Origin of the sequence: Clostridium saccharoperbutylacetonicum N1-4(HMT) (assembly GCF_000340885.1) — a bacterium.
GTDB lineage: Bacteria > Bacillota > Clostridia > Clostridiales > Clostridiaceae > Clostridium > Clostridium saccharoperbutylacetonicum.
Window position 1 is genome coordinate 5,767,501 of sequence record NC_020291.1, and the last position, 57,671, is coordinate 5,825,171.

The 57,671-nt window shown below is 29.9% G+C and carries 45 protein-coding genes, 3 rRNA genes and 1 riboswitch (2 of these 49 only partly in view); of the genes, 5 read left to right on the plus strand and 43 right to left on the minus strand.

What is annotated here, in order from left to right; all coding sequences use genetic code 11:
* The 9 genes from CSPA_RS25325 to CSPA_RS25365 all read right to left on the minus strand — a co-directional run.
* Nucleotides 1-38 carry the 5' portion of an NAD(P)/FAD-dependent oxidoreductase gene (locus tag CSPA_RS25325; protein WP_015395266.1) on the minus strand. The gene continues 829 nt to the left of window position 1, outside the view, so the window shows 38 of its 867 coding nt (coding positions 1-38); its start codon is at nucleotides 36-38; the stop codon falls past the left edge of the window.
* A gap of 163 nt (nucleotides 39-201) precedes the next feature.
* The gene (gene trxA / locus CSPA_RS25330; protein ID WP_015395267.1) at nucleotides 202-510 is read right to left on the minus strand and encodes a thioredoxin; all 309 of its coding nucleotides are present in this window, start codon (nucleotides 508-510) and stop codon (nucleotides 202-204) included.
* 269 nt (nucleotides 511-779) lie between these two features.
* On the minus strand, nucleotides 780-1,511 hold the full coding sequence (locus tag CSPA_RS25335) for a hypothetical protein (protein WP_015395268.1): 732 nt from the start codon (nucleotides 1,509-1,511) through the stop codon (nucleotides 780-782).
* Nucleotides 1,512-1,653: 142 nt separating this feature from the next.
* On the minus strand, nucleotides 1,654-2,811 hold the full coding sequence (locus CSPA_RS25340) for an MFS transporter (protein ID WP_015395269.1): 1,158 nt from the start codon (nucleotides 2,809-2,811) through the stop codon (nucleotides 1,654-1,656).
* Nucleotides 2,812-2,994: 183 nt separating this feature from the next.
* On the minus strand, nucleotides 2,995-4,776 hold the full coding sequence (locus CSPA_RS25345; protein ID WP_015395270.1) for a M3 family oligoendopeptidase: 1,782 nt from the start codon (nucleotides 4,774-4,776) through the stop codon (nucleotides 2,995-2,997).
* A gap of 523 nt (nucleotides 4,777-5,299) precedes the next feature.
* Nucleotides 5,300-7,651 (minus strand): alpha-xylosidase, encoded by a 2,352-nt coding sequence (gene yicI, locus CSPA_RS25350; protein ID WP_015395271.1) that lies wholly within the window; start codon nucleotides 7,649-7,651, stop codon nucleotides 5,300-5,302.
* Nucleotides 7,652-7,719: 68 nt separating this feature from the next.
* On the minus strand, nucleotides 7,720-8,547 hold the full coding sequence (locus CSPA_RS25355; protein WP_015395272.1) for a carbohydrate ABC transporter permease: 828 nt from the start codon (nucleotides 8,545-8,547) through the stop codon (nucleotides 7,720-7,722).
* Nucleotides 8,547-9,425 (minus strand): carbohydrate ABC transporter permease, encoded by an 879-nt coding sequence (locus CSPA_RS25360; protein WP_015395273.1) that lies wholly within the window; start codon nucleotides 9,423-9,425, stop codon nucleotides 8,547-8,549. Before CSPA_RS25360 ends, CSPA_RS25355 begins: the two co-directional genes overlap by 1 nt.
* A 572-nt stretch (nucleotides 9,426-9,997) precedes the next feature.
* Entirely contained in the window at nucleotides 9,998-11,332 is a 1,335-nt protein-coding gene (locus tag CSPA_RS25365; protein ID WP_015395274.1) for an ABC transporter substrate-binding protein, read from the minus strand.
* Nucleotides 11,333-11,498: 166 nt separating this feature from the next.
* Between CSPA_RS25365 and CSPA_RS25370 the strand changes: the two genes are divergently transcribed.
* Both CSPA_RS25370 and CSPA_RS25375 read left to right on the plus strand, forming a co-directional pair.
* Nucleotides 11,499-13,382, plus strand: coding sequence for a sensor histidine kinase (locus tag CSPA_RS25370; RefSeq protein ID WP_015395275.1), 1,884 nt, complete (start codon nucleotides 11,499-11,501; stop codon nucleotides 13,380-13,382).
* Nucleotides 13,360-14,127, plus strand: coding sequence for a response regulator transcription factor (locus CSPA_RS25375; protein WP_015395276.1), 768 nt, complete (start codon nucleotides 13,360-13,362; stop codon nucleotides 14,125-14,127). The genes CSPA_RS25370 and CSPA_RS25375 overlap by 23 nt, the downstream gene beginning before the upstream one ends.
* Nucleotides 14,128-14,203: 76 nt before the next feature.
* Here the strand turns inward: CSPA_RS25375 and CSPA_RS25380 are convergent, their stop codons facing one another.
* From CSPA_RS25380 to CSPA_RS25490, 23 genes are all read right to left on the minus strand, one after another.
* Nucleotides 14,204-15,493, minus strand: coding sequence for an O-acetylhomoserine aminocarboxypropyltransferase/cysteine synthase family protein (locus CSPA_RS25380; RefSeq protein ID WP_026106311.1), 1,290 nt, complete (start codon nucleotides 15,491-15,493; stop codon nucleotides 14,204-14,206).
* A 149-nt stretch (nucleotides 15,494-15,642) separates the two neighbouring features.
* Nucleotides 15,643-15,753, minus strand: a riboswitch (SAM riboswitch).
* Between the two features lie 197 nt (nucleotides 15,754-15,950).
* Nucleotides 15,951-17,702 (minus strand): amidohydrolase, encoded by a 1,752-nt coding sequence (locus tag CSPA_RS25385; protein WP_015395278.1) that lies wholly within the window; start codon nucleotides 17,700-17,702, stop codon nucleotides 15,951-15,953.
* A gap of 187 nt (nucleotides 17,703-17,889) precedes the next feature.
* A 5S ribosomal RNA gene (gene rrf / locus CSPA_RS25390) occupies nucleotides 17,890-18,006 on the minus strand.
* Nucleotides 18,007-18,121: 115 nt separating this feature from the next.
* A 23S ribosomal RNA gene (locus CSPA_RS25395) occupies nucleotides 18,122-21,031 on the minus strand.
* Between the two features lie 373 nt (nucleotides 21,032-21,404).
* A 16S ribosomal RNA gene (locus CSPA_RS25400) occupies nucleotides 21,405-22,917 on the minus strand.
* The 16S, 23S and 5S rRNA genes sit together here, the layout of an rRNA operon.
* A gap of 514 nt (nucleotides 22,918-23,431) precedes the next feature.
* A complete protein-coding gene (locus CSPA_RS25405; protein WP_015395279.1) occupies nucleotides 23,432-25,513 on the minus strand; it encodes a YcdB/YcdC domain-containing protein in 2,082 nt (693 codons plus the stop codon).
* A gap of 245 nt (nucleotides 25,514-25,758) precedes the next feature.
* A complete protein-coding gene (locus CSPA_RS25410; protein WP_015395280.1) occupies nucleotides 25,759-26,364 on the minus strand; it encodes a zinc dependent phospholipase C family protein in 606 nt (201 codons plus the stop codon).
* Between the two features lie 76 nt (nucleotides 26,365-26,440).
* Entirely contained in the window at nucleotides 26,441-27,301 is an 861-nt protein-coding gene (locus tag CSPA_RS25415; RefSeq protein ID WP_015395281.1) for a site-2 protease family protein, read from the minus strand.
* A 111-nt stretch (nucleotides 27,302-27,412) separates the two neighbouring features.
* Nucleotides 27,413-27,859 carry a hypothetical protein gene (locus CSPA_RS25420; protein ID WP_015395282.1) on the minus strand — a complete coding sequence of 149 codons (447 nt, stop codon included), beginning with the start codon at nucleotides 27,857-27,859 and terminating at the stop codon, nucleotides 27,413-27,415.
* Between the two features lie 185 nt (nucleotides 27,860-28,044).
* Entirely contained in the window at nucleotides 28,045-29,175 is a 1,131-nt protein-coding gene (gene rodA, locus CSPA_RS25425; protein ID WP_015395283.1) for a rod shape-determining protein RodA, read from the minus strand.
* A 276-nt stretch (nucleotides 29,176-29,451) separates the two neighbouring features.
* Complete coding sequence (gene minE, locus CSPA_RS25430) at nucleotides 29,452-29,721, minus strand: cell division topological specificity factor MinE (RefSeq protein ID WP_015395284.1); 270 nt, start codon at nucleotides 29,719-29,721, stop codon at nucleotides 29,452-29,454.
* 14 nt (nucleotides 29,722-29,735) lie between these two features.
* Nucleotides 29,736-30,536: a septum site-determining protein MinD gene (minD, locus tag CSPA_RS25435; protein WP_015395285.1), complete on the minus strand. Its 801-nt coding sequence runs from the start codon at nucleotides 30,534-30,536 to the stop codon at nucleotides 29,736-29,738.
* A gap of 22 nt (nucleotides 30,537-30,558) precedes the next feature.
* A complete protein-coding gene (gene minC / locus CSPA_RS25440) occupies nucleotides 30,559-31,221 on the minus strand; it encodes a septum site-determining protein MinC (RefSeq protein ID WP_015395286.1) in 663 nt (220 codons plus the stop codon).
* A gap of 194 nt (nucleotides 31,222-31,415) precedes the next feature.
* Nucleotides 31,416-32,096, minus strand: coding sequence for a DNA/RNA nuclease SfsA (gene sfsA, locus CSPA_RS25445; protein ID WP_015395287.1), 681 nt, complete (start codon nucleotides 32,094-32,096; stop codon nucleotides 31,416-31,418).
* Nucleotides 32,097-32,205: 109 nt separating this feature from the next.
* The gene (locus tag CSPA_RS25450; protein WP_015395288.1) at nucleotides 32,206-35,166 is read right to left on the minus strand and encodes a penicillin-binding transpeptidase domain-containing protein; all 2,961 of its coding nucleotides are present in this window, start codon (nucleotides 35,164-35,166) and stop codon (nucleotides 32,206-32,208) included.
* The gene (gene mreD / locus CSPA_RS25455) at nucleotides 35,163-35,654 is read right to left on the minus strand and encodes a rod shape-determining protein MreD (RefSeq protein ID WP_015395289.1); all 492 of its coding nucleotides are present in this window, start codon (nucleotides 35,652-35,654) and stop codon (nucleotides 35,163-35,165) included. Before mreD ends, CSPA_RS25450 begins: the two co-directional genes overlap by 4 nt.
* Nucleotides 35,655-35,664: 10 nt before the next feature.
* A complete protein-coding gene (mreC, locus tag CSPA_RS25460; protein ID WP_015395290.1) occupies nucleotides 35,665-36,513 on the minus strand; it encodes a rod shape-determining protein MreC in 849 nt (282 codons plus the stop codon).
* Nucleotides 36,514-36,516: 3 nt separating this feature from the next.
* Nucleotides 36,517-37,533: a rod shape-determining protein gene (locus CSPA_RS25465; RefSeq protein ID WP_015395291.1), complete on the minus strand. Its 1,017-nt coding sequence runs from the start codon at nucleotides 37,531-37,533 to the stop codon at nucleotides 36,517-36,519.
* A 19-nt stretch (nucleotides 37,534-37,552) separates the two neighbouring features.
* The gene (radC, locus tag CSPA_RS25470) at nucleotides 37,553-38,242 is read right to left on the minus strand and encodes a RadC family protein (protein WP_015395292.1); all 690 of its coding nucleotides are present in this window, start codon (nucleotides 38,240-38,242) and stop codon (nucleotides 37,553-37,555) included.
* A 46-nt stretch (nucleotides 38,243-38,288) separates the two neighbouring features.
* Nucleotides 38,289-38,855 (minus strand): Maf-like protein, encoded by a 567-nt coding sequence (locus CSPA_RS25475; RefSeq protein WP_015395293.1) that lies wholly within the window; start codon nucleotides 38,853-38,855, stop codon nucleotides 38,289-38,291.
* Nucleotides 38,856-39,181: 326 nt separating this feature from the next.
* Nucleotides 39,182-39,856 (minus strand): SPOR domain-containing protein, encoded by a 675-nt coding sequence (locus tag CSPA_RS25480; protein WP_015395294.1) that lies wholly within the window; start codon nucleotides 39,854-39,856, stop codon nucleotides 39,182-39,184.
* 615 nt (nucleotides 39,857-40,471) lie between these two features.
* Nucleotides 40,472-41,065, minus strand: coding sequence for a C40 family peptidase (locus CSPA_RS25485; protein ID WP_015395295.1), 594 nt, complete (start codon nucleotides 41,063-41,065; stop codon nucleotides 40,472-40,474).
* 290 nt (nucleotides 41,066-41,355) lie between these two features.
* A complete protein-coding gene (locus CSPA_RS25490) occupies nucleotides 41,356-42,810 on the minus strand; it encodes an aminoacyl-histidine dipeptidase (protein WP_015395296.1) in 1,455 nt (484 codons plus the stop codon).
* A 324-nt stretch (nucleotides 42,811-43,134) separates the two neighbouring features.
* Here CSPA_RS25490 and pyk point away from each other — a divergent pair, with 324 nt between their 5' ends.
* Nucleotides 43,135-44,553, plus strand: coding sequence for a pyruvate kinase (pyk, locus tag CSPA_RS25495; protein WP_015395297.1), 1,419 nt, complete (start codon nucleotides 43,135-43,137; stop codon nucleotides 44,551-44,553).
* A 61-nt stretch (nucleotides 44,554-44,614) separates the two neighbouring features.
* Here the strand turns inward: pyk and rpsA are convergent, their stop codons facing one another.
* The 3 genes from rpsA to CSPA_RS29875 form a co-directional block, all read right to left on the minus strand.
* A complete protein-coding gene (gene rpsA, locus CSPA_RS25500) occupies nucleotides 44,615-45,772 on the minus strand; it encodes a 30S ribosomal protein S1 (RefSeq protein WP_015395298.1) in 1,158 nt (385 codons plus the stop codon).
* Nucleotides 45,773-46,162: 390 nt separating this feature from the next.
* Nucleotides 46,163-46,357 (minus strand): hypothetical protein, encoded by a 195-nt coding sequence (locus CSPA_RS29870; RefSeq protein ID WP_157228389.1) that lies wholly within the window; start codon nucleotides 46,355-46,357, stop codon nucleotides 46,163-46,165.
* A gap of 36 nt (nucleotides 46,358-46,393) precedes the next feature.
* The gene (locus CSPA_RS29875) at nucleotides 46,394-46,579 is read right to left on the minus strand and encodes a hypothetical protein (protein WP_157228388.1); all 186 of its coding nucleotides are present in this window, start codon (nucleotides 46,577-46,579) and stop codon (nucleotides 46,394-46,396) included.
* Between the two features lie 211 nt (nucleotides 46,580-46,790).
* Between CSPA_RS29875 and CSPA_RS25510 the strand changes: the two genes are divergently transcribed.
* On the plus strand, nucleotides 46,791-47,444 hold the full coding sequence (locus tag CSPA_RS25510) for a PspA/IM30 family protein (protein ID WP_015395299.1): 654 nt from the start codon (nucleotides 46,791-46,793) through the stop codon (nucleotides 47,442-47,444).
* Nucleotides 47,445-47,455: 11 nt separating this feature from the next.
* On the plus strand, nucleotides 47,456-48,109 hold the full coding sequence (locus CSPA_RS25515) for a hypothetical protein (protein WP_015395300.1): 654 nt from the start codon (nucleotides 47,456-47,458) through the stop codon (nucleotides 48,107-48,109).
* A gap of 126 nt (nucleotides 48,110-48,235) precedes the next feature.
* On the opposite strand, the gene CSPA_RS25520 is transcribed toward CSPA_RS25515, so the two are convergent.
* From CSPA_RS25520 to CSPA_RS25555, 8 genes are all read right to left on the minus strand, one after another.
* Complete coding sequence (locus CSPA_RS25520; RefSeq protein WP_015395301.1) at nucleotides 48,236-48,685, minus strand: CBS domain-containing protein; 450 nt, start codon at nucleotides 48,683-48,685, stop codon at nucleotides 48,236-48,238.
* Nucleotides 48,686-48,809: 124 nt separating this feature from the next.
* Nucleotides 48,810-49,715 (minus strand): 3'-5' exonuclease, encoded by a 906-nt coding sequence (locus tag CSPA_RS25525; RefSeq protein ID WP_015395302.1) that lies wholly within the window; start codon nucleotides 49,713-49,715, stop codon nucleotides 48,810-48,812.
* 25 nt (nucleotides 49,716-49,740) lie between these two features.
* Nucleotides 49,741-51,543, minus strand: coding sequence for a MutS-related protein (locus tag CSPA_RS25530; RefSeq protein WP_015395303.1), 1,803 nt, complete (start codon nucleotides 51,541-51,543; stop codon nucleotides 49,741-49,743).
* A 54-nt stretch (nucleotides 51,544-51,597) separates the two neighbouring features.
* On the minus strand, nucleotides 51,598-52,065 hold the full coding sequence (locus CSPA_RS25535; RefSeq protein WP_015395304.1) for a GNAT family N-acetyltransferase: 468 nt from the start codon (nucleotides 52,063-52,065) through the stop codon (nucleotides 51,598-51,600).
* A 585-nt stretch (nucleotides 52,066-52,650) separates the two neighbouring features.
* Nucleotides 52,651-53,547, minus strand: a complete 897-nt coding sequence (locus CSPA_RS25540; RefSeq protein ID WP_015395305.1) for a metal ABC transporter solute-binding protein, Zn/Mn family — start codon at nucleotides 53,545-53,547, stop codon at nucleotides 52,651-52,653.
* Between the two features lie 77 nt (nucleotides 53,548-53,624).
* Nucleotides 53,625-56,357, minus strand: a complete 2,733-nt coding sequence (locus tag CSPA_RS25545) for an AAA family ATPase (RefSeq protein WP_015395306.1) — start codon at nucleotides 56,355-56,357, stop codon at nucleotides 53,625-53,627.
* Complete coding sequence (locus tag CSPA_RS25550; RefSeq protein ID WP_015395307.1) at nucleotides 56,347-57,480, minus strand: metallophosphoesterase family protein; 1,134 nt, start codon at nucleotides 57,478-57,480, stop codon at nucleotides 56,347-56,349. Before CSPA_RS25550 ends, CSPA_RS25545 begins: the two co-directional genes overlap by 11 nt.
* A gap of 186 nt (nucleotides 57,481-57,666) precedes the next feature.
* Nucleotides 57,667-57,671 carry the 3' end of an alpha/beta-type small acid-soluble spore protein gene (locus CSPA_RS25555; protein ID WP_015395308.1) on the minus strand. It continues 184 nt past the right edge of the window, so only the last 5 of its 189 coding nucleotides appear in the window; its start codon lies off the right edge, out of view; the stop codon is at nucleotides 57,667-57,669.

The following is a 57,671-nucleotide window of genomic DNA, read 5'->3' on the forward strand; positions in this document are numbered from 1 at the left end:
CCACTTCCTACGATTGCAAGATCAAATCTTTCACTCATAATTATCTCCTCCATAATTCTATTTAATATTAAATAAAATTTTATATTAGGCTTTATTAATATTTATTATTATATTATACCGCTTTCAAGCAATTATATATTTAATTATAAAAAAACATAGTACTTTTTATTTTAGTACTATGTCTTATTCCTTTATAACTAATTATAAATTATTAGTTATTACTTCTTGAATTTTTTCTTTTGGTAAGAATCCTACAAGTTGATCAATTTTTTCACCGTTTTTAAAAATCATCATTGTTGGTACACTTAAAATTTTAAATTCATTTGCTAAATCTGAACTTTGATCTATGTCTACTTTTATAAATTTAGCTTTTCCTTCCATTTCAGTTGCTAATTGTTCAAGAACTGGTGCTAGCATTTTACAAGGTCCACACCAAGTAGCAAAGAAATCCACAACTGTAACTCCACTTTCTATTTCTTTTTTAAATTCATTACTCTCTACTATTTTCATATCTATCACCCTCCAAGTTACTTTATTTAATTAATATTATTTTAAGCTTTTAAAAAAAAGCTATACATAAATTAAAAATTAAGTTTAGCATTATGTAGATTACATTTTATCACTGTTTTTAAATATATACTACTTTGCTTAAAGCCTGCTGTCAATATATATTATTTTCATGAATATATAATAATTTCACTAATCAATAAATTAAATCATAAAAAATCAGCTAAAATACACTCAAAAGGTATATTTTAGCTGGTTAACAATTTTTATAATTAAATTATTACTTTAAATTCATCAAGATTTATTTTATATTCTGTAAGCATTTCAATTACTGTATCTCTAAAGGAATTTTGATTAGATTTTTTTTGAACTGGCTTAATTTCCTTAACTGCATTAGTGCTATATTTATTGTTTTTATATTGTTTAATTAAAATTTCTGCAGTTTTCACAATTAGATCATCCCAATTTTCAACTACAATAATATTATCATCTAGTTTAATTCCTTTTGGCTCTTTTAAAGAAAAATCTTGATATATTTCTATTTCTTCGCCTTTTAATACTACATTTTCAAGTTTTTCATTTCCATTTTTTATTTTCTCTGAACAAGAAGCTTTTATTGTCTCATTTTTTTCATATTCTCTTTGCATCCATTTTAAGTATTCATCTATATTATGGACCATCTCATATATTGAAATAGATGTATCCCTATAAGCTTTACTAAGTTTAAAATCTCTATTTTTTTTAATAATTTCACTTGATTTATCCTCAATATAATCTATTGTATTTTCCAGTATAGCTGTAATGCTACTCAGTCCATCTTGAATCTCAATAGACATTTCTGGAAAATTATCAATTACATATCCTATTGTACTTGTTTCAAATATAGATAGATTTTTTTTATTAAGTTCTTTCTTTTCTATTCCCTTAAGATTAATTTCTTGTGCATTAATTTTACCTTCATTTGCCTCTCTTTGTTGAATTTCATCTTTTTTGAAAAAAACCATTTTCTAACACCTCATTTCAAATTATTTACATTTATTATTTTACCATATTTTTACGCAAGTTGTTAATATATGTAAATAGAAAAATAAAAAAAATAAATAAGTAATCTAAAATAATTTTAAATTAACTTATTTATTCTTAATATTATTTCATTCTATGTAAGACTAATGACAACAAAAATCCACATCCAGCAATGATTGCCACAATAAAAATTGTAACATTAACGCTGAAGTAATTAGTAATTGTTCCTCCAATAGAAGGCATTAACAGTGCTGATAAACCTGAATAAATGCTTAGTGCCAATAATAATCCTGTTGACTTTAACTTTTCACTTGATAAGTTAAAAAGTAACATTCTGCTAGCAAGCATCATCATAGGTCCTGTTATTATTTGAAAACCTGCAAGTATAATCAATATCCATACACTATTACTTATTCCATATAAAATAAATTGCAACATAGTTGCAAAAGCAGCCATGCATAGTAATTTATATGCTCCAAACCTTTTCAGAAAGAAATTTCCATATAAATAAACCGGAATTTCTATTAATCCTTGTATCGTCCACTTATATCCTATTTCTTTATTAGTTGCTCCAAGGGCCAACATTTTATCAACAATTGTTGTAGTGTTGCTATTACCAGCGCAGTAGATCAAAAACAATATAATTATTACAAGAATATATTTTTTATTGCTTAACAACTCTTTTATATCATCAAAAGTAATTTTTTCACTTTTCTTTGCTTTTGTTTTTGCCCCCTCTGCAACTATATACATTATTCCTAACAATACAATTGTTAATAAAATAATAATCAATCCTAAACCCTTATATGTAAATCTATCAACTAAGGCTGCAATAAAAATACTGGTTACTCCCCAACCAATAGAACCAAATGCCCTTATAAAACTAAATTTATTTCTTGCTTCTTCACCAAAGGTAAATAACCAATTATCAAAATATCCAAAATTCAAATTTGCTATTCCAGCACTCATAGCAATTAAAATCATATGTAGAATAAATATTTTTGTATGTAAATTAAAAAATAAATATGTAAATATAGCAAAACCAACTACTGCAATAACACATAATTTTTTTACCGTCTTATACTTATCAGATAAAATTCCAAATACCACTTGAAATATAATAGTAGTAATAGCGTAGGATGAAATCAATATTCCTCTCTCCATAGGATTATATCCTAGACTGGATAAGTACGGGATATACTGAGTATATCCCATTGCACTTATTCCATATATAAAAAAGTAAATAATACAGAATTTTAACATTAATCCCCTATTTTCCATATGTACCCCCATAAAGTCATCATTTGATAAATTCTAATTCCTTTGAAATATTATAAATTTACAATATCATAATTATTAAAACTTTAAATGAGTTTAATATAATTAGTTACATATGAAGTAATTTAGGAATATGTTTTTTATTAAAACAAGTTGTTTTTTGTATTATGCTAATTCATATCAAAATTATTTTCTTTTGTCAGCAAGTTTTGTGAATTCATTTATATCTACTTCCACAGTCTTTAATGAATTTATCCAAAATTCCTTATTGTTTATATCTATTCCCATAACTTTTGCTACATCTTCTAATTTATTTTTACCTGTAATCGAAAGTAACTTTTCATAATCCTTAGCAAATTCTTGGCCTTTCTTTAGATATTCAGCATACAATCCTTTTGCAAATAATAATCCAAAAGCATATGGAAAATTATAATAATTATATTCTGCATCATAATAATGTGGTTTCCATGCCCACATATATGGATGAAGGAAATTAGGATCTAATCCATCCCCATATGCTTCTTTTTGTGCATTTAACATAAGTTCTTTTATTTGTTCAACGGTTAATGCACTTTCTTTTCTTCCTTCAAATAAAGACTTTTCAAATAAGAATCTTGAATATATATCTACTATTACTTGAGTACAATCACTTATTTCAGTTTCAAGAATAGCTAATGCTTCATCTTCGGTAGCTTCTTTTATTGCAGCTTTTTTAATTATTGTTTCACAAAAAGTTGAAGCTGTTTCTGCTATTGGCATTGGATAATCCGAATTCAAAGTAGTTTCATTATTTAAGCATTCTCCATGGAAACCATGTCCTAGCTCATGAGCAAGAGTAACAACATCTCCGAAGCTATCTCCATAATTTAATAAGATTCTACTTTCACCAAGAAAATGTATATTTTCACAGAAAGCTCCTCCTACTTTACCTTCTCTTGGTTTAACATCTATCCAATTATTATCTATTGCTTTTTTTGCAAAATCTCCAAGATGCTTGCTAAAGGTTTTAAAGTTCTTCTCTACAAACTTAGTTCCTTCCTCATAAGAAAATTTCATATTGGCTTTGCAGACTGGTGCATATAATTCATAGAATGGTAATCCATTGTTATATCCAAGCATTTCTGCTTTCTTTCTTAAATACTTTCTAAAAATAGGAAGATACTCCTTCATAGCTGAAAGCATAGCCTCCAATGTTTTTTCATCCATTCTAGAATTCTTTATAGTCTTATCTAAAGGAGATTCATATCCTCTCAAATCACATACAGTTAATACTTCCCCCTTTATAGAATTTAAAGCTGCTGCTACTCCATCCTCTACTTTTTTATAGGCTTTGATTTCAGCTTCATAAGCTTTTTTTCTAATAGCTGCATCATCATTATATGCCATGTTTAAAACTACTGTTAATGGTAATTGTTTTATCTCACCATCCTCTTCTATATCAACTTTTAAGGTTGAAATTAAATTATCTTTAAGTTTTCCCCATGCATTAGAACCAGTGTTTTTCATATTAGCTATAATGTTTTCTTCTTTTTCACTTAATAAATATTTACTTTGCTCACATATATCTTTTAATACAAATTCATGTTCCTTTAATAATTCAGATTGATTAATAATAAAATCTATATCTTCTATATTGCTGATATATCTTTCAAGCTTAACAGAACTTTCAACTATGTTAGTTAATTTTTTTTCTAAAATATCTGAATACTTTAGTGCACTTTCATCTTTAGTATTAACGCTTAAGCTAAGATTAATGTACATACCTAGCTTACTAGCTAATTCTTTTAAATGCGTAAATTTATTAATATATTGTTCTAGCTTTTCCACTAAATTTTCCTTATCTTTTACTACATCTTTTGTCCATAAATTAATATCCTCTATAAGTCTTTCAAGATTGTTTGAATCATTCTTAAAATCTTCACTTTCAAAAGATGTATATAATTCTTTTAAACTCCAATTCAATTCCATTTCTAAATCACTCCAAATCTAATCATAAATATTATTCTAATTTTTTATTATTATATACCTATATAATATCAATTATAATTTATAATAAAAATTATAACAAAATAAAAGCTAAAAGATAAACTTTTAATTTTATCTTTTAGCTTTTTTATTTATAGACATAAGATTTAAGAATCAAACTTATAAATGGAATATAGATTCATCATTGAGAAATTATAGTCATAACACTACACTAGAAATCAGATACATTTTTCTGGAAGCAGGCATGTGAAATTGAACTGATGATGGTTCTTAATGGGGGCTTGTTTTATTTACAGTTTGTCCAAAAGTGAATGTCCAAATTTTATATTTGGAAACATGAACTTTCTCCTTGGGGATTTTACATCTGGAACACACTTAAATGACGACAAGCTGCCATTTAGAACCTTCCAGTGAAAATTTCACTAGTCCTGTGGAAGATAAATGTATCTGATTTAGGTAATTGTTGCATATAAGTCTAATTCTCACTTTGGATATCTATATCATTCTAATTCTTTAAATTACATACACATTTGCAATCTGCATCTTCAAATCTAATTTGTGTATCTCCATTATTTATATCAAATGATTTCTCTCCAGCATCAACTATATTAGAAAGATTTTTTAAAACTAGAGACCAGCCTCCCTTATTTCCTCTTGATTGAATAAATATTTTATTATCTTTTTTTAGCACTTCTACTTCTAGCACACTTTTGCCATTTGTATCTAAAACTGTTGTTTTAGTTGCATCATTTTCTTTTAGTTCAAAGGCCATAATTGTTATATTCTCACCATAGTCGTAATCTGGTTTAGAATTTTCATTTCCTACAGCAATTAAACTATTTTCTCTTATCATCATTGGAACGCTTAAATAATCATGTTTTTCCTTAATCCACCTATTTCCTTCATACCTTTTTCCAGTTATGAAATTTGTCCAAATTCCTTCTGGTAAATAATAATTTGCTTCTCCTACTTGATTAAAAATTGGTGCTACTAAAATTGAATCCCCTAACATATATTGTTTATCTAAATAGTTACAGGTATTATCGTCTTGAAATTCTAATATCATTGATCTCATTACTGGGATTCCCTTTACAGATGCATCTTTAGCTATCTTGTATAAGTATGGCATTATACTACACTTCAATTTAGTAAAGAATCTTACAACATCACACGCTTCCTCATCATAAAGCCATGGCACTCTATAAGAATTACTTCCATGCAACCTACTATGAGATGATAATAATCCAAAAGCCACCCATCTTTTGTAAACATCAGCAGTTGACGTACTTTCAAATCCACCTATGTCATGACTCCAAAATCCAAAACCTGACATGCACAATGATAATCCGCCTCTTAAACTTTCTGCCATAGATTCATAATTTGCTTCGCAGTCTCCACCCCAGTGTACAGGAAATTGCTGACCTCCAGCAGTAGCTGATCTTGCAAATAGCACCGCTTCTTCTTCTCCAACATTTTCTTTAATTGTATCAAATACAACCTTATTGTACATTTGAGTATAATAGTTATGCATTTTAAGTGGATCTGATCCATCAAAATACGATACTTTTGTTGGTATACGTTCACCAAAATCTGTCTTAAAGCAATCTACACCCATATTTATTAGTTCTTTAAGTTTGCTTGAATACCATTCACATGCAGCTGGATTAGTAAAATCTACAATTCCCATTGCAGGCTGCCACAAATCCCATTGCCAAACATCACCATTAGGTTTCTTTAATAAGTAACCATATTTCATGCCTTCCTCAAATAATTTTGACTCTTGTGCAATATAAGGATTAATCCAAACGCATATTTTTAAACCTTTTTCTTTTAGTCTCTTTATCATTCCTTTAGGATCTGGAAAAACATCCTTATCCCATTCAAAGTTACACCAATTAAAATCCTTCATCCAAAAACAGTCAAAGTGAAAAACTCTAAGTGGAATATCTCTTTCTGCCATTCCATCTACAAAACTTGTTACAGTTTTTTCATCATAATTTGTTGTAAAGGAGGTTGTAAGCCATAATCCAAAAGACCAAGCTGGAGGTAGCGCAGGCTTTCCAGTAAGCTTTGTATAATTCTCTATTACTTCCTTCATAGAGTCTCCATTAATTATAAAATAATCTAAATATTCACCTGCAACGCTAAATTGAACTTTTGTTACCTTCTCAGAACCAACTTCAAATGATACTTTTTCTGGATGATTTACAAATACACCATAACCTTTATTAGTAAGATAAAATGGTATATTTTTATAGGATTGTTCTGTACTCGTTCCACCATCTTCATTCCATATATCAATTGCTTGTCCATTTTTTACCAATGGGGTAAATCTTTCACCTAACCCATAAACTAATTCTCCTACAGATAACTGCAATTCCTCTTTCATAAAAACTCCATCTTCCAAAACTTCCATAAAAGTTCTTTCTTCTGAAGCTTTTACATATGCTAATCCCTTGTATTTACTAGATGTTAATATTTTATCTTCATTTAAAAAGGTCATCTCCCAAGCTTCTTTATTAATTGACATCTTAAGCTTTCCTGATTTTAAAAATACTTCGCTTTCATTTTCTTCAATTAAAACCTTAGTATTATTATCTTCATAAGTCTCAAAAACAGGTGATTTTTTTTGTTGTCCCATATAATGATAAGCTCTAACTCTAATTATATTTTCCATTGGAGATGAAATTTTATAAGTTATAACTGGTCCCCCTAGGGTGTCACCTCTATGATTTATTTTTACACAAGGTGCATGAACAGTTAAACTGTTTTCTTCAATTTTAGTACTATATACCTCCTGTGGATTATATATGTGATAACCTGGTTTATTTAGCCAACATCCATTACTAAATTTCATAATAACACTCCTTATATCAGTTTGCAGTTTACAATTTACAGGTTGGTTGCAGTTCACAGTTTGTGGTTTTAGCCTTTAACAGAACCTGCTGCAACTCCTCCGACAATATACTTTTGGCCTAGTATAAATACTATAAGTACTGGAAGTAATGTTAATACAATATCTGCACTAACTAAGTTCCATGAATTTTCAAATGCACCAAAGAAATTATATACAGCTAAAGTCATAGGCCATTTTCCAGAATTATTTAAATAATATAATGGCATTGTAAAGTCATTCCATACAGCCATAAAATTTAATACAAATAGAGTTGATATAATAGGTTTTAATAGTGGCAAGATTATTTTTATAAACAATTTTACTGGCCCACATCCATCTATTATTGCTGCTTCATCTATTTCCCTTGGAATTGTTGATATAAATCCGTAGGATAAAAATAAACTAAGAGGGATATTTATTGCAGCATAAACTAAAATTATACCAATTCTAGTATTTACTAAACCTAAAGCTTGCATCACCTTCATCAACGCAACATTATTAATTGGTATTGCTATACCAGATATAATGAAATAATAAATAAAATTATTGATTCCCTTTCGATTTCTTGCTATCACAAAAGCTGCTGCAGCTACCACAAAAACAATAATTATCACACTACCTGTAGCATATAAAAGACTATTTAAAAATGATGATATTAATTTACCTTGTTCAATTACTGTCTTAAAATTTTGAAATACCCATTCCTTTGGTAAAGACAAAGACATTTTATTAGATTCACTTTGATTTTTAAAGGAATTTAGTACCAAAACTACCATTGGTATTAGAACTATCAAACTTGTGAATATTGTTATTATATTTATTACCAAGCCTCCAATAGACTTTTTTAGAGCATTCATTACATATCAACCTCCTTATTTTCCATAGATTTTATAATGAAATAAAGTAAAAACAATAACACAAAAAATAAAATACTAGATAAGGTTGTACCCATTGCATAGTTACCCTTAGAAAATTCTTTATATACAGCAGTGTTAATTACTCCTGTCGCATTTCCTGGGCCACCATTTGTTAGTGAATAAATCATATCGAATACTCTAAATCCATATGTAACGTTCAAAACAGTTACGTTTATTATTATTGGCTTTAATAGAGGTAATGTAATTAACTTAAACTTTTTCCAAAAATTTGCTCCATCTATGCTGGCTGCTTCATAATAATCTGGTGAAATTGACAATAATCCTGCTATAATAACCACCATTATGTATCCCATACCTTTCCAGGTATCTACCGACATAACAGTTGGAAATACCCAACTCAAATCAGTCAACCAATTTTTAGCTAAAAAACCTAATCCAATAGAATTTAAAAAGTTATTTAGAAAACCAGTTTGAGGATGCAACATGCTTTTAAATACAAGTCCAACAACCAAATAAGACATTACTTGAGGAGAGAAAATAACCATCCTATGAAAATTCTTAAATTTAATCATCTTTTGTGTTAGTAATAATGCTAGCATAAGCCCAACTATCGTTTTCATGATAGTTGTTATTGTTGTGAATACAACAGTATTCCATATATATAACCTATATTCTGGCTTCCCTTTAAATACTTCCATATAATTTTGCAGACCTATAAAATTAATTTTATCAGTAAAGTTATTCCAATCTGTAAATGAATAAAATATTCCAATAATTCCTGGTAAAAAGCAAAGCAGAAAAAATATAAGTAAAGCACCAGTAGTAAAATACCACGGATATATTTTATTTCTGTCCATTATAATCCCTCCATTTTATTGAGCTTCTACATTAAATAAAGATATCCAAAGCGAGAATTAGACATATGCGGAACTTACCGAAATTAAACACATATTTATTACAGCGGACTTATGAAATTTTCACTGGATGGGTTCTAAGTGGAAGGTTGCACCCATTTCTGCATGTTCCTAAAGTAAATTTATGACAAGCAGAAAGTGGAACAACCTTCCACTAATAACCATCACAGCTTAATTTCATATGCCACTTGCACAAATATGTATCTAATTTCTAGTGTAGTGTAGTGTTACGATTATAATTTCTCGATTATGCATACATATTCCATTTATAAGTTTAAGTATTAATTGCAACTGATAATTAACCAGCTAAATAATTTTCCTTAAATTATTTAATGGATAATAGTTTAAGATAAAAAACCTAAAGGTTTTCTTTAAATATAACTTATAGAAATTCTCTTTAGGGTTTTCATCTTTTAATTAATTTTCTCTAACTATTTTATATTTGTTACCCTTAACCAATTTCATCTAATGTAGTACGATAATTTATCATCATATTCCTTGTAATATAAAAACTATTATTTATTCCAATCTGGATCTTTTTGCAATTTAGCTTGTTCAGTTCTTCTATTCATTATAGTTTCCAATACTTGCTTTGGAGTTAATGAACCAGTATACATACCTTCTAAATCTTTTCCTACATCCATCCATTGACTATCAATATACTTAACCCCTGCTTGCACAACCATTCCCTTCTTTAAGGAATCAATATATTTTTTATCTTCATCAGAATATTTTGATTTAATTTCTGGCCAGCAAAGTTCTGATAATCCTGGTTGTCCATCTAAACGTTTTTGTAAATTTTCAGGTTTTGCTAAAAATTCGAAGAATTTTAAAGCTTCCTTTACATGCTTTCCATTTTTATTAACAAAATATGCATTGCTAGCAGGATTAACACCAATTGTTTGATTATCTGCCCATGGCATTGCAAATATTCCAAGCTTATTAACATCAAAATTTGGGAAATCTGCTTTTACTTCATTTCTCCATGCAGATTCAGCAATAAACATTGCTGACTTTCCATTTGCCATTGACTCTTTTGCATTTTCAACTGAGTTACTTAAATAGTCTTTTCCATAAAAGCCTAAATCAGCAAATTCTTTAAGTTGAGAAATTACAGTTAATAATTCAGGCACAGAATCTAAATCAACTTCATTCTTGTTCAATTTATTATATAGATCTGGATGTTTTTCTTGATACATAGCTCCTGTTTCAAATAAAGGCAGTACTTGATGCCATCCATTTTGTGTACCTTCATAAATTGGAGTAACCCCTGAATCTTTTATCTTTTGACATACATTTTTAAATTCTTCATAATTTGTTGGTACCTTTAACCCTAACTTTTGGAATATTTCCTTATTATAAACATAGAAGTACATTTTCTTTCCTGGGAAAGTAATTCCATAAACTTTATCCTTGTATGATATTGAAGGAAGTACATTTGGATCCATACGCTTTACCCATTCCTGATCTGTTACATCTTGAACGTATTTTTCTGGATTTACTCTTGTAACTAAATTCAAAGGATCTGCATCAGCGCAGAAAATATCTGGAGCTTCCCCTGAGTCTAATTTTACTTTTAATAAATCACGCCATTGAGCATCTGGTGAAATTTGAAAGTCTATCTTTATTCCAGTTTCCTTTTCAAAATCCTTTGCTAAAGTCTGCACCACCCCAGATGTTGGTAATCCTGATTGATGAGAGCCAAAAGTTAATGTTACTGTATTTCCATTACTTGAGGTATCTTTGCTTGCATCTCCACTATTATTACTGCTTCCACACCCTACAAATGTGCCTCCAATTAGTACAGTCATACATACTGTGCTAATTAACTTCATTAAACGTTTATTCATAAGTTATCCCTCCACAAATTATATTATCATTTCCCTTTGATAAGCTTTACATTAGCTATATTCTTATATTATCATTAAGCCTATAAATTAAACATAGATAAAAAAGAACTCCCTTTTGCACTTTTTTGAACATTATTATATAATACTTTTGAAAAGGGGGTTTGAGATGAAATATAAATTTTATTTTTCTCAAAAGATATATTTGTTTTTTGTTTATGGTCTTTTAGTAATAACAATGCTCTTTCTATTTTTTATTTGTTTATACTCTTTTTATAGTGATAATATTTATAAAAGTGCTAAGATAAAATCTGAAACTATCTGTGCATCTATTCACAAGTCAATATCAATAGAATTAAATAATATGTCAACGGTTTCTATGAATATAGTTTATTCTAATGCTATAAAAAAGAATTTTACTAGCTTTGCAAATACAAATAACTATCACAAAATAGACCTTGAAAACTTTTCAAAATCAAGAGAAAACGTTTTAGCTATTTATGATATTATTACTGCAATAATAGGTCCATTTCAATCTGCAACTCAAGTTAATCTCTATACACAAAATGGTACCTGTATTGGTTCTGGCTATTTTCAAGGAGTAGTTAATGTTGATTTTAAAAGTATTCCCTGGTATGAAGAAACTATAAATAAAAATGGCGAAAAAAATATAGTTATCACAGATAAGCTATTAAATTCTAATACAAAACTAGACAATAAAAATCTTCATAATTATCTCTCTCTGACTCGTGTATTTTTTAATAGCACAAATGAACCTGAAGGTATCGTTGAAGTTATACAAGATTGTAATACTGTGTTTTCTTTAATTCCAGAATTGAAAGAAAAAAATCCTTCAACCACCTTTTATGTATATAATGAAAAAGGTCAGTTAGTATATCCTTATTCAAGTACTCTAAATCCAGAAGACACTATAAACTATGTAAATACTATAGAAAAAAATAATTTAGCCCAATCTACTGGATACTTTGTAAATGTTGATACTAACAAGGATGTATTATTATCTTATGAGAAAATAAATTCTTATAATTGGACAGTAGTTACTGTTGAATCTAAAGATATTGTATTTAAATCACTACAGTCCTTTAAGGAGACTTTCATTGTTATAATAATTACCTCTATTATATTTACATTATTTTTATGTTTTTTAATTTCAAGTCGATTAACTTATCCACTAAGTACATTGACAAAATCCACAAAAAAAGTAACTATAAACAGTGTACTGAATGAAAACGAAACCATTCTACCTCCAATAAACAGCAATATACTTGAAATTTCAGAATTATATCAATCTTTTTTAGACATGTATGATAAATTGAGAGATTCGTCCCATGAAATATTGTTGCTTAAATCAGAAGAAACGCGTGCTAACCTTCGAGCAACACAATCATTAGTTAATCCTCATTTTTTATACAACAGTTTAACTACTATAAGCATTATGGCAGAGGAAAAAATGAATGATGAAATTATTAATATCTGTTATGCGCTTTGCGATTATTTTAGATATATAACAACATACGATGAAACAGCAGTTCCTCTTAATTTAGAAATATCATTTACTGAAAAATATATTGAATGTATGAAAATGAGATATGGCAATGATTTTATTTATGATTCGCAAATCAGTGAAGAAACAAAAGAAATTTTAATTCCTAAATTAATTGTTCAGCCAATTGTGGAAAATGTATTTAAACATGGTTTCACCTCATCACCTCCATGGCATTTAAAAATCACTACTACAACCAGTGATGATAAATGGCTTATATACATTGAAGATAATGGAGGTCGCTTAACTGATGAAGAGAAGGAAACACTCTTATCTACTTTTGATAATTTAGATAAAAATATAGAAATGAAATCATTAAAGATTGGTGGAATGGGACTTAAAAATGTTTATCTACGATTGCAGCTTTTATATAGCGACCAAGCTGTATTTTCAATTGATACTTCAAAAGAACATAAAACAATTTTTATAATTGGTGGTCCTATTCATTTAAATAAGGAGGATTTTTATGAACAATACACACACTTATAAAATTATCGTAGTCGAAGATGAGCCTCTTATAAGACAAAATATAATAAAAAAAATAAATTCTTTATCCATACCTTTTGAATTGGTTGGTGAAGCTGGTAATGGAGAAAGTGCTATTTCTCTTGTTGAACAATTATATCCGTCCTTAGTTATCACTGATATAAAAATGCCACAATGTGATGGCCTTGAATTAATTAAATATCTACATAAAAATCATCCACATATTAAATCTATAATATTAAGTGGATATAATGATTTTAAATATGCCCAAACTGCACTAAAATATGGTGTTAAAGATTTTTTATTAAAACCCATTAAACTTGATGAACTAAGCACAGCACTTCAAAATATCCTTGTTATGCTTGACTCAGAAAATAAAGAATTATCTTCATTTTCCATTGATCCAAATAACTTGAAACCTGAAAACTTAAGTCAACTTTTAGAAAATTATTTGCTAAAAAATTATGCTTCAATAATTTCTATTCATGATATTGCTGAAAAATTTGGATTTACAAATGAGTATTTGAGCAAGATATTTAAAAAATACACTGGTGTAACACCTATAAAATATATCACTAAAATTCGAATTAATGAGGCTAAACAACTTTTAATTAATCAACCTGAACTAGAAATAAAGAAGGTAGGAGAATTGATTGGATATAAAGACGCTTTTTATTTTAGTCGTGTATTTAAATCAAATGTAGGTGTATATCCTACCGATTACAGAATGCAATACAAAGATCACTAAAATGAGATAATATTTTTATAGGAGATTATCATGCTATTCATGATAATCTCCTAATCTTTTATTATTAATTATACATTTATTCTCCAAAAGCTTGTGATAAATCATAGATTATATCATCAATATGTTCTGTTCCTATTGAAAGACGAATTGTATTTGGTTTTATTCCTGATTCTTTTAACTCAGTTTCATTCATTTGCGAATGAGTAGTGCTAGCTGGATGGATTACTAACGATTTAACATCAGCTACATTTGCAAGTAAAGAGAATATTTCTAACTTATCAATAAAGTCTTGTGCTTCCTTTGCACCACCTTTAATTTCAAATGTAAATATAGACCCTGCTCCATTTGGAAAGTATTTATTGTATAGCGCATTATCTGGACTTTCAGGTAATGATGGATGATTAACACTTTCAACCTTTGGATGATTTTTTAAGAAATCTACCACTTTTAAAGCATTTTCAACATGACGTTCAACTCTAAGTGAAAGAGTTTCTAGTCCTTGTAATAATAAGAATGAATTAAATGGACTTATGCATGCTCCTGTATCTCTTAATATAACCGCACGAATCCTAGTTACATATGCAGCTGGTCCAACAGCTTCGGCAAATTTAATTCCATGATAGCTTGGATCAGCTTCACTTAGTTGTGGGAATTTCCCTGATCCTATCCAATCGAATTTTCCTGAATCTACAATTATTCCTCCAAGAGAGGTTCCATGTCCACCTATGAATTTTGTAGCTGAATGAACAACAATATCAGCTCCATGTTCAATTGGTCTAAATAAATATGGTGTTCCAAAGGTGTTATCTACTATTAGTGGAATTTTATGCTTATGTGCAATTTCTGCAAGAGCATCTACATCTATAATATTAGAATTTGGATTTCCAAGTGATTCTATAAAAATGGCCTTTGTATTTTCTTGAATTGCATTTTCAAAATTTGACAAGTCTGATGGGTCTACAAAAGTTGTTGTCACCCCATTGTTTGGGAATGTATGTGCTAGCAAATTATATGATCCGCCATATATAGTGTTTTCAGAAACTATATGATCCCCTGCTTTAGTTATATTTTGAAAAGCATATGTTATTGCTGCTGCCCCTGATGCTACTGCAAGTCCTGCTACTCCACCTTCTAAAGCTGCAACACGTTTTTCAAAAACATCTTGTGTAGAATTTGTTAAACGTCCATATATGTTACCTGCATCTGCTAATCCAAATCTTGCAGCTGCATGTGCTGAATTCTTAAATACATATGACGTTGTTTGATAAATTGGTACTGCTCTTGCATCTGTTGCTGGATCTGGTTGTTCTTGTCCAACATGAAGTTGTAATGTTTCAAATTTTAATTTTCTTTCTTGATTACTCATAGTTTTTGCCCCCATTTTATATAAATTTAATAATCCTGAATAATAAAATTTTTCCATCAAAGTTTCCAAGTTTAATTAAAATAATTATGTATTTATATACCAAAAAAGCTACTTTCCGAATAAGAAGGTAGCAGAAAAATTCATATACATTCTTATCTTTCAGATTTAACATCTGCAGGAATTAGCACCTTAAATTTAAAGTATAAAATTCAGGTTGCTAGACATCACAGGGCCAGTCCCTCCGTCTTTCTTGATAAAAAATTTTTAATTTTATTATTCTTAGTTGTTTACTATGATATAAAGTATATCTTCTTTATATCTTCATGTCAATACCATTTTCTAATTATTTTTTACTTTTTATTAATATTTCTTTAATATATACCTGTTATAAATTTTAAAATAGCAATAAATCTCCTTTTATATTATTACTTACCTAATTATAATAACTATAAATAGTTTATTCATTTAAATATACTAGCTCTCCATTAAAATAAGTTCTATTTATATTAATATTCCCTATATCTAAAGGATTGGTCCAAACTATATCCTTATCCAATACTATAAAATCTGCTTTTTTTCCAATTTCCAAACTTCCGATTTCCTTCTCCTTACCTAAAACATAAGCAGCATTTATAGTGAACATTTTTATAGCTTCAACAATTGATATTCTCTCCCTTGGATTTAATCTATACTTCACATCATTCATATTTATAATTTCTGGATATCCAGATGGCAAGAAATCATATAAATTTCTAACTGTTGCACACTCTATAGCCTCCAATGGATTTATCTTTACTGAAGTATTGTCATCAGAAGTTGCTGCTGTGATTACTCCTAAATCAACTAATGATTTAACAGGATATTGCCTATAGGCTCTTTCTTTTCCTATAGCTAATACTTCATTTTTGCTCAAACTCATAGATTTATAAAACCAACATGGCTCTATTATTGTATTAATTTTTAAAGCCTTCATTTTTCTTATATAATACTGTGTTATTAAATCTACATGGATTAATGAATTTCTGAATGTCTTGTTTTGATTATTTATTATTGAATATTCTATTCCATCTATTGCAAACTTACAAGCTAAATCTCCTTTGGCATGAATACAAACATTAAACTCTAATCTATTTGCCATCTTTATTCCTTCTTTAAGCTCATTAATATTCCACAAGAATAAGCCTTGCTTCTCATTACATTTGTCATCAATTAATGTATAAGGTTTAAACAAAAATGCCGTCATATTTTCTATAATTCCATCTGAAAAAAACTTTGCTACTGAAACTAAAAATAATTCTGTACTATATATTATCCTATTTCTTTTAAGTTCATGTAATTGCTCATTTACACTTCTTTTACATAATTCTTTAGGTAAAATTGTCACCCCATATACTATTCTCAATTTAAGTTCTTTCATGTTCTCCAATTTTCCATAAAGCTCTAGAGGCATCTTCACTTCTTTAGTATCAATTAATCCTATAGTTGTTACCCCATGAGAATGTTGCAATTTTTGATACTTTATAAAATTATCTATATAATCTTTATCTTCATATTTACCTATCCAATCAATATTAACTAAGTAAACAGCATTCTCTTTTAATATACCCCACAGTTGATTTTGCTCATCTAATTCTATTCTTCCACCATTTGGAACGTTCGTATTTGGAGTTATTTTAAAATATTCAAACGCCTTACTATTTAGCCATAAAGAATGGCCATCAAATGATCTTAATACTATTGGTTTATCCGTTTCTATTTTATCAAGCCATTTCTTATTAGGTCCTTTAAATACCTCGCTGTAATAATTTAGTTCTTCCCCACTTTTTTCAAAAATTGAATTTCTCCAACCTATCCCATAAATAATTTTCTCGTCTGGATGTGTGTCAATGTAATTTTGAATATATATTAAATACTCTGTAACATTATTACATTGGAATAGAGATAAATCTCCTTTTGTCATTATACCTCTGTCTGACATATTGCAGTGAGCATCAATAAAACCAGGTAATACTGTTCTAGATTTTAAATCTATTATTTCTTTTTTATCAATAAAGTAATTACTTATTTCATCATTAGTTCCTAAGGCTACTATTTTTCCATCTTTAATTGCCATAGCTTCATATATACTACTTTTCTCATCAATACTGTATATAACTCCATTAATAAAAACCTTTACTATATCACTAGCAGATTTTTCATTTAATTTCATTATTCAGCTAACACCCCTCTTAATTAACTCTTTATTTAAAAATACAGTTTATTATATTCATAAAACCTAAAATAATTAAAATTTTTTATATTTTTTTATTATTAATGTATTAATAGTAATATTATGATAAATACTTATATTTAATCATAATAAAAAACGATAGCTATAATAACTATCGTTTTATCTTACCTCGCAACGTCCTACTCTGCCACACAGTCTCCCATGCAGTACCATCGGCGCTATAGACCTTAACTTTCCTGTTCGGAATGGGAAGGAGTGTTACCTCTATGCCATCATCACGAGATCTTTATTCAGTTTACAGTTGCTAGATGATATTCCTTCGGAATATCTTTTGAAAGAAGTTGTTCTTTCAAAATTGCACATAGTTTTTTAATGTATTTTTTCTACAACTTAACTTATTGGTCAAGCCCTCGACCTATTAGTATCAGTCAGCTAAATATGTTACCATACTTACACCTCTGACCTATCAACCTTGTAGTCTTCAAGGGGTCTTACTAGCTTATGCTATGGGAAATCTCATCTTGAGGTGGGCTTCACACTTAGATGCTTTCAGCGTTTATCCCTTCCCGACTTAGCTACCCAGCTATGCTTCTGGCGAAACAACTGGTACACCATAGGTCAGTCCATCCCGGTCCTCTCGTACTAAGGACAGCTCCTCTCAAATTTCCTACGCCCGCGACGGATAGGGACCGAACTGTCTCACGACGTTCTGAACCCAGCTCGCGTGCCGCTTTAATGGGCGAACAGCCCAACCCTTGGGACCTACTTCAGCCCCAGGATGCGACGAGCCGACATCGAGGTGCCAAACCTCCCCGTCGATGTGAACTCTTGGGGGAGATCAGCCTGTTATCCCCGAGGTAGCTTTTATCCGTTGAGCGATGGCCCTCCCACGAGGTACCACCGGATCACTAAGCCCGACTTTCGTCCCTGCTCCACTTGTAGGTGTCGCAGTCAGGCTCCCTTCTGCCTTTGCACTCTTCGAACGATTTCCGACCGTTCTGAGGGAACCTTTGGGCGCCTCCGTTACATTTTAGGAGGCGACCGCCCCAGTCAAACTGCCCACCTAACAATGTCCTGTCACCAGTTTCATGGCATCCAGTTAGAACTTCAATACTATCAGGGTGGTATCCCAACAACGACTCCACTAAAGCTGACGCCCTAGTTTCCCAGTCTCCCACCTATCCTGTACAGACAATACCGAAATTCAATGCTAAGCTACAGTAAAGCTCTACGGGGTCTTTCCGTCCAATCGCGGGTAGCGAGCATCTTCACTCGCACTACAACTTCGCCGGATTTGCAGTTGAGACAGTGCACAAGTCATTACGCCATTCGTGCGGGTCAGAACTTACCTGACAAGGAATTTCGCTACCTTAGGACCGTTATAGTTACGGCCGCCGTTTACTGGGGCTTAAGTTCATACCTTCGCATTACTGCTAAGTATTCCCCTTAACCTTCCAGCACCGGGCAGGCGTCAGCCCCTATACATCAGCTTTCGCTTTAGCAGAGACCTGTGTTTTTGTTAAACAGTTGCTTGTGCCTATTCTCTGCGACCTGCTTTCGCAGGCACCCCTTCTCCCGAAGTTACGGGGTCAATTTGCCTAGTTCCTTAACTGCAATTCTTCCGTCGGCCTTAGGATTCTCTCCTCATCTACCTGTGTCGGTTTGCGGTACGGGCACTACTTCTCTCTCTAGATGCTTTTCTTGGAAGCATGGAATCAGATACTTCGGTTCCGTAGAACCTTCCCCATCACGCCTCAGAATTGTTGGAACGGATTTGCCAATCCCAACTCCCTAAACGCTTAGACTAGCATCCAATAGCTAGCACATCCTATCCTTCTCCGTCACACCCTCGATATTAACGATGATAGTGGTATTGGAATATCAACCAATTGTCCATCGACTACGCCTTTCGGCCTCGCCTTAGGTCCCGACTAACCCTGAGAAGACAAACTTTACTCAGGAAACCTTAGATATTCGGCCTGTAGGATTCTCACCTACATCTCGCTACTAATGCCAACATTCTCACTCGTAATCAGTCCACCGCTCCTTTCGGTACGACTTCAGCCCGATTACGACGCTCCTCTACCGCTCACGTATAAACGTGAACCCGTAGCTTCGGTGGTAAGTTTGAGCCCCGGACATTTTCGGCGCAGGATCTCTTGACTAGTGAGCTATTACGCACTCTTTTAATGAGTGGCTGCTTCTAAGCCAACATCCTAGTTGTCTTAGAAATCCCACATCCTTTTCCACTTAACTTACACTTTGGGACCTTAGCTGACGATCTGGGCTGTTTCCCTTTTGACCATGGAACTTATCTTTCACAGTCTGACTGCCGGACTGATAGTATATGGCATTCGGAGTTTGATAAGGTTCGGTAAGCGCTATGCCCCCTAGCCTATTCAGTGCTCTACCTCCACTACTCACATTTTCCGACGCTAGCCCTAAAGCTATTTCGAGGAGAACCAGCTATATCCGAGTTCGATTGGAATTTCTCCGCTATCCACAGCTCATCCCATGCTTTTTCAACAGCAACGTGGTTCGGTCCTCCACGAGGTTTTACCCTCGCTTCAACCTGGCCATGGATAGGTCACCCGGTTTCGGGTCTACAGCATGCAACTAATCGCCCTATTAAGACTCGGTTTCCCTTCGGCTCCGTACCTTAAGTACTTAACCTCGCTACATACCGTAACTCGTTGGCTCGTTCTACAAAAAGCACATCATCACACACGTAAGGTGCTCTGATCGGTTGTAGGCATATGGTTTCAGGTTCTATTTCACTCCCCTCCCGGGGTTCTTTTCACCTTTCCCTCACGGTACTGCTTCACTATCGGTCATCAGGTAGTATTTAGCCTTGGGAGGTGGTCCTCCCTGCTTCCCACAAGGTTTCACGTGTCTCGTGGTACTCTGGTGCAGAACTGTTCATTATTATTTTCACCTACAGGACTATTACCCCCTATGGTCCAACTTTCCAGTTGTGTTCGGTTAACAATAATTTCACGTTATGTTCTGTCCGCAACCCCAGAAATAAATTTCTGGTTTGGGCTCTTTCCTTTTCGCTCGCCGCTACTAAGAAAATCGATTTTTCTTTCTCTTCCTCCAGGTACTTAGATGTTTCAGTTCCCTGGGTTTACCTTCATAAAGCTATGTATTCACTTTATGATACATGGGGTTTCCCATGTGAGTTTCCTCATTCGGAAATCTTCGGATCTCTGACTATGTGCGTCTACCCGAAGCTTATCGCAGCTTATCGCGTCCTTCATCGGCTCCTGATGCCAAGGCATTCACCATACGCCCTTTGTAGCTTGACCTATTTATTAGTCATTTCACAAAGAATATATATTCTTGGCTTTGTTGTATTTATATATACATCAAATCTATGTGCAATTTTCAAAGAACAATTTGCTTGCTTATTACCCCCAATTGCTTCGTCAGCTGCAAATTTTATTCATTCACGTACGTGAAGTACGCTTCATTTCATAAAATTTTTGCTTCCTCGCACTTGTTGCTACTAAGCTAAGCAACAATTTTGCTGTTTTTTAGCAAAATTTTTTTGAAAGACTTAGTCTTTCAAAATTGAACAGAACAAATACTTTAAGCAACCTGTCGAGTAAGTATTTTAATTTTGATACATAAATGTATCTGTACTAGCCAAACATCATGTTGGTCTAGATTTCTCCATAGAAAGGAGGTGATCCAGCCGCAGGTTCTCCTACGGCTACCTTGTTACGACTTCACCCCAATCGCTGACCCTACCTTAGGTCGCTGCCTCGCTTACGCGTTAGCTCACGAACTTTGGGTATTGCCAACTCTCATGGTGTGACGGGCGGTGTGTACAAGGCCCGGGAACGTATTCACCGCGACATTCTGATTCGCGATTACTAGCAACTCCAGCTTCATGTAGGCGAGTTTCAGCCTACAATCCGAACTGAGACTGGTTTTAAAGTTTGGCTCCACCTCGCGGTTTAGCATCTCTCTGTACCAGCCATTGTAGCACGTGTGTAGCCCTAGACATAAGGGGCATGATGATTTGACGTCATCCCCACCTTCCTCCCGGTTAACCCGGGCAGTCTCGCTAGAGTGCTCAACTAAATGGTAGCAACTAACAATAAGGGTTGCGCTCGTTGCGGGACTTAACCCAACATCTCACGACACGAGCTGACGACAACCATGCACCACCTGTCTTCCTGCCCCGAAGGGCTTCCTCCATTACAGAGTAATTCAGGAGATGTCAAGTCTAGGTAAGGTTCTTCGCGTTGCTTCGAATTAAACCACATGCTCCGCTGCTTGTGCGGGCCCCCGTCAATTCCTTTGAGTTTTAATCTTGCGACCGTACTCCCCAGGCGGAATACTTAATGCGTTAGCGGCGGCACGGAGGTCATGACAACCCCCACACCTAGTATTCATCGTTTACAGCGTGGACTACCAGGGTATCTAATCCTGTTTGCTCCCCACGCTTTCGAGCCTCAGTGTCAGTTACAGTCCAGAAAGTCGCCTTCGCCACTGGTATTCTTCCTAATCTCTACGCATTTCACCGCTACACTAGGAATTCTACTTTCCTCTCCTGCACTCTAGATATCCAGTTTGGAATGCAGCACCCAGGTTAAGCCCGAGTATTTCACATCCCACTTAAATATCCACCTACGCTCCCTTTACGCCCAGTAAATCCGGACAACGCTTGCCACCTACGTATTACCGCGGCTGCTGGCACGTAGTTAGCCGTGGCTTCCTCCTCAGGTACCGTCATTATCGTCCCTGAAGACAGAGCTTTACAATCCGAAGACCGTCATCACTCACGCGGCGTTGCTGCATCAGGGTTTCCCCCATTGTGCAATATTCCCCACTGCTGCCTCCCGTAGGAGTCTGGGCCGTGTCTCAGTCCCAATGTGGCCGATCACCCTCTCAGGTCGGCTACGCATCGTCGCCTTGGTGAGCCGTTACCTCACCAACTAGCTAATGCGACGCGGGTCCATCTCATAGCGGATTACTCCTTTAATTGCTGCACCATGCGGTACTACAATCTTATGCGGTATTAATCTTCCTTTCGAAAGGCTATTCCCCTCTATGAGGCAGGTTACCCACGTGTTACTCACCCGTCCGCCGCTAATCCATTCCCGAAGGAACTTCATCGCTCGACTTGCATGTGTTAAGCACGCCGCCAGCGTTCGTCCTGAGCCAGGATCAAACTCTCAATAAAAAGTTTAATCTTAGCTTACTCAAATAAAAATTGCTGGTTTACTTAAATGTATTTATCTTATTCTGTTCAATTTTCAAAGACCATTTTCTTTCTTACAACTTTCACTGTAATCTTTAATCGTTTGCTGTCGTTTCTGACAGCTTATTTAGTATATCATCACCCGATTGCTCTGTCAACAACTTTTTTCAAATTCTTTTAAGTTATCTTTATAACTTTCATCAATCAATTCGTTTTTAGTTGTTTACGCATCTCAGCGACGTGTTTTATCTTAACATCTCTATTCTATCAATATTTCTACAAATCTAGTCTTTAACATCATTTACATTAATATTTCTCAATAATACTCTATTTTATTCATTTATATGCATATTGATACACTTGGAAATGTTGACTTCTATTTATTTTATCTATCGGCAGAAAGTAACTTATAAGCACGAAAAAAAAGATTCAAAGCTTTTTACTTCAAATCTTTTTTCTTAAACTACTCCACTAATTTATGAAGTTTAATTGTAATTCAACTCTTATTTGATAAGTTAATTAGATTGTACACAATAACTGCTGCATCAGCACTACTTAAATTGTGGTTTTGATCAAAATTACCATTGGTTCCTGCAATGACTTTAAGCGAATAACATATTGCTGCATATCCTTTATACTTATCATCTATGTTATCCTTAAATGGATTATTAAATATCTCTGAATGCAATGCAATTTTTTCATAGCCTAAATATCTTGTAGCAAATTTGGCTGCCTCTCCATTTGAAACTATTGAATTTGGAGCCTTCTCTTCTTTTTTTATTATCCCATTCTGTACTAGCATATCATAAAATTCATCATCAGTATTATAACTATTTCTTACTGGTGAATATAAGTACTTAAAGAAATCAATTTGAGTTATATTATTGTCAGGATTAAATTTTCCTTGATTAATATAATACCCATTGTCTAAAAGTTCCTTAACAATTTTTTCAGACCAATGTCCTTTTATATCTGTATATTCTGGTAACTTATTTTCTTTATAAGCTTTTCCAGTGTAGTCCAACCTTACTCCACTTATAGGATCAATAATAATTTCTCCATTATTATCTTTAAAATTATAAACTAAACCAATTATGTTCTTATCTAATCTTGCATACTCTAATTGAAACCCTTCTAATTGTTTAAATATACTAAAAGCTGCTTCTTTATTCATTGCTTGATTAACATCTGGGAATGACACATTGTCATACCATCTATTATTATATCCAATTACTTTTCCACTAGCATTATCTACTTCAACATTTAGGGAATTATTTGAAAACTCAATTCCATTTACTTGACGCATATAATTAAAGGAAAAAGTTTTTTCTTCATTAGTCGTAGCAATTTTCAATATAGGTTCTTTTATATCTTCTAATTTTGTTTGATTAAATTTATCACTTACATTTTTTCTTAAGAAAGCTTCTGCTGTATTTTGTCCTTGTGCTTTAGATATTTTATTTCCTTTAACATTATTGTCTTTGTAATAACTAAAATTTATTATTTCTCCTGATTTTGCATCAACTTCTCCATACGCTCCATCAATAGAGATATTCCATATATATTTATCATTAATAATATCTTTATTTAAAGATGCATCTTTAAATTTCATATCAGAAGTGACTATATCAAATGTTTCTCTAAGAATATTTTCAGCCTTTTCTTTTGTAATAAGATTTCTCACACTATTAACTGCATCAATTTCTTCCTTAGTTAATTCTGGTTTTGATTGAACTACACTTTTATCTGCAGTTACGCCATTTGCAAGATCTTTCATATTATAAATCGGATCATCTTTATAAAGAGATACAACTTGTCCTGTTTTTCCATCAATAGCCTTATTCTTATTTTCATTAATAGAATAACCTGCAAATATATTCATTTTATTTTTACTATAATCATAATAAGAATAATATTTTAACTTAACTCCTAATTTTTCAACATACCCTTTTTCTGCCTCAGAAATTTGAATAATTCCATCTTTATTTGGGTATTGAATTCCTCTTCCTTCAGGAGTTCCTCCATTATACGAAGTTACTTCGCCAGTATATTTATTTACCCCTATGTTTACATTAACAAAATTAACTGGTACTTCATTTACAAATCTTTGATACTTGAAATAATACTCTTCATTTGAATATGTATTTGAATCATCTTCAACTTTTTTCATTTGGCTTGAATAATTAGGAACTACTTTATTTAAAAATTCTTCTGCGGAAGCTTGTGCTTTCTCCTTTGTAACTTTAGCTAACCCATTAGAGTTTTCATTGTCATTGTATCTATTATATTCATATAAAAACCCATCTTCATCAACAGATGCCGATATAAAATCACTTTTATCTTCTTTTTGCTTCCAATTCAACCTCCAAACTCTAACTTTACCATTACTTGTATCACGTTCCTCTGAACTACTTCTGAAATCCGTATAATTATCAGGAACAGTAATTACATTTTTTGCTGCAACAATTGCCTTTTCTAATCCTTTTCCATCTTCCTCAGCAGCAAATGTAGGCAAGGAAATTGTTGATAATAATAAACAAACTATCAAAAATAAATTAATAATTCTTTTCTTTTTCATAAATAACCTCATTCCTTTCAATCTATCATTATTTATATTTAAATTTATTATCTTTCTATATACAATACAATCCAACTTAAGAAAATGTTGCACAAAATCAAAAATATTTTTCATATCTTCATTTTATCTTATTTCATTTCATTAGAAAATTAAAAATTGCAATATTTTTACTATAACATTAGATGATAAATATATTGCAAAAAAATAAAGCTAATAATTAATTACTAGCCTTATTTTTTAATAATTTAAATTGCCATAATATCTGTTTCATTAATTTTTTCTTCTGATGTAATTATTTTTTGATTATTTCTAATCTTTAATAATGATATACAAACTACTCTAACCAATATATTACTAAATAATATGTCTCTTTTTTTATCACCAATATTATTTTTATAAATCATATGCATATCTTCAATATAATTTATAATTTCCTTTGTAGATTTTAACTCAACGTTTATTTCATTCTTACATTCATCCCAAATCTTTGGAAGCTTACTCCATAACAACATCCTTTGAGACTGTTCATATAACTCGTGACAAATAATATTTTTCTTAAACACTTCATTATGAGGAAGAGTAAAAAAATCGCAGAGGTAATGCGTTAATATTCCTAGTTTAATTGATAAATTTATATTTATTTTCCCTCTATTATAAATAATTTCATCTATCATATTTAAAACAATATTCCAATCTCTACTTTTTCTATGAGCTGTCCTTCTATATTTAAAACTCAAATCAGGTAATATACTCCCATAAACAAAAGATATTGTATCAATCATAGAATATCCTTTACTTATTAGTTCCTTCCCTAAGGTATAACCTATTTTTCCATGAAGTAAAGTATCCATATTATTCACTCCTACTATTTTTATTTAATTATAAAATAGTCAGGTTAAATCTTTATTACTTCCATGTTATTTTTTGTTAATGTTCTCTTTTTCTCATGTTCATATATTCTTCTAAAGAGATGTTTCCATAGTCCTTTAAAGCTTTAATAAGTTCATCCTCATGAATTATTCCAACTAACTCCATATCATCATTCAACACATAAAAACTATTGAATTTATTCTTATCAACTAAAGTTAATACATTTACTAAACCTTTTTTGTAATATACAGAAATAGATTTATTTTCTATGTAGTTACGTTTCTTTAACTTTCTTACTTTCCTTATTATATCTCCCATTATTATATACATAGTTTTTTCTCTTTCTATAAAGGTTGCATATGTTATTAATATTACTGCAAGAAATAAGCTTAAGTTTACCTTATGTAATAGAATAATTGTTATTATAAATATTACAGAGAATACTATTGAAATGACAAAGCTAAAAATTTCAGTAATTTTTTTTGACTTCTTATACAAAAATCTTTTTGATAATAATATTTCACACAATCTAGCTCCATCTAATGGATAAGCCGGCAGTAAGTTAAATAAACCTAAACATAAATTAATCATTATACTATTACTAATAAAATCATAGTTAAAATACTCACTTAAAAAAGCCAAAACAATAGCCATAAAAATATTAAAAAAAGGTCCAGCTGCATATAGAATTATTTTTTTACTTTCATTTAGTTCATCAATATCAATTAATTCAGCTTTTGCACCAAAGATGCTAATATAAAAATTATTGAACTTACATCCAAAATTATTAGCAACTATTATATGTGTAAATTCATGCAATATAACCCATAAAAAACTTAAAAGGATATTAACTTTAAAATCTCCAAGCCACATAAATATTGAGATTTCTATAATAACTACAAAATACCATCTTTTCATTTTCAACCCCTATAATATTGCTATAAAAATATTTTGCAATATAAAAACAAAAAATGGAAAACATAAATATATAATAGTGTACAAAATTATGTATAATCTTACTATAATAGATTATTGATTTTGCATAGTACTACTTGTTTTTATATATTCCATAAATTTATATGCTTGTGTTTTTATATATTCTAGTTTTAAATCTGTTCCTTTTATATTTCCGATTTTAATTTCATTAATTGTATTTACACAATCAGTATAGTTAATATTATAATTTAATGCATGCTTACATTTAGTATGCATTTCTTTAATTTGATCAGTTTGAATATATTTTAATCCTGTAAAGAAAATTAATATTATTGTTGCTCCAGTTACTTCCTTAATTATTCTCTTCATTAAATACTCTACAATTTTATCTCGATTTTTAAAGTTAAAGCCATACTTTGAATTATCAGAACTAACGCTTTTCTTTCTAAATATTGAATATTTCTTTATATCATTTTTACCTTTTGATTCATTATTTATATTTCTATAATATTCCTCATACGCTGATCTATACGCACTCATAATACATTCCTCCAAATTCATTATTATTAAATTATATTTAATATTAAATAAAATTATGAAGATAAAATTTTAATAAGTATATTAATAATATAATTTTCATTGTATATTTACTTCTAAAAAATACCCTTTTGCTTTTATTACAATTATAATTATGTAATAATCAACAAAAGAGTATTTATATTATTTTAGAAATTTATTTTTTTACGTCTCATTCCAACATTTACAACCATTGCTACTGAAGCCACTGTTGAAACTAATGAACTTCCTCCATAACTCACAAGGGGTAATGTTATTCCTGTAATAGGAACCAATCCTATTGTCATCCCAATATTTTGTAATATAGCAAATAGAAAATATGAAATTATCCCTACACATATAACAGAACCAAATATATCCTTTGAAGTTCTTGCTATGGAAATCATTTTATATATTAAGAATCCATAAAGAACTAATAATAAAACAGCCCCTAAAAATCCCCATTGGTCAGCAATAGCTGCAAAGATAAAATCAGTCCAAACTTCTGGTACATTCTGTGCTGCATAAGTAGAAACTCCATTTTCTGCTAATGATGGAGTACTTCCCAAGACTCCTCCCGAGCCAATTGCAATTAGTGATTGATTTAAATGATAAGTTGATGCATCATCAACCGATGGATTCAAAAATGCAGTAAATCTTGCTTTTTGATAGTGTTCTATCAAACCTGAATTCCATACTAATACTATTCCTAAAACCAGACACATTAAACCACCAGCTATAATTCTTATATCAAAACCCATAGTATAAAAAATCCCTAAAACTATAAAGAAACATACCATACTCATTCCCATATCTGGTTGGACTACGATAAAGGCTACTGGAACTATACAATAAAATGCTAGTATAAAAAAGTTTTTAACATCATTTATTTTTCCATCCATCTCATCTAACTTCTTAGCCAGCATAAGAATAATTGCAAATTTCGCAAATTCTGATGGTTGGATATTACAAAATCCAAGACTAATCCATCCTCTTGCACCTTTTATAACTACTCCAATCCCTGGAATTCTTGTCAATATAAGAAGGACTACAACGCCCCAATATATTATAGGCACATAATTGAATATTATAGTGTAATCTACTACCATAAAAATATAGAATACAACAATAGATACTACAATCCAAAAAAATTGTGCTTTTGCATAAAATTGTCCATACTGTCCTTTTGTACATAAGTAAATATTCAACGTACCATATAAAATTAAAAGAATTAAGGAAAATAGTAAAGTCTTATCCATTTCCTTAATTAATCTTGAATCTAACCTCAATAATCTAAACAATATTTCACCTCCAAGTTACTAAAAAATATATTTCAAACTAAATATATTTTCATACCTTAATTCCTATTAATTATACATTATTATATCTATATTCTCCACACTAATTAGAACCAGTAAATAAAACATAATAAATTTGTAATAATTTTTAAATACTTTTCCATTGTTATCTTTTAAATAACTATATTGAATTACAAAAATATAATAAGCATTATACTAAAGAACAAAACTTGTTCTTCCTTAGTATGATGCTTATTATATTAGATATTAAGAATTATCTTATCTTCCTCGTATATTTCTAATAGGAATATTAGCTACTAATGCAGAAGAGTTTGCCCCTTCTTCATCTCCACTTTTATTTACAGATATCTCAACATCATCAACTTGTATATCAATATATTTAGATATTACTTCTAAAATTTCTTCCTTTATCTTGCTAATAATCTCTGGAGCAATTTCTCCCCTATCATGTATTAGAATCAACTTTAATCTATCTTTTGCAACTTCTTTAGGCGTTGGTTTATTATTAAAATTCTTAAAAAAACCCATCTTTACTTCCCCCTCTAATTGCGCTTAAATAGCTTCTTTAAAGAGCTAAAAAAACCTTGTTGCTCTTCAATATGTAAATTCATAAGCGGCACTTCTTCTCCAGTTATTCTTCTAGCAATATTTTTAAACGCTTGTCCAGCAAATGCGCCTTCTTCTAATACAATAGGTTCACCTTTATTTGTTGAAATAGTGATATTTCTATCATCAGGTACAACTCCTAATAATTCTATTGAAAGAGTTTCAATGATATCAGAAACATCAAGCATATCACCATTTTTAGTCATTTCATAATTTAATCTGTTAACTACAACTGCATGATCGTCTAATCCCTTTGCATCAAGCTTCCCAATAACTCTGTCTGCATCTCTAACAGATGTAATTTCAGGGTTTACTACAATAATTGCTTTATCTGCTCCAATTACTGCATTTTCAAAACCTTGTTCAATTCCAGCTGGCGAATCAATTAATACATAATCAAATTCTTCTTTAAGTTCCTTAACTATCTTTAACATTTCTTGAGGACTTATATCATCTTTATCCTTTGTTTGTGCTGTAGGTAAAAGAAATAAATTTGAGAACCTCTTATCTTTTATAAGACCTTGCTTTAATCTACATCTTCCTTCTATAACATCGATAATTGTATATACAATTCTATTTTCTAATCCTAATAATACATCTAAATTTCTAAGACCTGTATCTCCATCAATAACAACTACTTTTTTCCCTAATGAAGCTAAAGCAGTTCCAATATTAGCAGTAGTGGTTGTTTTTCCAACTCCACCTTTGCCTGATGTTATTACTATAGATACTCCCATAAAAAAACTCCCTTCAACATTCTTATATATATTTATTTGGTAGATATGGTTCAACTATTATAAACCCATCTTTTATTTTTGCTAATTCTGGATACTTGGGTTTTTCAATATCATCTGGTGATATTGCTATAACATCTGCAATTTTCAATATTTCTGGCTGTAATAAAAATGCTGCAATTACTGCTTTGGTATTTCCGTTAGCTCCTGCAATTACTTTTCCTCGTATACGCCCTAAAACAATTACATTTCCTGTAGCATACACTTCCGCACCACTATTTATGTCTCCAATTATAACTATATTTCCATTATAATTTATACATTCGCCACCTCTAACCGTCTTCCGTATAAATTTTGTTTTTCCTTCATATACACCTGAAAATATTTTAGTTTCTTTTTTCGATGCTTGTTCACTTTCTATTTCTTTTTCAATATCTTCTAGCACGATATCTTTTAACTCTATTTCTGTTAATAAAGTTTCCTTAAGAGTTTCCACTTGCTTTTTATTAATAGACTTTAAATCTATTCTTAAAACCAATGTTGTATCTTTATAAAAATGTTTTCCTTTTGAAAGCTTTTTTATGAGCAGTAAAAGCATATCTTCAAAACAAGCAAAGCTATTCATATGAATAGTAGTATTTATTCCATCTTTATTACCTTTTATTAAAACTCCATCATTATTATACATTGATGACCTCCAACGAATTTTGCAGGTTAAAATAGTTAAATCTTTTGCAAATAGCAACCTCCTTAAAATTATATCATTTAAATAACTATTTTTGTATATATGTTTCAATTATTTTTGAGTAAATTTAATAAAATTACACAAAAAAGTTTATTATTCTATAAATATACTGAATTATAAATATACATTTTAATTTTTTATACTATAACTTTAACGTAATCCATTATATCAATTGTATCTTCTGTAACTTCACAGTCTAAGGCAAGTATGTGAACACCCTTTTCCTTAGCTTCTTTTAATGCATCTGCAAATTCTTTATGTGTTTCTGCATTTGGCTCAAAATGCACTACATCTTTCATTTGTATTACAAATATTATGTAAGCCTCAAAACCTTCCTTTATGCTTTCACAAAGTTCCTTTATGTGCTTAACACCTCTTTCAGTAGGTGCATCTGGAAATTTTACAATTCCTTCATTCTCAAGGGTTACGCCTTTTACTTCTATAAATGCTCTTCCTTTTTTGGTTTCAATGTAAAAGTCAAATCTAGAACTACCGTATTTTGTTTCCGGTTTAATTAAAGTAACCTCTGTAAATAAATTACCTTTTAATAACCATTCATGAATAACTTTATTAGTAACTTGTGAATCCATATTAATTATTCTATTTCCCTTTCTGACCGCAATAAGTGAAAATTTTGTTTTTCTTCTTGGATTTTCGTTCTTTTCTACAAAAACTTCCACATTAGGAATCAATAGTTCTTTACATCTACCTGTGTTTTTAACATGACATACTTCTATGCATCCATCAATTTCTATGTATGCTATAAATCGATTAGGTCTTGATATAAATTTTCCTTTAAAAATATTACTATATTTCATTTTCCACCTCTTAATAATATGAAAATATCTCTATTAGGATCAAACAAACAATTTTCAATCATTCTTATTCCTAATAGAGATATTTTTATTTTTAATAATTAGATTACTTTTAATTTGTCTTGGTGTTTGCTGATGCACTTCCTGTACTAGCATTACTTTGTTGCGATGTAGCAGCCGTTTTATTATATGGATTATCAACAACATACTTCTTAAACGACTCTGATTTGGAAGCATAGTTAGGATCTTTTTGTAGTAATCTATCCTTAAAATAAGCTTCATAAACTGCTTTAACTGCTGAAGCAATATTACTTCCATGTCCACCATCAAACACAACTGCAACTACTGCTATTTCAGGTTCACTGTTTCCATCTGCTGGAGCATAACTTACATAAGTTGCATAAGGATCTCTTCCAAAGTCCCTTTGATCTGTTGAAACATCGGCTGTACCAGTTTTACCTGCAGTCTTTATTGGGAATGTTCCAAAAACAGTACTTGCTGTACCACCTTCTTCACTATTAACAGCTGTCATTCCTTCCTCTACTGCTTTCCTTGTACTTGGTGACATTTGAACTTTATTTAATACTTCTGGTTTAAAATCCTGCACTACATTTCCATTAGTATCAGTAATCTTATCAACTAAATGAAGTTTATATCTTGTTCCTCCATTCGCAAATGTTGATATGTATGATACCAATTGTAATGGAGTAAAGTTATTCATCCCTTGGCCTATAGATGCATAAACAATCTGCGCCGGTGATTTTATTGCACCAACTTCATCATTAATTGTAAATTGTGCTATTACTTCTGTAATAGTAGAAGCCTGTGATTCTAAGTTTACCTTTTTTCCTGTTCTTGCTTCATAATCAGCAACATTTTGTTTATACTTATCAGAATTATTCATTATATTTAAAACATCACCTTTGATGCTTTTTATGAATTCCTCATGAGTTTGTATAGAATTATCATCTGTACCAACTTTGCTTAAATTCTCCGCAATCTTATCTTTTATAGCTTTTTTGGATTTTTCAACTTCCTTATTATCACTATCTGATATTCTTATATCAAATGGCACAAATGTATTTCCATAATACTCACAATCTTTCTCTAAAATTTGTACTAAATTGAGTTTAGAATAAGATATCTGAAGTTCTTTCCATGATTTAAAGTTATATGTTTGCCCAAAACTTTCTCCTATTTCTATACCTGTTGAGCCCTTTTGATTGGTGTTTGGATCATACCCCAATCCAAATTTCCAAGCATATTTTGCAAGAGAATCTAATGCTGTAGTATAATTACTTTTCCCTCCTGCATTTGTAAACATTCTTGTGGCAGTTTCATAAAAATAAAAGTTTATAGATTGAGCAATAGCTCTTGTTAATGTTGTTGGTCCAGTTGGACCTTCTAATCCCTTTGGACCAAATGCTGTACCGAATATTTCTGGATGTATTTTAAATTCACCAACATCATTTATAACTGAATCTGGAGTAATTGCCCCTGATTCAAGTCCCGCAATAGCCGTTAAAGGCTTAAAAGTAGATCCTGGTGGAATCTGTGACATAGTTGCATAATTATAAGTAGGCTTTGGATACAAATCGTGTATGTCACTCCAATTTCCATTTGAATCCTTGAATAATTCATCAACACTTTTACTTAATCCCATTCTTTTTACATATTCTTTTCCAAAAGCTTCATAGTCTGGCTTAAAAAATTGATTTCTCTGCTCAGATGTCATCTGTCCAGGAACTGCAAACAAATTAGGATCAAAGTTAGGGTAACTTACTAAAGCTACTATTCTTCCAGTTTTAACTTCAACTGCAACTAAAGCTCCTCTAGTTGCATTTAAAAAGCTATGATTATCTAAATCACTTCTAGTATTATTTCTTATATTTTGAATTCCATCAGCTAAAGCTTGTTCTGCTGCATATTGGACATCTCTATCTATAGTAAGATGAACATCATTCCCTGGTGAAGGCTCCAATTCAAATAAAGTTTGTGTTTTACGTCCTTGTGAATTAACCTTAATTGTTGATCCACCTTTAACTCCCTTTAATTGTTCTTCAAACGCTGATTCTATACCTGACTGTCCAATTAAATCTGATGAAACATCATATCCTTTAAGTTCATACTTTTCTTTTTGAGTATCACTAATTGAAGATACATAGCCTAAAACTGCTGAAGCCAAATTCTTATATGGATAATCTCTTATTGGTGATAAACTCACATTTATTCCAGATAAATCAAATTGTTTTTGCATAACAATTAACGAAGTATCCTTCTTAATATTCCCTGCTATAGTTACTGATCGATATCCTTTAACACTTTGAATTTTTATAGCATCCTTCACGACCATATATCTTCTAATATCATTCAAGGAATATCCTTGCTTAATAATTTCTTCTGTTAATTCCTTGTCAGACATATTAGCATATATCTTAACCTTATTTTTATCATTATAATTTGGATCCACAAGTTGAATCATATTATATGCTCTTACTAAAAAATAAAATGAATCTTCTGGCGTGATTTTCATTAATTCCTGATCTAACTGAGCATTTTGAGCATCTGATAATTCTTCAACATTTTTAAAAAGCTTGTTTTTTAAGGAATCATTTAATCCTCTATCTTTTTTGAATCTTAATTCCTCAGCATTTTGAGACTCCTTACTATTGCTTGAATATTCAAAATATATATTATTATTACTATCTATTTTTAATGGCAATGTATCTTGAACTGTTTCATTATTTTCATCCAATATTTTAAATAGTTCTTTCATAGTTTCATAAAAATGTTTATCTGCATCTTCTGTCTTTGTATAGGTAATAGTATATGTCTGTCTACTAGTTGCTAAAATATTTCCCTTATCGTCATATATTTTCCCTCTTGGAGCTTTATCTGCAATAAATCTTGTTGATGTTACATCAGCTCTTTCCTTATATTCCTGATAATTATATACTTGAAGATATACTAATTTTAATATTATGGCTGTAAATATAACCCCCATAATAATACACAAAACAGTATATCGCGAAGTTTTCTTTTTCTTTTTCTTTATTGGTTTACTTACTATCATTTAAACCTCCACCTTTGTTTTGTATATTCATCATCATATATCTTAATAACAAGCCTATATACAAAAAACATCACTACTGCATTGTAAATTCCCATAATAATACTTTTAGACAAATCAACTTCCATATTTAGCAAGTGAAATATTGCAAAAATAGCTGTGTATTTTATTATTGTAATGAAAAAGGTCAAAATGACAGGTATTAACCTTTTGTTTTTTATTATTCCAGCTCCAATTATACTAGCTAAAAGACATAATAATAAATTTACTAATGAATTTACTCCAAATCCATTGAAAAAGAAAATGTCCTGCAACACTCCACTAACAACACCAATAAAAACTGCTTTCTCTTTTTTATTAATCAGCGAAAATGCTATAGCAAAGGTAAATAATAAACTAGGGTAAGCACCTTTTATTGAAAAAAACGGAACTAATGAATTATCTAATATAACTAATCCTATAGAAACTAAAATAATAATTAATTTTTCCATTTAAAAACCTCTAATTATATTTAATTTCTCTCGTATCTTTTGGAGAGACAATAAATAATTCTTGTAATTTATTAAAATCTACATATGGCTTCACAATTGCATTTTTCATAACTCTAACTTTATCTTCTTCTACAGAAATCACTTCTCCAATTCTAATTTTCTTTGGATAAAGCATTCCTACACCAGAAGTAAGTATCACGTCACCTTCCTTTACATCAGAATCCATTGGAAGATCATATACTTTTGCTAAGTTTTTATTTTGTCCATCATTAAAGCCTTTAATATAACCTGTAGCCTCACTAGTTCTTTCAACCATAACACTTACAGCTAAATTTTCATTAATCAATGGTTGTATTATACTCCAGTTACTATCTACACTTGTCACTTGTCCAACTAATCCTTGTGCAGCTATAACAACCATACCTTTTTGGATATTATCATTTTTTCCTTTATTAATTATATAACCATCCAAAAAGCTACCACCACTATGACCTATAATATTACACGCAATATAGTTATAGTTTTTGTTATCTTCTTCAAAATTAAGTACTTGTCTTAACCTCTCATTTTCATCTTTTAAGTCTGAATAAGTGGCTAATTTATCTTCAAGTTCTTGATTCTTATTAATCAATTCTTTATTTTGTGCTTTAACCTCAGAAAAATTCAAAAAGAAATCTAATGTTTCTTTAATTCTATTAGTTCCTTGATATAAAAGACTTTGTACAGGGTTTAAAGTACTACCGGCACCACTTTCAATAATACTTCGATTATCTCGCTTAACAGTATACACTATTAATCCTAAAAAGCTAACTGACAGTACCACAATAGTTACTGCCAGTTTATTTCTAAGAAGCCTCATAAATTAACCTCTTTGATCCCTACTAATTTTATCAAAATCTTCTAGTGCCTTCCCTGCTCCAAGTACTACGCAATCAAGAGGTGCCTCTGCAATATGTACAGGCATATTTGTTTCTCTATTAATTAATACATCTAAGCCTCTTAGGTAAGCACCGCCACCAGCAAGCATTATTCCTTTTTCCATAATATCTGCTGCTAGTTCAGGTGGTGTCTTTTCTAATGTAGTTTTAATCGATTCTATAATAGCATATACCGGTTCTTTTAATGCCTCTCTAACTTGAGTTTCAGAAATTTCAACAATCTTTGGAAGTCCTGTAATCATATCTCTTCCTTTGATTTCCATAACCATTTCTTCATCAGAAGTTTTGTAAGCTGATCCAATTTCCATCTTAACTTGTTCAGCTGTTCTTTCTCCCACCATTAAGTTAAATTCTTTTTTAACATATGATATTATTGATTGATCCAATTCATCTCCTGCTACTCTAAGAGATTTACTAGTTACAATTCCTCCTAAAGAAATAACAGCTACTTCTGTAGTTCCTCCACCAATATCAACTATCATACTTCCTGTTGGTTCACTTACTGGAAGCCCTGCCCCAATTGCTGCTGCCATTGGCTCTTCCATTAATATTACATCTCTAGCTCCAGAAAGCTTTGTTGCTTCTTCAATTGCTCTCTTTTCTACTTCAGTAACTCCTGATGGATAGCAAACTATTATTCTTGGGTTCTTAAATGCATTTTTAGTTGACACCTTATCTATTAAGCTCTTCATCATTGTTTGAGCTACATCAAAATCTGCTATTACTCCATCTTTTAATGGTCTTATAGCTACAATATTTCCTGGGGTTCTACCAATCATAAGTTTTGCTTCTGATCCAACTGCTAATGTTTTTTTAGTCATGTTGTTCATTGCAACAACAGATGGTTCTCTTAAAACTATACCTTTACCTTTTACAAATACTAAGGTATTAGCAGTACCTAAATCTATCCCCATATCTTTTCCTGATCCAAAAAATCCCATTTGTTTTTCCCCTTCCGATTTATATTAGTCCTCTTTCTTTAAGACTAACAAATTTATTATTTCCTATTATAATATGGTCTATTAATTTTATTCCTATGATATTTCCACATTCTCTAATTCTTAATGTAATATCTATATCTTCCTTACTAGGCGTTGGATCGCCTGATGGATGGTTATGACATATTATTAAAGAAGCACTATTTCTATTTATTGCTTCCTTAAAAATTTCCCTTGGATGAATTATAGAAGTATTTAAACTTCCCTTGAATACATCCTTTACTCTAATAATCGTGTTTTTTGTACTTAATAATACAACTTTTAAAACTTCTTGATTAAGCGAGTTCATTTCTCCCATAAGAAGACTTGCTAAATCCTTTGGTGAAGTTATCTTTATATCTCTTTTTGCTGCTTTTAATGTTTTAAATCTTTTAAAGAGCTCAGATAATGCTAAAATCTGTGACGCTTTTCCATCTTTAATCCCTTTAATAGATATTATATCTTTTAGGTTTGCACTTAAAATCCCATCAAGTCCTTCTAATTCTGATAAAAGTCTATTGCTAAGTTCTAGTACATTCTCTCCTTGAGTTCCAGTTCTAAGTATAAGTGCCAATAACTCCGAATTAGTTAAGCTATCTGCCCCATAGGTTAATAACTTTTCTTTAGGTCTCTCATTTTGTGGTATATCCTTAATCTTAAGGCTATTATCCATATAATATAATCCCTCCACATATATGATATCCCTACTCCCTCAAATATCAATATACCTCTTTAAGCATACATTTTAATTTACTTAGTGGAAGACCAACAACATTATAATAACATCCTTTTATTTCTTCAACAAATATTCCGCCTACACCCTGAATTCCATAAGCCCCTGCTTTATCTAGTGGCTCTCCTGTTTTTATGTATTCAAGTATTTCATCATCATTTATTGTTGAAAAAGTCACTTCTGTAGACAAACTCTCTTGTTTAATTTTATTAGTGGTTGTATTAATTACAACAATTCCAGAATAGACCAGATGTTTCCTGCCTTGGAGCGCCTTTATCATATAAAATGCATCTTCCTCGTCTTTAGGTTTTCCAAGTATCCTATTGTCTAAAGTAACTATAGTATCTGCTGATATTATTATTGCATTGTCACCTATTTTTTTCTTTACATCAAGTGCTTTTCCCAATGCTATCTCTTTAACATATCTATCTATAGACCCCTCAAAAGGAACTTGGCTTTCATCAAACTCACTAACAATTATATCAAAATTCTTAACTAATCTTCCTAAAAGTTCTTGTCTTCTTTCTGAAGCAGAAGCTAATACTATTTTCATATGCTCACATCCTAAAATAAAGAATCTATATGTTGTAACAATGAATTTTAAATTATAAACCTAAAATCAAAACTCAATTTTATTACTTATGTAAAAAAGAAATCACAACATATTATAATATATATAATTGACAAATTATATATATTATAGACATGTTAATTATTTAACCAAAAACATTTAATCAACAAAAGTATAGAAATGAATATATTCATCATTTCTATACCATATAGTTTATCATCTAAGATGTTCTTAAACAAGTCTGTAATAACAAGTTCTGTTTTTTTTTATATAAATGTAATTTTGTCGTAATAATTTAATACTTTTTCTTAGTTTTTTATTAATTTATATAACCCTTGCATATTTGAACTATTATTTGTTCTATCTATTTCATCAGGCAGATTATTTATATATTTATCTAAATCATCAAGTTTTTTAGTTTTAGTTGCACTATCATCATTTATAATTTTATCGGACCAAGTTTTAAATTCTTTTGTTTTTATGCTCTTAACTTCATTATCTTGGAATTTATTTATAATTTCTAAGAAACCATCTACGATTTCAATTATCTTTTTGTTTTCTATATTATCATTTGAAATATTCAAATCAATTTTTGCCACATCGATTTTCTTTTGTTTAAATTCATCGATTTTCTTTATTCCATCTTCTTCTGTATATAATCCTGCCATTACTCTATATTTACCATCATCCTCTACAATAAATGGCTGACAATACTTAGTTAATGAATTTATTAACTCTTTAGCATTTTCTTCCTTAGTATAATAACCACATTGTAACGCTATAACGTTTTGAATTTTACCATCATTATCTGATACACTTGTTTGCATCAAGTTGTTCCCATTAATACTTTGTAATTCTTTTCCAGCAAAAATTAGATTACTTACATATACCCCGCCCCCTAAAGACATTACTACAATAACAACAACGCTACATATAAATTTTAACCTGCCTGATTTTTTGTACTCATATCTTGTGTATCTCATAATATTCCCCTTTCCTATTTTTTTAAACTTTCACATTAATTTATTGAATGTGATTTTAAGTTCCATTTTATCCTTATAGATATCCAATTTAATAATCAAACTTACAAATGGAATATACATGAGTCATTGAGAAATTATAGCCGTAACACTACACTAGAAATCATATACATTTTTCTGGAAGCAGGCATGTGAAATTGAGCTATTGAAGGTTGTTAGTGGAAGGTTGTTCCATTTTCGGCTTGTCATAAATTTACTTTAGGAACATGCAGAAATGGGTGCAACCTTCCACTTAGAACCTTCCAGCGAAAATTTCACTAGTCCTGTGGAAGATAAATGTATCTGATTTCGGTAATTCTTGCATAAGTCTAATTCTCGCTTTGGATATCTATATCTAATAAATATTAAGTTATCTACAAATTGCAGATTATAAGTCATTATATGAATTCTAATAAAAATTCATATAATTATATTTATTATGTTAATTGCCAATATATGAGTTATGTTAAATAATTCATAGTATTTATAATAAAGTTTATAGATTTCTCATATTCTTCTTAAAATAAAAAAAGCAAGCCTTAATTAATAAGACTTGCCTATAATAACTTTAAAATATTTCTACTTAACTATCCTTCTTGCCGTTGCATATCTTTGAGAATAATATCCATCACTCAATGAACTTATCATAACTGGTTTTCCAGTTCTTGGTGCATGTATAAACTCCCCATTTCCAATATAGATACCCACATGACTTATTGATCCTTCTGTATTAAAAAATATCAAATCTCCTGCCTTTAAATTATTTCTATCCACTTTTGTACCTTCATTTACTTGAGAGTATGTAGTACGTGATAGACCTATCCCAAATTTATTATATACATATTGAGTCAATCCAGAACAATCAAAGGCATTTGGTCCAGCAGCTCCATAAACATATGGCTTACCTATAAATTTAAATGCGTAATTAACAACTTCATTTCCTTTACTGACTGTTCCTCTTGAAATTTTATCATTATTATTAGTTTCTGCACCACCATCTGAAGGTGCTTGAATCACTTTATTTGTCTTAAGCTCACTTGTCTTAAGTATAATCCCTTTATTTGTTTTTAAAGTAGTATCAGCCTTTGCATTTTGAGTATTAATAAAACAAACTCCTGAAAAAACAATAGTTCCAATTATAAATCTTAGAAATAAATTTTTTTTAAATTCCATTTATATACCTCTCCATGATCTGATTTAATATGCCTAAGAAAACATTTTCATTCCTGATTTCATTACCTTAAATTTCAAAACATGTTTTTAGTATATTCATTAATTGGATTTAGGTCAAACTTTTTACACTTTTATATTTCTATTTACAATAAAATATCTTATTTTTACTTGATAATTCTCTAACAAGCTATCGTTTACATCAACTTAAGATTTCTATAGCCAAAATAGTCTAATTATTATAATTTCCATTTAATAATTAGACTATTTTACAAATAACTTAAAATTATCTGTTACTTTATTTCTTTAAGAACTTCTAAAACATATTCGTAACATCTACGAGCAGAAGATATACTTAAGTGTTCATCTGGAGTGTGAATATCAAAGATATCTGGCCCAAAGCTAATCATATCTAGATCTCCCAATCTCTCTTTTAATAATCCACATTCTAGTCCTGCATGAATAGCAACAACTTCTGCTTCTTTTCCATACATTCTCTTATATATTTCTTTACATACTTCTCTGATTTTTGAATCTGCTTTATATTCCCATTCTGGATATCCTCCATGAGTTGAGAATGTTCCTTCAAAAATTTCTGTCAATGACTTATTTTTTTCAATAAGTTCTTGCTTTAATGATGCCACTGAACTTCTAACAGCGCTATGATATTCTATAGTATCTTCTTTCGTTATTACAACTCCAAGATTTGTTGAACTTTCTACTAACCCCTCTATATCTGCACTCATTGTACTAATTCCATTAGGGTATAAATATGATAAATTGATTATCTTAGCTGTAGTATCATCTGATAATATTTTTTTGTTTTTTTCTTGAAAATCTGATAATTCCACTTTTAATTCCGAATCTCTTTTATGGAACTCTTGTTTTAAAATTCCAGCTATTTTTGAATTTACTTCGTATAATTGTTTTTCTTTTGATTGATCTACTGAAATTATTGCTGTTGCTTCTCTTGGGATTGCATTATCTTTTGCCCCTCCATTTAATGATATCAAATTAAAATCAACTTCTTTTGAAATTTCTTTTAATAATCTTCCCATTAACTTATTAGCGTTTCCTCTTTCAAGATGAATTTCGGCACCTGAATGACCACCCTTTAAGCCTTTAACCTCAATTTTATATTCTTTGGTATTTTCTTTTTTATTGATCCATTTTAGTGGTAATGTAGATTGCGTTCTAATTCCACCTGCACAACTAACCCAGAATTTCCCTTCATCTTCTGAATCAAGATTTAAAACAATTTTTCCATCAAGATGATCTCCTTTTAATGCATTAGCCCCTGTCATTCCAGTTTCTTCATCTGTTGTCACTAATATTTCAAGTGCTGGATGAGCTATTGTGCTATCTTCTAATATAGCCATTGCATAAGCTACAGCAATTCCATCATCTCCACCAAGTGTAGTTTCATCAGCATAAATATAATCATCTTTCACAATTAATTTTATTGGATCTTTCATAAAATCATGAACCTTATGGTTATTTTTTTCACATACCATATCCATATGCCCTTGAATAATTACAGTTGGTGCATTTTCATATCCTTTGGCTGCTGGTTTTTTTATAATTACATTTAATGCCTCATCTTGAAAACATTCTAAACCTAAATCCTTTGCAAAATTAATTAAATAGTCACTTATTTGCTTTTCATTCCCCGATCCTCTTGGTATTTTACTTATTTCATTAAAATGATAAAATATTCTTTCCTTTGTTAATTCCTCTAAAGTTTTCATTTTATACTCTTCCTTTCTACTATTTATGTGATAAAATATTATCATACATATCTTTTTTTAGTTTATCATAAAATACTGCTATATACTGCTATATTATGTATATTTTTATTATTTTATGATTTAAAATTTTTTCACACACTATATTATATAAAAAAAATAACAAGTCACAAATGCGATGTATATTTTTCCCAAACTAGTAATTGTGCTTATATTTAAAGTATACTTACAAAATATTGCGTAAAATAAACTTGTATAGTCTGTTATTATTTTTCTAAAAGTATGAACTAAAAGAATGATTTCTAAAATTTAATGTGAGGTGTTTATATGCAAAAAACTAAAATGATTTTTACAATTGGTCCAGCAAGTGATAATGAAGAAACATTAAGAAAGTTTATTGAAATTGGGATGAGTGCTGCAAGATTAAACTTTTCTCATGGTACACACGAAACACATAAAGAAAAAATCGAATTAATTCAACGTATTCGTAAGGATATGAATTCTGCTACAGCTATTGTCCTGGATATTAAAGGACCAAAGATTAGAACTCATAATTTCATTAATGATGGTGTAACGCTTAATGACGGAGATAATTTTGATTTCATTTGTGGCGAAGAAATACTTGGTGATGAAAAAAGATGTTCTATTTCATATGATATCCTTTATCAAGACATAAAGGTTGGTGGAAAGATTCTTGTCGATGATGGTTTATTAAAATTTAAAGTTACTGGTGTCGATGAAAAAACTATACATACAAAAGTTATTGTTGGTGGAATGATTAAAAATCATAAAGGTGTTAATGTCCCTAATGTTGTTATAAAATTGCCATCAATTACTGAAAAAGATATTGAAGATATTAAATTTGGATGTAAGATGGGTGTTGACTTTATAGCCGCTTCTTTCATAAGAAAAGCTAGCGATATCCTTGATGTAAAAAAAGTGCTTAAAGAAAATAATGGTGGGCATATCAAAGTTATAGCTAAAATAGAAAATCAAGAAGGCGTAGATAACATAGATTCTATAATCGAAGTTACCGATGCTGTAATGGTTGCTAGAGGAGATATGGGAGTTGAAATTCCAATTCAAAGAGTTCCTATAATCCAAAAAATGATCATAAAAAAATGTAATGAAGCTAATAAAGTTGTTATAACCGCAACTCAAATGCTTGATTCAATGATTAGAAATTCACTTCCAACAAGAGCTGAAGCAAGTGATATTTGTAATGCTATTTTTGATGGTACTGATGCAATAATGCTAAGTGGAGAAAGTGCTTCTGGTCTTTTCCCAATAGATGCTGCAAAAACAATGTCAAAAATTGCTCAAGAAGCTGAAGAATATTTAGATTATGACCACTTAACTTCAAGACTTAGAGAGCCATCTCTTAACGATTATGCTTCTGCAATAAGCTACTCAGCTTGTAGAACTGCAAATATGTTACATGCAAAAGCTATTGTTGCTGCAACTAAGAGTGGTGCAACTGCTAAAATTCTTTCAAGATATAGAGTTAAAGCTCCAATTATAGCTATAACACCATACGACCAAGTAAGAAGAAGCTTAAACTTAAGTTTTGGAATATGCCCTATGAAATGTGATATGTTTAATACAACAGATCAAATTTTAGAAGAAGCTAAGAATATATTACACGAATTAGGTATAACTCAACCTGGAGATGACATAATTGTAGCTGCTGGAATGCCAACAACTCATACTGGTGGAACTAATATGCTAAAGATAGAAAAGATCTAATTTATTTCATTAAATTATAATACCCAATGCACAATTGTGCATTGGGTATTCCAATTCTAATTTATTCAAATTTAAATCCTTTAAGCAAATCACCTAATGATGTTCCTGCTTCGTCTTCATCACTATCTATATAGTTCAAATATTCTTTACTACTTTCTATTGCATCTTTTATGCTTAAAGATATTCTCTTATCTTCTTTATTATAATTCAATACCTTTACCTTTACTTTTTGTCCAAGTTCCAATACATCTGAAGCTTTTGCTATATTTTCATTAGTAATTTCAGTAATATGAACTAACCCTTCTATACCATCAAATAATTCAACAAATGCTCCAAAATTAGTAAGGCGTGCAACTTTACCTTCGAATATTTCTCCTTCTTTAATATCGTTGCTATGTATTGTCCAAGGTTCTTTAGTTACGTCTTTTAATATTAAAGATAATTTTTGATTTTTTCTATCAACATTACCTATGAACACTTCGACATTATCACCTTCTTTAACTACATCTTCAGGTTTGTTTACCCTTTCCCATGATAAGTCTGAAATGTGAATTAAGCCTTCAACTCCACCAATATCTACAAAAGCTCCAAATTTAACTAATTTTTTAACAATACCAGTTTTCTTTTCGCCTTCCTTTAAACTTTCCCAAATAATTTTTTTATTTTTATTATATTCTTCTTCCTCGATTACTCTTCTTGACCCTACTATTTTATTGTTTCTAAGATCTAGTTCTGTTATTCTTATTTCTAATTCTTTTCCAACTAAAGTGTTAAGTTCAACTCTCTGTCTACCTGCAAGTGACCCTGGAATAAATATTCTTATATTTCCATAATAAGCAATTACTCCACCTTTAGTTTCTTCTTTAATTTTTACAGTAATATTTTTTTGATTTTTATAAAACTCTTCTATATCTTCTTTTTCTTTAATTTGTAGAGCTCTAACTAAAGAAAGCTCAACATAACCTTCTCCATCATTTGGAGATATTACATATACATCAATTTCATCATCTTTGCTAAGAACTTCCCTTGGATCTTTTCCATCCAATGATATTTCTTCCTTTGATATTAAACCATCAAAAGCATAGTTTATGTTAACAGATGCTTCCTTGTCATTAACATCTATTACTGTACCTTTTAAAATATCACCCATATTTAACTTCTTTACATCATATTCTTTTAAAAGTTCTTTCATGCTGTCTTGTACTTCTTCATTAAGCATTATATAATCACTCCTTAATTATGATTTATCTATTACAATATTAATCCAATAAAAACTTTTATACAATAGTTACTTATTCTTATTTCTATTCCCATTTCAAACTACTAAACTTGCTATTAAAATCAATTTTAATAATAAAAGTTATTAAATACCATTTAAAGCAATAGAAAATACTATTATTAAAGAGATAACTTAACCTATATTGAGCATATTCAATATAATCACATTTTTTAATCACTTTTAACCCAATTCCCATATTGTGTATGATGATTCTTTTTTATATAATAAATACATAATCTTTTAGGGGGCGATCACTATTCATAAGATTAACAAGAAATATGTATTAACTTTACTATTAACATTTATATTTACATTTTCAAGTTTACCAATTTATACACTACATATTACTAATATAAATCCATCTGATAGTACCACAGTATTTGCTAAATCTAGTGGTGGTAAATCGAGCTCTAGCAGCAGTAGTAAATCAAGTTCTAGCAGTTCAAAATCAAGTAGTGGATTTAGCTCCGGTTCCTTTAAAAGTTCGTCTGGCAGTTCTTCATCGAGTACAGACAAAGATTCCACTAGTTCTAAAAGTGCTGAAGGATTTAAATCTGGTAATTATTCAAATAGTAATAGCAGTAATAGTGATAACGCCTCTTCAAAATCAGATTCTAGCACTACATCAACAAGTGATGGTGCTTCAAAGGGCTTCCATAGTGGTTCATACTCAGCTACTGATAATGGTAATTCTTCAGGAGATTCTTCAAAATCTTCTAATTCTGCTAATAACAGCAGTAATAACACTCAAACATATAACAGCGGTGGTTATGGACATAGCTCATTTTGGCCATCCTTTGGATGGGGTGGTGGATACTATAGGCCATTTTATTTTGGATCACCATTAAGTTCATTAATTAATTCTTTAATTCTAGCTGGTATCTTTATATTAGCTATTATATTAATAAAAAAATACTTAAATAAAAGAAAATAATTTGTAAATTTTGGAGGTATTAATATGGGAATTTTCACAAGAATGTCAAACATGATCAAGGCAAAGGTTAACGATACATTAGATGAGATGGAGGATCCAGTTGAATTATTAGATCAAAAATTAAGAGATATGGATGAACAATTTAACAAAGCAAAATTAAGTTCAGCTCAAATTCTAGGCAACGTTCATGAAATTGAAAAAAAATTAGAGTTGGCTAAAAAAGAATCTGAAGATTATGATCAAAAAGTAAAATTAGCTTTAAGCAAAGGTAATGAAGATTTAGCTAAAAGAGCATTAGCAAAAAAAGTTGAAACAGATAAGAAAGTTTCTTCATTGCAAGCAAGCTATGATAATTCTAAAACTCAAGCTGAAACATTAAAAGCAAACCTTCGTGCTCTAGAAGAAGAAATTACAAAAACTAGGAACTATAGAGATGAAGCTGCAGCAAGATTTGCAAATGCAGAAGCTTCTCAAAAGGTCAATGAAGTTCTTGCAAATGTTCAAACAAAAAGTAACTCAATTCAAATCGACAGTATAGAAAGAAAAATTCAAAGAAAAGAATCTCTTGCACAAGGTTTGGGAGAATTAAGAGACTTAGATAATTTTGATAGTGAATTTGAAAAGTTAGATGAAGTTGATTTAGATCTTGAACTTGCAAAATACAAAACTAATAGCTAGGTTGTGATACGATGGACAATAAAGATATTGATTTTATTAATTCAGAAAGAAGACATTGGGGAAAAATATATACTGATATAGCTTATGCAATAAATGAAATATCCCCATTCCTTTCTGAAAAAGATTTAAATTCAAGAAAATATTTTTCAAAAGCTTCAGTTCTTCAGCAATACACTAAACTTTTAGATTCTGCTGAAGCTGATTGTAAAAAGAAATCGTTCTTTTCAATGTTTACTTCAAGCCCTTCAATTAGTCTTCTTCAAGATTATAAGACTAAAAATATGGAAACCTTTAATCAATTAGAAAAATGTTCAAGCTGTGAATGCTTAAGCTGTAGTTTTGAATGTAATTTCAAAAAATGCTCTGGCTGTAGAAAAGGTTCAAAGATTTACTCATGTGATAGAAAAAGAGTTAATGTGAGAAAGTTTGACAGTTACACAATTGATTTAACTAACAATGAAACTGGTCGTTCTTCAAGATATGAAGTATTAGCCATGGTAGAAGATTGTTCTTTAGACAACCTATACATCTTACTAGAAAACATGAATGATTCCAATGATAAACTAGTATTATACTATTATCCTGGAATTAAAGAAGATTCCTATGGTGAAATAACAGATCCTAATGAATTCGACTTTATAGTTGAAACTTATCAAAATTCATAACAGCCAAAATAAATAAACTATTGTTTTCCTATTTCATCGAAAACAATAGTTTATTCACTTCTAATACCATTATTGAATTTCTAAACTAGATTCTATAGTTTGTACATTTAGTCATCAGTATTTCTATTATCCTTCATCATACATTAAAAATTGTTGAACTTCTAAATGCTTCCTTCTTTCCATCTCATTAAAACAATAATTTATTATATCACTTCTTTTTATTATTCCTATAAAAGTTCCTTCATCATCTGTTACAGGTACAAAATTTTGACTTACTGCTAATGATATTAAACTTTCTATATTAGAGGTTATAGAAACAGATTTGTGATTTATTCTTCTTGGAATCTCCTTAACCTTAATAGATTCTGTATTCTTAAAATTTAAATTGTGCGTATTTTTTAATTTCCACAATAAATCACCTTCAGTTAGTGTTCCAACATACTTCCCTTCTCTGTCTATAATCGGTATTGCTGTATATCCATGGTGTTCCATTCTCTCCATAACCTGTCTCATTGTTGACTCTTGATTTTCGCATACGACTTCATGCTTAGGTGTAAGAAAAAAGGCTATATTCATAAATAAAATCCTTTCCTTAATTGTATTCATTTGATTTTTGTTTATAAATCTATTTTATCATACTTCAAATAAAAATTCTCCAGGTAAACCATTGCTTATTAGTAAATATTCGTTTATTCGGCTTTTAACTTCTGCTATTCTCTAATTTATAAATGTAATCTAGATATTTCTCATTTTTTAAAATACTATTAACCTCACAATACCCTTCTTCTCCCTGAAGAGTTTTTTTAACTATAACTTCGCATAAAATATTACTTTTACACTTTGGACATGTACCTACCGCTGCAAATCTCCAATTTAAAAGTTTTATTTCTGTTTCTAGTTCAATTTTCTTTCCGCACTTAGGACATTTTAACATTAGTTTTTCCTCTTCAATTTTTACATCTTCTAAATTTGATAAATGTATAGCTGGCATATTATAAATATCTTTAACTATATAATTATTAATAATTCTCGAATTATATACTCTTCTAAATACTTCTACTGTATATTTTGCATCATTTAATGCATCATGCAATTTTGTATCATCAACCTTAATTTTCAATTCATCTAAAGCTACTTTTAATCCTAATGCATTTTTATGTCCTAATATTTTTGAAACATATTCTTGAACATCCAAATATTCGTTTAACCATTTTAAATCACTAAATTTATAATAATTTGCATTTATAATTAATTCTGCAATATCATCTTTAGCCCAAGAACATAAAATATCCCCTTCTTCAAACATGCCTTTTAATTTATTTATAGCTTCTTCAAAAGGTACTCCTTTCTCATCAAGAATATCCTGATTTATCTTTGTTATCTCTGTTACTACAGGATTAATTACTGGAAATATTGTAGGTTTAACGTACTCTCTAAATTCACTTATTGGTTTCATATATTTATCAACTTTTATAGCACCTATTTCAATAATTTCATTTTCAATTCCAACATTTTTGAAATCTCCATATCTCTCAAAGAAATCCTTATGATAATTTGTTATATTTTTCAAATTATTAAATTCTAAATCAATAATAATGTACCCCATATTTAATCCTTTCTAATCTTTATATTTATTTTTCAATCTCAATCCCAATCCCAGCTAACTTCATTAGCTGGATTGCATTTTGTGTTTCACTTTTTCCTCTTCTTAATATATAATCGAATTTTATTTTATTTTTTTCATAGAATTCTCTAAAATTATAATTCACTATTCTTCTATCTTCATTTTCTAAATCACATAATTCTAAATCATGAGTTGAAACAAGGCCAAATCCCCCATATTGAATCAACTGCTTTATAAGAACAGTAGCTCCAGTATGCCTATCCTTTGAATTTGTTCCTTTAAATATCTCATCCAAAAGAAAGAATATTTTTTCTCCTTTTTTACATGCTTCTATTAAAATTTTTATTCTTAAAATTTCTGCATAAAATGAAGAAATGCTTTCTTCTAAATTATCCTTTGTTCTCATACAGGTATATACATTCATAATTCCACAAGAAAATTTTTCTGCACACACTGGTGCCCCTATATAACTAAGTATCAAGTTAACTCCTATCGTTCTTAAAAATGTACTTTTCCCTGACATATTAGAACCTGTAATTAATGCAACTCTTCGATTATCAATTAGTGAAAAGGAGTTTTTAACTGCTCTTTTTCCTAAAAGTGGATGCCCTATAACTGCTCCTTCTACTCCATCAGTATCTAATATTACTGGATAAATCCACTTATCATTTTCAAAGGATAAATTACTAATACTACTTAAAGCATCTATTTCATGCATAACATCAAGCCAAATATCTAACTTGTCACCATTTTTTTCTCTCCATTTTTCTAAACTACTCATTAGAAATACATCTAGAAAAATTATGATATTGAATAAAAGATAATATGCATTATAAGAACTATTTCCTGCCCAATCTACTATCTTGGAAAACTTTTTCATTTCTTCAGTACAGCTGGTGGTTTCACTTCTCAATTTATCCTGCAATCTTTTCAAATAGATAGAATTAAAATTTTCATTTTCAATAAGTTCAAGAATTCTGCTATAACTATAGATTGCACACTTTGTATTTTCAAATAATTTTATTTCCTCTTTTATACCTTTAGACATTATCTTAATAACTAAATAATTAACCATAAGATCTAATAATAGAAAAGCTGCTGGAATTTTTTGTACTGCTATTAAGTATATTGAGCAAAGTGTTACAAAAATAAAAGTACATGCAATAGCAATTCTTAAATAACTTGAAGACTCACTCACTTTACTCCACTTAAGCAAACCATTTAAATCTATATCTTTTGATCTTTTTAGTTTTCCTTCAACAATTAACTTTTGCCTCCATGAAACCTTTTCTCCTAGTTCCTTTATAGCCTCCTGTCTTTCTCTTATTTCTTGTACAACTAATATTTTTTCCTTCTTTAGTACTCTTGATAATTCTTCACGACCACCTTTAGTCACTGTAGAATTAATATATTGAAAGACCGAATTATTCCCAAATATATCTAAATCGTTTATAAAGGAATGTTTATTGTCTAAATACTCCTCTCCATTATCTTTAAAATATTTAAATTCACCATTTAATCTTTTAATTCCCTCTTCATTTATTTCTACTAGCAAATCAAGTTTCTTTTTACATTCAAATATATTATTATGATAAAATACTAATGCTAAAAATATAATCGAAAAAATTATAGTTACTAGTATAATTGTCTTTAAACTATTTTGAGTATATAATATATAATCAATTACAACCGCTAGAATCACTACAACAAGTCTACTCCATCCAACTATACTTACTTTTACATTTAGCTCTTGGCTTTCTTTCCTATTCTTCTTAATATTATTTTCATAAAATTCTTCAGCTAAAACCATATTACCTCCTAATTATTATTTTCAATCTACTTCATTCATTAAAATGAATAATCTTTATTCACAATTATTTTCTCTGAAAATATCTTTCGTCATTAATGCCATATCCATATCCATATCCTCATAAAAATTATTGTTCAGATAAAATTTACTTGTTCCATTCCCTTTTGAAGTCACCAGAATAATTTTAGTTACATCAAGTTCTATTAACCGTTCTTCTAATGCATTAACCAACTCACTTCCTATTCCTTTCCCCTGAAGCTCATTAGAAATAAACAATTCTTTTAAGTTATAATGAATGCCATTATAATACTGCTCACAATTACCAAGGATAGCACCTTTAACATTTCCATCTTCAGCATATAAAATTCCCACAAAATTTGGTGTCATATAAATATCGTTTAATCTTTTTTTAGCAGTTTCTAACGTCCATTTATCATTCCAAGGTTCATTGTTAAATGCTTCCACAAAAAGTTCTGAACACTTTAATATATCTTCTTTATTAATCATAAAAATTTGACCCAAAACACCTGCCTCCTATAATTTACTTAATCCAGTAACAAGAATATTTTAAAATTTGATTTCCTACACAAGTTCATTTCCAGTTACTTACCATTTCAATAGTACCATTTTATATAATACATTTCAAACCTATTCATCTTTTATCCTTATATAGATATCCAAATTAATAATCAAACTTATAAATGTAATATACATGCATCATTGAGAAATTATAATCGTAACACTAAACTAGAAATTAGATACATTTTTCTGGAAGCAGGCATGTGAAATTGAGCTGATGATGGTTCTTAATGGGGGCTTGTTTCATTTTCAGCTTGTCTAAAAGTGAATGTCCAAATTTTATATTTGGAAACATGAACTTTCTCCTTGGGGATTTTACATCTGGAACACGCTGAAATGACAACAAGCCGCCATTTAGAACCTTCCAGCGAAAATTTCACTAGTCCTGTGGAAGATAAATGTATCTGATTTCGGTAATTGTTGCATTGTATATCTATGCAGAACAATAATATTCTTTCCTGCAAATATAATGAAAAAAGCATCAATAAATCTAAATTGATTTATTTGATGCCTCACAAACTTAACTATCTATTCTTTTGATAAACAGTCATATATTTCATTTAAATTATATTTCATTGCTTCTATATAATTTTTATCATCTTCTTTAGATTCTAAAGTTAATATTGGAACCACCTTTGCATCAACTTCTTTTGCTAAAGTTTGTGATACTTTGGGACTCGCTAATGATTCTGAAAAAACTGTTTTTATGTTATTTTCTTTACAGAAGGTTACTAATTCTTCTAATTGTTTTGGAGTTGGTTCTCCCTCTGCAAATAAATTTTCAACTGACTTTTGCGTTAACCCAAAATCTCTGCATAAATATCCAAAAGCAGCATGACCTGTTATGAAATTCTTTTTATTTAATGCATCAAATTTAGGTTTATATTCATTATACACTGCCTCTAACTCTACTTTAAACTTATTATAATTTTCTTCATAATAATCTTTATTTTTTTCATCAAGCTTAACAAGAGTATTTTTTATATTTTCACATTGTATTTCTGCATTTTTAGGACTTAACCAAATATGTGGATCAATAGCATTTCCTTCTTTCCTTACATCAACTCCTGCACTTGAATCAACAATCACTACCTTGCTATCTTTAATTGACTCATTAACTTGATCTACCCATTCTTCCATACCTAATCCATTATAAATAAATACCTTACTATCAGTTAATGTCTTAAAATCTTTAGTCTTTGGTTCATAGTCATGTGGTTCCATATTATCTGGAACTAAGCAGGTAACATCCGCTTTATCACCAGCAATTTTTTCTGTAAATTCTTTTAGTGGATATATTGATACAACAATATTTAATTTCTCATCTGCAGTATTTTGCGTTACCGTTTTTGAATTAGTCTGACAACTAATAAGCATAACTCCTATTAATAGCGCTAATACTCCTGAAATGATCTTCTTTTTCATATCTTACCTCTCTTTGCATTTGATTTGCATTTGCATCTCTGGTAATAATATTACTATTTATGCTTTCATATGTCAATTCAAAGATTAATTAAATTATATTCATATTGCTCGTCGTCCAATATATCTTTTTCTATCTCTTGGCAAGTAAAAAATATTATTTGTTCAAAATTCTCGCCCGCTAAAAGCTCTATAGCCTTTTTTCTTCTCTCATCATCATATTGAACAAAAGCATCATCTAAATATATTGGGACATCTTTATTTTTAAACAGCATATTAATAAAAGAAAGTCTTAAAGCTAAGTATAATTGATCTTTAGCTCCATTACTTAATATTTCTGCTTCAAATAATAGTCCTTCATTTCTGATCTTCAGTTTATATTCCTCTGATATTTTAGCTTCCTCATAATGTCCATTAACTAAAAAATTAAATTTATCAATAACTTTTTTATTTAATTCTGGCCCTACATTTTTCTTGATTTCATTAAAAGATTCTTGGAGAATATCACTTGCAAGCTCTATTGCTTTAAATTCCTTTTCACGTTTTAAAGTTTTCTCTGTATTTATTGATATTTCTTCTTCAATTTCTGAAATCTCTCTTTTTCCCAAGTATCTTTTCTCTATTAGATATTCTAAGTCCTTTATTTCTTTTTCAGTCTTTAATAATTCATTAGACTGCTTCCTAATTTCAATATCTATTTCTTCTTCTGATTCATATGAATAATTTATATCGTTATTTATTATTTCCTTCATTTCTTGCTTAATTTCGTCTATGTTCCGATCCTTTATTAAAACCTTATAAGTTTCTTCAACATTTTGTAAAGCACTTCTAATTTCTTTCATTTTATTTATTTTTTCTTTATATTCCTTTAAGTTCATATGAAGATCAGCTATTTCAATATTTTCTAATCCTAATATTGAAGTTTTTTTCCTTATTTCTTTTTCTCTTTCAAGCAGCTGCTCTGAAATATTATATATTTCTTGATTAACTCCATTAATTTCATATTCATTTCTAGATATTTCTTCCCTTAATGCTTCATAAATTTCTAATTTTCCTAATACCTCATCTAAAGAATTACAAGACAATACATTACATAATGAAGAAATTACACCTTTGTTTCTATTATACTCAGTTTTTAACTTAGTAATATCAAATTTATTCAGCTCATCTTCTTTATTCTTAATAATTATCTCCATACTTTCTCTATAACTTTTATACTTATCATATTGAGCAAGCTTACTTATAAATTCTTCATATGATACACACTCTAATTGATTTATATAGTTATTGAGTTTTTCCTCATACCCTGAAATCTTTTTCTGTAGTTCATCTATGAATTCTTTATTTTTCTTATTAATCTCCTGCTTTTTTATTTCTATAGAATATTTTAAATATAAGCTCACCAATAAAATAAATATAGGTATACATGCAATCATAACAGGCATAACTTGTTTTAACACACTATATACAAAAGCAACTATACTCATACTTCCAATTACATAAACAAATTTTATTTTTGTATAAGCATTTTTCAAGTTTGTCTTAACTTTATGGTAATCTTGATTTTCTATTTTATATTTTAACTCTGTCAAACCATCTCTATAACAATTTATAAGCTCTTCAATTTCTTCTCTGTGTTTGCTTATAAATTCTAAATTTCCTATTGCTCTCTCGTTTTTATTAATTTCCATTTTCAGTCTAGAAATTTCATTTTGGACACTAATAAAACCATTAATCTTTTCCTCTAAGTTTTTCACATCAGCTTTTAGAGTATATATCTTATCCTTTATATTATTGCCCATTGATAAAAACACACTATAAATCCTCATATTTTCTTTCTTTTGATGTATTTGTTCTTCTAACCTATAGAGTTTATTCAATTTTTCTTGCTTCGCATCTAGCAAACTTAGATATTTTGAACTCTTTTCATTAATTTCTTCTAGAAATTCAACTGTTATATATTCATTACCTTTTTTCAATTCTTGACTTATTACTTGCTGTTCTCTTTTAAGTTCTTCACCTTTTATTAAATAACTACTTATTTCTTTATAATCCTTTTTAAGCTTAATCTTTTTTACATACTTCTTATATAAATCTAATTTTTTAATTTGTTCTTTTATATTTTCCTTTATATCTCTCTTTTTTAGTAAATTTTCTTCATTATCTACATTTTCTTCTGCCAGTTTATAAGCTTCCCATAGCTCTGCTTTTAACAACGCATTGCCTTCCTTGAGCAAGTCAAGTTCTCCACCTTTTCTCACACTAGATAACTGCTTTTTCCTTTTCTCCAATCTCTCGAGCACTTTTTTTACTGAAGTATTTTCATCTCCAGTATTATAAATATTAGTCATCTTTTCCATTATCTCTTCTTCTTTGTCCTTTAATATCATAACCCCTAACTGACTTATAAATAGTGTTTTCATAAAAGTAGATAAATTTATATTAAAAAAATATTTTCCTGGCTCATTTGCATATTCTATATCAATTGTTTCACCAGTTATTTCATCTAAAATTTCACAGGTGTCATCTTTCCTACTATTTCCAAAGCTTCTTTTTATAATATATCCTTTTCCATTGTACTCCATTGTTAATTCACCAGAAATCTTTTCTCCGGTTAAAGGCATATACCTTCTTCTATCATTAAAACGTCCTCTTGAGCCATCAATTCCATAAAACCATATTCTAATAAAATTCTCAATAGTGCTTTTTCCCTTTTCATTTCTCCCATAAATTAAGTTGAAACCATTTGAAAAATCTAAACTTTTACTTCTTAAACCTGCAAACGCATGTATATCAACTCTTTTAATTATCAACTATCTTCACCTCATCTCCTGAAATACTTTGAAGTCCTATTTTGAGGGCTAAAGTTATAATTTCTTTTTCTTCTTTTGTTTCTGCATTTTTTAATTTTTCATATATTTTTTTTGCAAATACATTTTTAAGTGAATATCCTTTAATCAACTCAGTTATATCAAGTTTAATTTCACTTTTATCAACAATTTTTATAAAATAAAATTCATTCTTCAATAGTTCTTCCAATACTTCTTCATTTATAGTAAATTCTTCACTTACCTGCCCTATTAAAATTATTTTGTAAAAATTATTTTTTCTTTCATAATTGCTTATCTCATTCAATATGATATTTTTCACTTCATTATATCCAAAACAATCGTCAATATTTATTTCTCTTTCATAATAATTTCTAATTGAAGTCTTATTAAATTTACTTTCTACATATCTGTCCTTAAGCTGTAATAAAACTACACCTTTATCATCTAATTCATCAAACCCTCTTCCTTGTGGACATCCACTATAACTATAATAAGTATTTTTTATTCTTCTAACTTCAGAAAATTTATGTCTATGTCCCAAAGCTATATAATCCATATTGCTATTACCCATTTCTTCTTCAGTAATAGGATTATAATCATTTCCTTCACTAATTGTAGAAATCTCACCATGAAGTACCATTATATTATTATACCCTTCTACTCTTTCAACTTTACTTAATAAAGACTTATTGATATGAGTAGTATTAAACCCCGCCCCCCATACTACAGTATTTAAATCTTCTAAAAATATTTTCTCCATTTCTCCTTTGAAAATATAAACGTTATCTGGCCATTCCACAATGCTATAAAAGGATTTTTCATTAATTGGATCATGATTTCCTGGACTTATAAACACTTTGACATTCTTTATTTTTTCAAGACAATTTTTAATAAAATAAAGAGTCGTCTTATTTACAGATAGATTATCAAACACATCACCTGCTATCAACAATATATCTATTTCATCATCCAATGCTATTTGCATTATTTTTTCAAAAACTAATTTTAATTCCTCCTTATTTTTCAAAGCTTGTTTGGGTGTCATTCCACTAAAAGGAGTATCAAAATGTATATCTGCTGTATGTAAAATTTTTATTTTTCTCATAATAATCACCTATAACTTCATATCGAACTTTTGTTCTAATTTTACCACGAAAATTTAGAACAGTCCAAAAATCTTTATAAACACACAAAGAAGAGATACATTTCACTTTTGTGTAATGTATCTCCCTGCTTTAGAATATGATTATGTTTTTTAACACATAGGATATAGCTTAAAAAATGTTTTTAATTATA

Excerpts from the sequence above, each read along its gene's own strand:
- CSPA_RS25345 (WP_015395270.1), bottom strand. The coding sequence starts at position 4,776 with ATGGAATTGAATTGGAGTTTAAAAGAATTATATACATCTTTTGAAAGT.
- CSPA_RS25450 (WP_015395288.1), bottom strand. The coding sequence starts at position 35,166 with ATGATAGTAAGTAAACCAATAAAGAAAAAGAAAAAGAAAACTTCGCGA.
- CSPA_RS25465 (WP_015395291.1), bottom strand. The coding sequence starts at position 37,533 with ATGGGATTTTTTGGATCAGGAAAAGATATGGGGATAGATTTAGGTACT.
- CSPA_RS25385 (WP_015395278.1), bottom strand. The coding sequence starts at position 17,702 with ATGAAATTAAATGAAAAATCTGCTAGTGATATAGTAAAGGTTTTTATT.
- sfsA (WP_015395287.1), bottom strand. The coding sequence starts at position 32,096 with ATGAAATATAGTAATATTTTTAAAGGAAAATTTATATCAAGACCTAAT.
- CSPA_RS25370 (WP_015395275.1), top strand. The coding sequence starts at position 11,499 with ATGAAATATAAATTTTATTTTTCTCAAAAGATATATTTGTTTTTTGTT.
- mreC (WP_015395290.1), bottom strand. The coding sequence starts at position 36,513 with ATGAGGCTTCTTAGAAATAAACTGGCAGTAACTATTGTGGTACTGTCA.
- trxA (WP_015395267.1), bottom strand. The coding sequence starts at position 510 with ATGAAAATAGTAGAGAGTAATGAATTTAAAAAAGAAATAGAAAGTGGA.
- minC (WP_015395286.1), bottom strand. The coding sequence starts at position 31,221 with ATGTATAATAATGATGGAGTTTTAATAAAAGGTAATAAAGATGGAATA.
- minE (WP_015395284.1), bottom strand. The coding sequence starts at position 29,721 with ATGGGTTTTTTTAAGAATTTTAATAATAAACCAACGCCTAAAGAAGTT.
- radC (WP_015395292.1), bottom strand. The coding sequence starts at position 38,242 with ATGGATAATAGCCTTAAGATTAAGGATATACCACAAAATGAGAGACCT.
- CSPA_RS25410 (WP_015395280.1), bottom strand. The coding sequence starts at position 26,364 with ATGGATACTTTACTTCATGGAAAAATAGGTTATACCTTAGGGAAGGAA.
- CSPA_RS25530 (WP_015395303.1), bottom strand. The coding sequence starts at position 51,543 with ATGGTTTTAGCTGAAGAATTTTATGAAAATAATATTAAGAAGAATAGG.
- CSPA_RS25415 (WP_015395281.1), bottom strand. The coding sequence starts at position 27,301 with ATGAAAAGATGGTATTTTGTAGTTATTATAGAAATCTCAATATTTATG.
- mreD (WP_015395289.1), bottom strand. The coding sequence starts at position 35,654 with ATGGAAAAATTAATTATTATTTTAGTTTCTATAGGATTAGTTATATTA.
- yicI (WP_015395271.1), bottom strand. The coding sequence starts at position 7,651 with ATGAAATTTAGTAATGGATGTTGGCTAAATAAACCAGGTTATCACATA.
- CSPA_RS25525 (WP_015395302.1), bottom strand. The coding sequence starts at position 49,715 with ATGGGGTACATTATTATTGATTTAGAATTTAATAATTTGAAAAATATA.
- pyk (WP_015395297.1), top strand. The coding sequence starts at position 43,135 with ATGCAAAAAACTAAAATGATTTTTACAATTGGTCCAGCAAGTGATAAT.
- CSPA_RS25490 (WP_015395296.1), bottom strand. The coding sequence starts at position 42,810 with ATGAAAACTTTAGAGGAATTAACAAAGGAAAGAATATTTTATCATTTT.
- CSPA_RS25515 (WP_015395300.1), top strand. The coding sequence starts at position 47,456 with ATGGACAATAAAGATATTGATTTTATTAATTCAGAAAGAAGACATTGG.
- CSPA_RS25360 (WP_015395273.1), bottom strand. The coding sequence starts at position 9,425 with ATGGACAGAAATAAAATATATCCGTGGTATTTTACTACTGGTGCTTTA.
- CSPA_RS25480 (WP_015395294.1), bottom strand. The coding sequence starts at position 39,856 with ATGAGATACACAAGATATGAGTACAAAAAATCAGGCAGGTTAAAATTT.
- minD (WP_015395285.1), bottom strand. The coding sequence starts at position 30,536 with ATGGGAGTATCTATAGTAATAACATCAGGCAAAGGTGGAGTTGGAAAA.
- CSPA_RS25375 (WP_015395276.1), top strand. The coding sequence starts at position 13,360 with ATGAACAATACACACACTTATAAAATTATCGTAGTCGAAGATGAGCCT.
- CSPA_RS25550 (WP_015395307.1), bottom strand. The coding sequence starts at position 57,480 with ATGAGAAAAATAAAAATTTTACATACAGCAGATATACATTTTGATACT.
- CSPA_RS25420 (WP_015395282.1), bottom strand. The coding sequence starts at position 27,859 with ATGAGTGCGTATAGATCAGCGTATGAGGAATATTATAGAAATATAAAT.
- CSPA_RS25510 (WP_015395299.1), top strand. The coding sequence starts at position 46,791 with ATGGGAATTTTCACAAGAATGTCAAACATGATCAAGGCAAAGGTTAAC.
- CSPA_RS25340 (WP_015395269.1), bottom strand. The coding sequence starts at position 2,811 with ATGGAAAATAGGGGATTAATGTTAAAATTCTGTATTATTTACTTTTTT.
- CSPA_RS25355 (WP_015395272.1), bottom strand. The coding sequence starts at position 8,547 with ATGAATGCTCTAAAAAAGTCTATTGGAGGCTTGGTAATAAATATAATA.
- CSPA_RS25540 (WP_015395305.1), bottom strand. The coding sequence starts at position 53,547 with ATGAAAAAGAAGATCATTTCAGGAGTATTAGCGCTATTAATAGGAGTT.
- rpsA (WP_015395298.1), bottom strand. The coding sequence starts at position 45,772 with ATGCTTAATGAAGAAGTACAAGACAGCATGAAAGAACTTTTAAAAGAA.
- CSPA_RS25485 (WP_015395295.1), bottom strand. The coding sequence starts at position 41,065 with ATGGAATTTAAAAAAAATTTATTTCTAAGATTTATAATTGGAACTATT.
- CSPA_RS25365 (WP_015395274.1), bottom strand. The coding sequence starts at position 11,332 with ATGAATAAACGTTTAATGAAGTTAATTAGCACAGTATGTATGACTGTA.
- CSPA_RS25335 (WP_015395268.1), bottom strand. The coding sequence starts at position 1,511 with ATGGTTTTTTTCAAAAAAGATGAAATTCAACAAAGAGAGGCAAATGAA.
- CSPA_RS25405 (WP_015395279.1), bottom strand. The coding sequence starts at position 25,513 with ATGAAAAAGAAAAGAATTATTAATTTATTTTTGATAGTTTGTTTATTA.
- CSPA_RS25520 (WP_015395301.1), bottom strand. The coding sequence starts at position 48,685 with ATGAATATAGCCTTTTTTCTTACACCTAAGCATGAAGTCGTATGCGAA.
- CSPA_RS25475 (WP_015395293.1), bottom strand. The coding sequence starts at position 38,855 with ATGAAAATAGTATTAGCTTCTGCTTCAGAAAGAAGACAAGAACTTTTA.
- CSPA_RS25380 (WP_026106311.1), bottom strand. The coding sequence starts at position 15,493 with ATGAGTAATCAAGAAAGAAAATTAAAATTTGAAACATTACAACTTCAT.